The sequence below is a fragment of the Cohnella sp. genome (assembly GCF_041641335.1).
In the GTDB taxonomy this organism is placed as follows: Bacteria; Bacillota; Bacilli; order Paenibacillales; family Paenibacillaceae; genus Cohnella.
The window spans coordinates 57,672-108,223 of the sequence record NZ_JBEPYQ010000008.1 but is presented as its reverse complement, the minus strand read 5'-3'; the positions used below and the strand labels follow the sequence as shown (position 1 = coordinate 108,223).

Below are 50,552 nucleotides of genomic sequence, written 5' to 3'. Positions count from 1 at the left end.
CAGGCGGTCCAGGAGAAGCTCGGCCGGTTCGTGGCGCTCAGCAACTTCATTCTGAATGTCGTCATCGCCCCGCCGAACGGGGAAACCTATTCGAACTACGCCGGCTATGAGGACTATTTCGCGGACTATCTGAAGCAGGACTGGTTTCTGAAAATGAAGGGCGTCCGCAACGGGTACAGCGAGCCGCATCCGTTCTTCTTCATCAGCGGCAACCGCCAGGCGTTTAGCTACGTGGTCAAGTACCGTCCCATCGGGCAAAACGCGGCCGAGGACAGTTATCTTGTCATCGATATCGCGTATTCGGAGCTGGCTAACGTGTTCTTGCAGAGCTCCCGGGACTTCGAACAGATCGAGCTGTTCACGGGCGCGGACGAACTGCTTCACGCCTCCAACGGCAATCTGCCGGAGCCGGATCGCGCCTTCATGGCCGAAGCGCTCGTCTCCGGGGAGACGTTCGCCGAGGACGGCAAGCGAATCGTGCTGACCGACGACGCGATGAGCCAAGGTTGGAGACAAGCGGCGCTGCTGTCGAAGAGCAAGCTGTTCGAGAAGATCAACCGCGTCTTCTTCTTCTACCTCGTCATCATCGCCACGGGCATCGCGGTGACGTTCGCCGTCATGCTGCCGATCATCGTCAATCTGACGAAGCCGCTCATAAGGCTGACGAACGCGATGAAGCGGGTCGCCGTGGGCGACCTGGGGACGAGCGTGCGCATCCGCAGCGGAGACGAGCTGGAGATTCTCGGCAGCGGCTTCAACCGGATGGTCGAGGACCTGAAGGGGCTGATGGAGACGTCCGTTCGGAACGAGGCGGTGAAGCGGCAAATGCAGATCGACCTGCTGATGGCGCAGATCAATCCGCATTTTTTGTACAATACTTTAAATACGGTCATTTACTTGTCCCATGCCGGTCGCGGCGGGGAAGCGGCCGAGGTGACGCAGGCGCTCATCTCCATCCTGCAGGACACGATCAAGACGGGGGAGGGGGCCGTCCGCGCGTCGCTGGCCGAAGAGAAGCGGATCGTCGACAAATACGCGGTCATTCAGCAGACCCGGTATCCCGGCCGGTTCCGGCTGGAATGGGAGGTCGAGGAGGCGCTGCTCGGCCGCACGGTTCCGCGTATGGCGCTCCAGCCGCTCGTCGAGAACGCGATCGTCCACGGCATTATTCCGTCGGATCGGGAGGAGGGAACGATCGTCGTGCGCGCTTATCGGGACGGGGAAAGATTCTGTGTGGAGGTGGACGACGACGGGCAGGGGATGGACGTTCCCGAGGAGGAGTGGACGGTGCGCGTCGGCCGGGGACCGGAGCGCACGCGGGGCATCGGCCTGTCCAACATTCGGGAGCGGCTGAAGACGCATTTCGGCGCATCCGCCCGGCTGGAAGCGTTCGGCGAACACGGCCGGGGCACGCTCGTGCGGATCGTGCTTCCGTGGAACGAGACGGAGGAGGCCGGAGGGGAGGCGCCGTGACCGCCGGATTTTATACGAAATCGCCGTTTTGACCGATTACGGAGCGGAAGGCCCCCGGGGTACGATAACCATGCAAGCACTTACAACATCTTTCTTGGGGGGACTCACCATCGTGAACAACAGAAAGCTTGGAAAATGGGTGGGCGGTTTCACGTCTTTGGCGCTTCTGGCGGGGCTGCTCGCGGCATGCGGCGGCAACGGCAAAGAAGCTACTCCGTCGGCTTCCTCGCCGGCGGCCGGCGGAAACGCATCTCCGTCCGCATCGGCTCCTGCCGATCCGACGCAGCTTAGCGGCACCGTCAAGGTGTGGGACTGGGACGAAGCGTTCCAGAACGGCATGATCGCGGAATTCAACAAGAAATATCCGAATATCAAGGTTGAAGTAACCGTCGTTAATCCGAACGACTACCTTCAGAAGCTGCAGAGCGGGATCGCTTCCGGCTCCGACGTGCCCGACGTGATTCTCGGCGAGTCGGCGTATCGCGGCAAGCTGTTCGATCTGGACGTGCTGGACAATCTGGAAAGCGCGCCGTACAACTTCGACAAGAGTACGGTTCTCGACTATGTCGTGCCTTACGTCTCCAATTCGGAAGGCAAGGTGATCGCCGTAGATCAGACGCTGACGCCGGCTGGATTCGCGTTCCGCAGAGATTTGGCGAAGGAATACTGGGGCACGGACGACCCGGCCGAGCTGGAAAGTCTGCTCTCCTCCTGGGACGATTTTATCGCCAAGGGCAAGGAGCTGAAGGAGAAAAGCGGCGGCAAGGTGCTCATGTTCCCCGGCCTCGGCGACGCCTACATCGCCTTGAGGGGACAGAACTTCGTCTCCTATGTGAACGGCAGCGACGTCGATCTGACGACGAAGCTGCAGGCGCCGCTGCAGAAGCTGTTTGAAATGCGCGACGCCGGCATTCTCGGCAAGAACGAGCTGTGGACTCCGGCATGGTCGGCTTCGATGGCCAAGGGAGAATTCATGTTCTACCCGATGGCTCCGTGGGGCGCGAAATGGCATATTTCCGCCAACGATCCGGAAGGCTCGGGACGCTGGGGACTCGTGAAGGCTCCGGAAGGCGGCTTCACGCGCGGAGGCACGGCTATCGGCATCTACAAGGACAGCAAGGTCAAGGAAGCGGCGTGGGCGTTCATCGAGTTCGCGTATCTGTCCGACGAAGGCTCCGCTTACAACTTCCAGACGTTCGGCAACATGACGAGCTCCAAGTCGTTCTATGAGACCCAGCAGGCGCTCATCGACGCGCCGGGACCTTACGACGAGTTTTTCGGAGGTCAGAACCTGGCGAAGTACTTTATCGAGAAAATCGTGCCGGATATGCAGGGCGAGTCGCAATCCAAATACGATTCCGTCGTGGACGGCGTGTTCAACGCGCTGTACCCGCTCTGGACCAAGGACGCCTCCATTACGGCCGACGCCGCGCTGGAGAAGTTCAAGACGGAGTTCAAGAACAAGGCGTCCGACGCGACGGTCAAGTAATCGACGGGAGAACGGGGGATGAACGTGAACGCGGAAAGTTACGACGCCATACCCGCCGCATCCCGCAAACGCAGATGGGGGCCACGCATGTGGCCCTATCTTTTCGCCCTGCCGTTTGTGCTGACCTATGCGGCGTTTCAATTGTATCCGATCCTGTACTCTTTCGTGCTCAGTCTGCATGACTGGAACGGCATAGGGGCCAAGACGTATATCGGCTTCAAAAACTACGTCCAGCTATGGACGAACGATCCTTTATTTATCAAATCGCTCTGGAATACGCTGCTGATGATGCTGATGTTCATCCCGCTGACGCTGATCCTCGGACTTACGCTGGCCTATTGGACTTTCCAGCTGACGCGCGGCAAGCGGTTCTTCCAGACGATCAACGTGCTGCCGTACATTACGACGCCGGTGGCGATCGGATTTATTTTCTCCTACATGTTCGATTGGCAGACGGGGCTGGTCAACCTGCTCCTGACGAAATTCGGCATTCTGGAAGAAGGCTTCTATTGGCTTCAGGACCCTTGGGGCTCCCGGGCGATTATCGCCCTGATGGTCATCTGGCGAAATCTCGGTTATTTTATGATTATTTTCATGGCCGGCATGACGGTCATCCCGCAGGACGTGTACGAGGCGGCGAAGGTGGACGGCTCCACGGGGCTGCACACGTTCATTCGAATCACGATGCCGCTGCTGCGCAACATTACCGTATTCCTCGTCGTGACGTCGATGATCGGCGGCTTGCAATTGTTCGACGAACCCAAGCTGCTCTATGGCGGCTGGTCGGGCTCCGCCCAGGTAGGCGGTCCGGACAATACGGCACTTACAATGATCTGGAAATTCGTGGACGAGTCGTTCATTTCCAATACCCGTTTCGGCTATGCTTCGGCGATCGCCTATTCGCTCTTCTTGCTGATCGTGCTTTTCTCCGTCATTAGCTACCGGTTGACGGCGCCGAAGGAGGACAAAAGATGAAAGCTCTCATGTGGATCTGTCTTGTCGCCATCTCGCTGCTGTCGTTGTTTCCGTTCTATATCATGATCGTGATGGGGACGCATTACAACGAGGATTTGTTCAAGGGCATTCCGATCTTGCCGGGAAGCTACTTGCAAGAAAACCTGACGACGGTGCTGAAGGCCGATTTCCTGCACGTCTACGGCAACAGCCTGATCGTGTCCGTCGCCTCCGTCGTTCTGGCGACGCTGACGAGCACATTGATCGGCTATGCGGTGGCGAAGTTCGAATTCAAGGGCCGCAAATGGCTGCAGACGTTCGTCATTCTGACGATGATGGTGCCGACGCAGGTCGGTCTGATCGGCTACATTATCGAGATGCGGCACCTCGGCGTCGGCAACACGCTGTGGCCGGTCATCCTGATCTGGGCGGCGTTCCCGTTCGGCGCGTTCTTCATGATCCAGTTCATGCGCGATTCGATTCCGAACGACTTGCTCGAATGCGCGCGCATCGACGGCTGCTCGGAGCCGGGCATCTTCGTCCGGATCGTGCTGCCGATCATGAAGCCTGGTCTGGCAACGCTGGCGACGCTCGTGTTTCTATGGTCGTGGAACAACTATCTGCTGCCGCTCGTGACGATCAACAAGTCGGAATGGTATACGCTGCCGATCTTTATTTCGAATCTGGGCATCGTGCACAGAACCGATTACGCGGCGCGGATGGCGGCGCTGACGATGACGACGATTCCGGTGCTGATCTTGTTCATACTCGGCTCGAAAACATTCATGAAAGGGCTCACCGCGGGAGCGGTCAAGGGCTGATCCGGGAGGCGGCGCTTGCGTCGCCTTCTTGTCGCGTTTGGGGTGGTCGTTGGATGGATGACACCGCACACACAGGAAGGCAAGTACATTGAACTAGGGGGAGAAAGCAATGAGCAGACGGGAAACCGCGCTGGACGGGAAATGGGAGTTTCTGTTGGACCCGGAGGATCGGTATAAGGACGCGCCGCCGAACGCTTCCGCCTTCGGGAGCGGCAGCATCAACGTGCCCGGCTCGTGGGAGGAGCAGGGCTACGGCTCAGAGCCGGCGTTTCCGCAGATCGACACGTGGACGAAGCTGCGGGAGTATGTCGGAGCGGGCTGGTACCGGAAAACGGTTCGACTCGAACGGGTTGACGAGGGAGCGCAGCGGGTGCTTGAGCTGGCGGGCGCTCGCTGGACGACGGAGGTGTGGGTGAACGGCGCATTCGTCGGGCTGCGGGACAGCTTGTCCGCGGTTCATCGCTACGAGCTTGGCGACGAATGGTCCGAGGGCGACAACGAGCTGCTCGTTCGCGTAGACAACCGGATGCGGCTGCCGTTGGCGGACAGCCATATTCATACGAGGCATACGGCGACGGAGTGGGGCGGCATTACCGGCGGGATCATGCTCGTAGAGCTTCCCGCCGCGCGGCTCGGTCGGGTAAGTCTCGTTCCCGATCCGCTCGCGGGGGAGTTCCGCTGTCGGATCGAGGTCGAGGCGGCGGAGGGGGAGCGTACCGGCTGCACGGTCGAGGCTCGCTTCCGGGCTCCGAACGGAGAGGGGTTTGCGGCGATTGCGCCTGTGGACGCGAGTGGGGAAACGGAGCTGGTCTGCGCGCTGGGCGACGCTCCGGCGCTCTGGTCGGATCGTCATCCGCAGCTGTATGATGCGGAGCTTCTGCTGAAGCGGGGGGAGGAGACGCTGGACCGCGTCGCGCGGCGGACCGGCTTACGGAGGCTTGCCGCCTCCGGCAAGCGGCTGGAGCTGAACGGCAAGCCGGTATGGCTGCGCGGCTACGTCGACTGCTGCGTATTTCCGCTTACCGGCTATCCGGTCTGGGACAAGTCGCACTATGAGCGGCAGTTCCGCATTGCCCGGTCCTACGGCTTCAACCACGTGCGGCTGCACGGCTGGAACGCGCCCGAGCCGTTCTGGGAAGCGGCGGACGAGGCCGGGATGCTCGTGCAGACGGAGCTGCCGCACTGGTCTGCGCACTACCAGCCGCGCGGCGGGAAGCCGCCGGTGGAGGTCGACGCGTTCCTGCAGGCGGAGCTGGAGCGGATCTATGAAAGCTTGAACGCGCATCCTTCGTTCGTTCTGTTCTCGATGGGCAACGAGCTGACGGAGGATAACGGGCACGAACGGCTGAACGAGCTGGTTAGATACGCCAGGAAGCTTGATCCTTCGAGGCTCGTTACCGACAATACCGGCTTCGGCCAGCTTCCGGAGCAGGATCGCGAGGGCGATTTCTTCATCCCGTCGTTTAACTGGCATGTGCCGCTGAAGACGGAGGAGATTGCCGCGCCCGCAACGAACCGCGATTTCTCAGCGGTTGCCCGGTTGACGGACAAGCCGGTGCTTGGGCACGAGCATGCGCAGTTTACGATGTACGCCAGGCCGGAGGAGAAGGCGAAGTACACCGGCGTGCTTCGGCCGACGTGGCTGGAGACGATCGAGGAGACGCTGCGGGCGAAAGGGCTGGAGGAGCGGGTCGGCGAATGGATCGAAGCGACCGGCGTTCACCAGGTGCGCGCGCTGAAGGAAGCGATGGAGCGGGCGCGCCGTACGCCGGGGGCGGCGGGCGTGCAGTTGCTCGATATCCGCGATTTTCCGGGCCAGGGCCATGCGACGACGGGGCTGCTCGACGTGTTCTGGGACAGCAAGGGGACGATCCCGCCGGAGAGGGCGCTCGACTTCAACGGTCCGACCGTGCTGCTGATGGCCTGCGAAGGCCGTACTCTGTTCGCGGGCGAGACGATGGACGTTCGGCTGCTTTTGTCCCATTACGGGGAGGAGCCGGAGCTGTCCGGTCGCGTCGGTTGGCGGTTTCTTCGCAAAGCGGGCGATCCGAACGCAGACGAACGCGGAACGGACGCTTCGGTTCGCGGCGTTGTCGCGGAGGTTGCGGGAATCGTCGCTAAAGAAGGAGGCCGGGATGAGGTTCTCGTCGACGAAGGAGAACTGGCCGTCGCCGGAGCGGCGCGCGGCAGCGTGGAGGAGATCGGCACGTTGAGGATCGGTCTGCCTGCGGGAGCGGAGGCGTCCGAGCTTGTGCTGGAGGTGTGGTGGGCGGATCGGGAACGTCTCGTAGAGGAGCGGGAAATCCGCAACGCCTGGTCGTTCTGGTCGTTCCCGCGGGTTCGATACGAGAACGCCGAGTCGGTCTGGAGCAGCGCGCCCGCTCTGAAGACCGCTCTGTACGGCGCTTCCTTCGAGCCGAACGCTAAATTCGATCCTTTCGTATATCCGTCGCACAAGGGCGTAAAGCTGGCAATCGTCCAACGACTCACGACAAACGTGCTTCAGTACCTGAACGGCGGCGGCCGGGTGTGGCTGCTGGCGGGAGAAAGCGAGCTGTACGACGCGCCGGTGACGAAATATTTGCCGGTGTTCTGGAACTATCTGATGTTCTCCGAGCAGGCAGGGGGGACGATGGGGGCGGTCATCCGTCCGCATCCTGCGCTCGGGAGCTTCCCGAATGACGGGCGTTCGGATTGGCACTGGTATCATCTGTTCAACGGAACCCCGGCCATCTGCCTGGATACGGTGCCGGAAGTCGAGCCGATCGTCGAGATCGTCGACAACTTCAACCGGGCCAAACGGCTGTCGAGCGTGTTCGAAGCTCAAGTCGGGCAAGGAAGCCTGTTCGTAACGACGCTGGCCTTCCGTTCGCCGCCGGATTGGAAACGCCCCGAGAGCGCGTATCTGTTCGGTGAAATGCTCCGCTATCTGCTCGGCGACGACTTCCGGCCTTCGGCCCGCATGACCGTCGGCCAGGTGCTGGGCTTGTTCCGCTTGCGAGGCATTCATTCGTTCCTGTAACGATGGGGGCAATCTAATACTGACGGGTTTAGCGTACTATGCGCAGCCCCGGGCGCTTGACGCCAAGGCGCTTTCTTGGCCTTAGCCTCGCAGCTTGGGGTAGCGCACCAAGGCGCTTTCTTGGCCTTAGCCCTTAGTCGCGGGTTTCACCCAAGCTCAACCAACTTGATCGTTGAATTTTATTTTACGGCTCACGATGTAAGGGCTCCTTTACGGCGGAAATAGGCCGATGACTTGCGTTGCAGCCGTTGTTGTGAAGCTGTTTGTATTGCGTGGGCGTGCTTTTCTTGTAGGCTTTGAAGGCGCGATTGAAGGTGGCCAGACTGCCGAAGCCCGATCTCATGGCTACCTCCGTGACCGATAGGTTCGGGTCGATCAACAGTTTCTCCGCGTGTATGATTCGGTGCTGGTTGAGGTAGTCGTAATAGGACATGCCGATGTATTGCTTAAACAACCTCGTAAAATGAAATTTGCTGAATCCGGTCAATTTCGCAAGGTCCTCTACTTGAATGTCCTCTGTGCAATGCTCGTTCATATAGTTGCATACCTTCAGAAGCGTGTCGATATTTTTGTGATAATTCCGCCCTTTGGACGGAGAGGCTTTGAATTCTCCGTTCATGAGGTTTCTCCCGATCAGAACGAAAAATTGAATCAGCAGGGCGTATGCCGAAGCTTCCTTCAACAAAGAGGAGCTGAAATATTCGTCCTTCAGCATCAGGAGCAGCCGGCGAAGCGATTGTCCGAATTCGCCGCTCTTCTCTGCTTCGACAAGGTAACAGGGACGAAGCAGGTGGAAGGTAGAATCGAACCCCCTGAGGTTGTACAGAAGAGAAAAGTCGAATTGCATAATCATCCGTTCTCCGGTCTCAGGCGCGACGATCTCGTGAAGTTCGCCCGGCGGAATCACGAGAATATCGCCGCATTGCAGCTCGTAGGCCGTGTCGTTCACGATAGCGGTGTAGAAGTTATCGAGCGGCATAATGATTTCGGCGGCGGTGTGCCAGTGCACGGGATAATTCTCCGCTTCGTGATTCAGGTACAGCCGTATTCCGAAATGTTCGTGAAAGGAGACGGTTTCCTTCGTGCCGTTTAAGATTTCGATCAATCCTCGTTCATCCCTTTCAAGGAGTTTATCATCGATCGAAAAATCGCAATATTTGAGGAGCGAAAAGCAATAGATACGGAGAAAAGCATAGGTTATATCCTTAAGATAGTATCATAGAAACCGCGTGGAGGACGATAGTTGTTACGATTTCGAATGAAACCGCATTCATAAACAATGATATAATAAAAATACTTTTTCGGAAGGGAGTGGATTCCGATCTTCAACGTTCTCCTTGTAGATGACGAACCTCTCGTCCTGGAAGGCTTAACGTTTATGATCGACTGGGAAAGTCACGGGTTCCGCGTCTGCGGCGAAGCGTGCGACGGGGAAGAAGCCCTGGAGCGGATCCGGGAGCTGAATCCCGATCTGATCGTGACGGACATTAGCATGCCGGTCATGGACGGAATGCAGTTGATCGAGCGCTGTGCGAAGACCTTGAACGTGCCCTGCCGTTTCATCATTCTGAGCGGGCACGACGATTTCCTTTCGGCCCGGGAGGCGATGACGTACGGAGTGCTCGACTATTGGCTGAAGCCGATCGACACCATGGAAATCCATGCCGCGCTTGGGAAGCTGCGCCGACAGTGGTCGTTACCGGAAGGAGACGAGTCCGCGGGTTTGCCACTTCCTGCCTTGCCCGATGAAGCGGCTTGGACGCTCCCGGACGCCGATGATCCCCTATTCGAGGCGGAGGACCGTCTGTTACTGGCAATCCGGGGGGACAACGGTAAGGAGATCGACGAAGCGGCCGAACGGCTGTGCAGGCAGCTGGAGCTTGCGTTCGATGGAGACGAGAAGGCGGGGAAGGCATTCTTGTCGAACGTGTTGATCGAATTAATCTGGAAAGTGATCGATGGAGAGACGGCGAGCTCCGCTCCGGGAGACGAACCAGATTTCTCGCTTCCGATTCTGCCGAATGAGGCGGCCCGATGGTCCGGAGTCCTGACGTCGTTCGCTCGACGGGTCGCGGAGCAATTGGCTCGGCAGCGGTCCATGACCGGACCTGCATGGGAGGCGGCGCGGTATGTTCGGGAGCGCTACAGCGAGCCGCTTCAATTGCGGGATATCGCGAGAAAGCTTCATTTTCAGCCGGCCTATCTAGGTCAGTTGTTCAAGAAACAGATGGGCGTGTCTTTCCTCGACTACGTACATCGCACGCGGGTGGAGGAAAGCCGTCGGCTTCTTCGGCGAACGGACCTGAAAATCGCCGACATCGCCCGAAAGGTAGGCTATGCGGATCCCGAACAATTCGCCGCGAAATTCAAGCAGTGGATGAACATGACCCCATCCCAATACAAGAACGGCTGAATCGAAGGAGGCATCCCGCATGCGTAATCCGATTGGCGGACTCAGCTTCGTGAACAACATCCCGCTGAAATGGAAGTTCACGCTGATCTACTTGATGTGCGTTCTGGTGCCGATCCTGACGATCAACGTCCTCTTCTTCCGGCAAATGTCTCAGCACATTCAATCCCGGGAGCAGAATAACCTTCAAATGACGATTGAGCAGGCGGCCAAGAAAGCGATGAATATGATCGAGGGAGGCGTCACGCTCAGTCATTCCGTTGCGACGGATCGTACGTTATACGAGGTGCTGGACAAGGAATACACCGATGTCGTCGAATTTTACGACATCTTCAATGAGGGGCTGTCCGGCAAGATGAAGCCGTTCATGTCCGCCTATACCTACGTCGAGAATATTTCGGTGTTTACGGAAAATCCGACAGTCGTGAGCGGAAGCAACTACTTCTTCCTGGATGCAGCGGCGAAGCGAAGCCCTTGGTACGAAGCGGCTGCCGCGTCCCCATCGTCCGTCCAGGTTCTCATGTACACCGATGTCGATCCCCTGAACGCGAAAGGGATTAAAGACTATTTCAGCATCGTGCGCAAGCTGAACGATTACCCGTTGTACGGGCGTTATGCCAAATATTTGCGTATCGATCTGAAGCCCAGCAGCTTCGACGAAATCTTGGAAGAGGAGAAGCCGTATCTGTCGCTTCGCCTGCTGGATTCTCAGGATCGGATTCTGTTCCCCTCTTCTCTGCATATGAAGCCCGTTGCCGGGGCTGACGTCCGCGAAGACGACAAGCTGACGTTCCGAAGTCCCCTTGGGAATCCATCTTATATTCGCGGATGGAAACTGGTCGGTCTTGCGGAAGAAGACCGCTTTCAGACGGCCGTCCAGAGCTCGAGCCGTTTCATCTGGATGCTGGCCGCGGTCAGCACGCTGCTGCCGACGACGCTCATCTTCGTCATGCTGCGTTCGTACAACTACCGGATTCGCCGGTTGTCCCGCCATATGGAGAAAGCGAAGAATGAGAAATTCGACTTGATCGTACTGCGGGAAGGCAAGGACGAGATCGGCGGGCTGATCCGCAGCTATAACCGGATGGCCGCCAAGATTGAGTCGCTCATTAACGATGTCTATAAGCTCGAAATCCAGCAGAAGGATATGGAGCTGGAGCGGATTCGCGGCGAGATGAAGCTGCTGCAAAGTCAGGTCAACCCGCATTTTCTGTTCAACACGCTGAATGCCCTGCTCGTCGTCAGCGCGAAGAACGGCTATTCGGAAGTGACCGACTCCATCCGCAATTTGTCCCAATTGCTTCGCCGGATGCTGAGCTGGTCCGACGCTCCCGTTACGCTGCAGGATGAGCTTCATTTTACGGAAATGTACTTGAAGATCGAAAAGTTCAGGTTCGCGGATCGCTTCGACTATCAGTTCGACATCGAAGAGGAAGCCGCAAGCTGCCTCGTGCCGAAAATGTGCATCCAACCGCTTGTCGAGAACGCGTGCAAGCACGGATTGCAGGTGGTCAAAGGGCAGCGCGTGATACGGATCGAAGCCCGGCGAACGGACGCTTATTTACACTTGCAAGTCGAAGATAACGGCAAAGGCATGGACGAGGAACGGTTACAAGAAATCCGAAGCTTGATGAACGGAAGTCTCGATTCGGACGAGAACGTGGGCTTGCGCAACGTTTATAAGCGGCTTCGTTTCCAATACGGGGAGCGGGTCGATTTTTCCATCGACAGCCGTCCGAACGAGGGCACGCGGATCGGATTTCGGATTCCCGCCATGACCGCAGACGAAGGAGGGGGCAGAAATGTATTCGGTGCTTCTGGTGGATGACGAGCCGTGGGCGATCGAGGGCTTGCGGATGTTCGTGGATTGGGAGGGGCTCGGCTTTCGCGTCAGCGGCTCTTGCGAGAACGGCGTCGAGGCGCTGGCTGCGGCGCGCGAGGCTCTGCCGGATGTCATCGTGACGGACATCCGAATGCCGGAGATGGACGGTTTGGAGCTGATCGGACAATTGCTCGGGGGGCGGGGCGAGGGAGAATCGCCCGAGATCGTCGTGCTTAGCGCCTACGGGGAATTCGCCTATGCCAAACGCGCCATGCAGCTCGGCGTCTATCACTACCTGATGAAGCCGATCGTCGGGGAAGAGGCGGCGGAGGCCCTGCAGCGAATCCGCTCGAGGTTGGATAGCCGCCGCGCTTCCCGCCAGAAGGCCGGCGAAGTCGGGGAAGCGATGCTGCCGGCTCTGACCGCGCAGCGGATGAAGGATGTGCTGCAAGCGATCGAAGAAGCGGACCGGACCCGGGCGGCGGATTTGATCGATCGCTTGTTCCGGGAATCGGAAGGCCGCTCGTTGGAGTGGGCGGAGCTGTTCGGGGGCTCCTTGTCCGTCCAATGCGGCAAGCTGATTCGCGAATCCGGCGGCGATCCGGCGTTGTGGCCGAGCTCCCGCACGAGTCCGAATTCGGCCGTCGGAGGGGACGCCGGACCGGCTTCCGTCCGGATGCGCCTTCTCTCGTACGCGGAGCAGGCGATCGCCGCGTTGCAATCGATCCGCGAGAGCAGGCCCGGCAGCACGGTTGCCGAGGTCGATCGGTATGTTCGGGATAATTATCGCAGCCCGCTCACGATTCGGGACGTGGCGACGCGGTTTTATTTGAACCCCGTTTATCTGGGGAAAGCCTATCAAGAGAAGTTCGGATGCGGTTTGCTCGACAGGATCCATGATTTGAGGATCGCCGAAGCCTGCGAGAAGCTCCGGACCACGTCGGAGCCTGCCGGCGCTATTGCAGAGCGGGTCGGGTATGCGCATTACCCGCATTTTCTGCAGCATTTCGATCGGCGGATGGGCCGAAAGCCGGCCGAGTATCGGGCCTCGGAGGGGTTGAAGATCGGCAAGCCAGCGGAACGCGAAACCGATTTTTAAGGGGGATACCCATTTAATCCGTGAATTGCAAACGCATTCAAGAAAACGTTATCATGAACTCAGCAAGGCGAAAGCGCGCCGTCTTGCGTCACATCCGCTAAGGAGGATTTTACATGGGGGTTCGTGCTAGAAAAACGGCTTTAGGACTGCTTATGCTGATTCTGGCGTTCAGTGTCGTCGCATCGGCATGCTCCAAGAGCAGCAACAATGAAAGCAGTTCGACTTCTCCGAGCGCGAGCGGCTCTTCGCCCGCCGCCAGCCCGTCCGAATCCGGCTCGCCCGAAGCGACGGTGGAGCCATTAACCATCTCCTTGTTTACGGCTGCTACGGGACCGATCCCGACGGACGACAACAAAATCTACAAGGAAATCAAAGAGCAGCTCGGCGTGACGCTGAAGGAAGAGTATCTGGTCGGCGATATCGAGCAGAAGCTCGGCGTTATGATCGCCGGCGGCGATTACCCGGATATGATCACGGCGAATGCGAAGCTGACGGCGGCCAAAGCGGTCATCCCGCTGGAAGATCTGATCGAGCAGCACGCGCCGAACTTAAAGAAGCATTATGGAAAAGTGTGGGAACAATTGAAAGATCCGGACGATGGTCACATTTACTGGATGCCAAACTACGGGGTCTATCAAGGCGACTTCAGCTCGACGGAATACTACGGTCCGGCCTTCTTCATCCAGAAGGCGGTGCTCAAGGAATTCGGTTATCCGAAATTCAAGACGCTGGACGAATACTTCAAGCTGATCGAAGATTATGCGGCCAAATATCCGGAAATCGACGGTCAACCGACGATCGGATTCACGGCGCTCGCTTTCGACTGGCGCGACTGGGGCCTGCGCAACGCGCCGCAGCATTTGGCCGGCCATCCGAACGACGGCGGCGTCCTTGTCGATCCGGTTACGAACGTGGCAACGCTATACTCCGCTACGGATACGGCGAAGCCGTACTACAAAAAGCTGAATGATATCAACGCCAAAGGCTTGATGGACAAAGAAGCGTTCGCGCAAAACTATGACCAGTTTTTGGCGAAGGTGTCCAGCGGCCGCGTGCTCGGCATGTTCGAGCAACGCTGGAACTTCGGGCAAGCCCACGATTCGCTCGTCTCTCAGGGCAAGTTCGAACGCACTTACGTAGGCTTTCCGCTCGTCTATGACATGAACACGACGGACTACTATCTGGACCGTCCGCCGATCAACTTGATGAACGGCTTCGGCATCACGGTTAATGCCGAGGATCCGGTGAAAATCATCAAGTTCATCGATACGATGCTGTCGGAGAAATGGCAGAAGCGCCTCAGCTGGGGCGAAGAAGGCGTCGATTACCTCGTCGGCGACAACGGACTCTACTACCGGACGCCGGAAATGCGCACGCAGCAAGAGGACGTTACCTGGAAGCAAAAGTTTAAAGCGGAATCGCTTTGGGGATATCTTCCTAAATTGGAGGGCAAATATCCGGACGGCAACGCCGATGGCGCAGCCAATCAGCCAGACGAATTCTTCGCGAATTTGAAGGACATCGACAAAGAAGTGTTGTCCGCTTACGACCGCAAGACGTGGACCGAATTCTTCTCGGTTCCGCCGGATAACCGCGTATCGTATCCGGCATGGAACATCGATCTCATCGAAGGCTCGCCGGCGAAAGTAGCCAACCAGAAGATGAAGGATCTGGATTTCAAGCTCTTGCCGAGGGCGATCTTGAGCAAGCCGGAAAACTTCGAGAGCGTATGGAACGATTACGTCACGCAAATGGGCAAGGTGGATACGAAAGCTTATCTCGATCGAGTCAACGAACAGCTCAAGTGGCGCGTAGAAAATTGGACCAGTAAATAAGACGAAGGAGACGGGAGGTTGGAGCGAATGTTCCGGCCTTCCGCTCGTTAGAAATAGGAGGCGGAAATCGATGACGCGGCAAACGGTCCCAAAAATGAATATCGCACCTCAGCCCGCACGGCGGACCGAATCGTTCTGGAGCCGCGTGATCCGCCAGCGGCAGCTGATCTTCATGTCTTTCCCGATGTTGTTATACGTCCTTGTCTTTGCCTACGCTCCTATCTGGGGCTGGTTGATGGCCTTCCAGAGCTACAAGCCGGGCTTCTCCATTACCAATCAGACCTGGGTGGGGCTCGATCAGTTCCGGTTTCTGTTCCTGGACGAAGGCTTCACCCGGGTATTGCGCAATACGATCGCAATGAGCCTCATCTCGCTTATCCTGGGCTTCGTCACGGCGATCGGCTTGGCGTTGTTGATGAACGAGATCAAAAAAACCGGCATCAAGCGGTTGATCCAGACGATCTCGTATCTCCCGCACTTTCTGTCCTGGGTCATCGTGACCGGTCTTGTTTCGATGGCGTTGTCTACGGAAGGCGGCATCATCAACGACGTGCTGATGAAGCTCCATATCATCAAAGAACCGATTCTGTGGCTGGGTGAAGGCAAGTACTTCTGGGGCATCGTCGGGATGACCAACGTCTGGAAAGAAGTCGGCTGGAACACGATCATTTACTTGGCGGCTATCGCATCCGTCGATCCGTCCCTGTACGAAGCGGCGGAGGTGGACGGAGCGGGGCGCTTTCGCAAAATTTGGAACGTGACGCTGCCCGGCATAAGGCCGGTTATCGTCATCCTGCTGATCATGAACGTCGGTTGGATTTTGAACGGCGGCGGCTTCGACATTCAATATTTCCTCGGCAACGGACAAGTGCTCGACTGGTCGGAGACGATCGACATTTTCGTCCTGAAGTACGGCTTGCGAATCGGGAACTACTCGCTAGGCGTCGCGGCCGGCATTTTCAAAACCGTCGTCAGCATTGTGCTGTTATACTGCGCGAATACGATCGCCAAACGTCTCGGCGAAGAGCGACTCATATAAGGAGGGCTCCGCATGCAAACGGTCAGGTATAAATTCAAAACGGAGCCGTTTCTGTTCCATACGTTCAACTATTTGTTCATGCTGTTCGTCGTGGTCGTCACGCTGTATCCTTTTCTTAACACGCTGGCGATCTCGTTCAACTCGGGCATCGACACGACGCGGGGCGGCATCTATGTTTGGCCCCGGGAATGGACGCTCAAAAACTACGTAGCGGTCTTCCAAAGCGGGAAGGTGTTCGACGCGTTCTGGGTGTCCGTGGCCCGGACCGTGATCGGCACGGTGGTCAGCGTGTTCCTGACGGCCATGCTGGCGTATACGATCAGCCGCAAGGAGTTTATATTTCGCAAGCCCGTGACGTTGATTTTCGTGCTTACGATGTACTTCAGCGCCGGTCTCATTCCTTCGTACTTTCTGATCAAGGATCTGAACCTGCTGAATACGTTCCTTGTCTACATTCTGTTCCCCGGAGCCGGGGCGGGGCTGATCAGCGCGTTCAATATGCTCGTCGTCCGCACCTACATTCGTTCGCTGCCGGAAAGCCTGGTCGAATCCGCCAAGATAGACGGAGCGAGCGACTTCAAAGTATTCATAAGCATCATTTTGCCTCTCTGTACGCCCGTCCTTGCGACGATCGCGTTATTCACGGCCGTCGGGCAGTGGAACTCTTGGTTCGACACGTTCATTTTCGCCTCGTCCAGGCAGGAGTTGAGCACGCTGCAATACGAGCTCATGAAGCTGCTTTCTTCGACGGTGAATTCGAACGCCAATCCGAGCTTGTCTTCTACGGCCGCCAAGGACACCGCCACGATGATTACTCCACTGTCGATCCGGGCGGCCATCACGATCGTCGCGTCGGTGCCGATCCTGTTCGTGTACCCGTTCCTGCAGCGGCATTTCGTCTCGGGTTTGCAGCTAGGCGGCGTGAAAGAGTAAGGCTCAATCTACCAGAAATCAGAAACAGCGGTGCGAGGAAAACTTCCAAGCGCCGCTATTTCTTTATTTTCGCCGTTAAGCAGCATAGAATAGCTGTTTTTTTTTATTGCCAAAAAGATTCTATATAATATATTATATATAATATAGAATGATGGATGCGCAAAATGAGTGAACGCTTCTATTCGAATGAGGGGGATGAAAAGTTGAAGGAGACGATCTCAAGGCAATATTTTGCCGACAAGCAGAACATGGGCCACGATCTGGTTGAGTATTTCAAGCAAGAAATTCTTGCCGGCAAGCTGAATCCGGGAGACCGGATCGTCGAGACGAAGTTCGCCCGCGAGCTCGGCATCAGCCAGACGCCGGTAAGGGAAGCGGTCAGACAGCTGGCGGGGGAAGGAATCGTCACGCTCGTGCCCAATCGCGGTCCGGTCGTGAACGAGCTGGGCGCCCGCGACATTTTCGAAATTTACTCGCTTCGGGCTTCGATCGAGGGGCTGGCCATCCGGTTGGCCACGCAAATCGCCTCGGATGAAGCGATCGCGGAGTTGGAACGCTTTTATGAAGAGATGAAGGTGAAGGTTACAGATGATGGCATCGGCACTCTGTTGGAGGAATCGCTGCATATTCACCATTCGATTATGAAGCTGTCGGAGCACTCTCGGCTGCTGCATGCCTATGAGTCGATTTCTTTCCAGATTGCTCTGGTCAACCGCATTCTTGGAAACGAATCCACGAAGGAGAAAGAAGTGGAGCAGCACGCCGAACTGATTGAGGCGCTCAAGGGACGCGATCCGGACAAGGCGGAGCTGACGATGCGCAAGCATATTTATCGTTCTTACCGGGAGTGCATGGACCTGAAGGAAGACGAGACGGAGGGCTTCGGGGCCCATCTTTGGTTCTGATTGTTCCGGGGGAGGGCGGGTCATGAGCGATATCGTGTTAAAGATGAGGGGCATCACGAAGTCGTATTTCGGAGTCAAGGCGCTGGACGACGTGTCGTTGGAAGTCAGCAGGGGCGAGGTTCACGCGTTGATGGGCGAGAACGGGGCCGGCAAGTCGACTCTAATGAAGATTCTGTCCGGGCTGGTCAAGCCCGACGCAGGCGAAATCGAATTCGAAGGAAGCAAGGTGCAGATCGCCGATCCGCAAGCGGCGCTGAATCTCGGCATCGCGATGATTCACCAGGAGCTCAACCCGATTCCCGAGATGACGGTGTCGGAAAATATTTTTCTCGGTCGTGAGCCGAGGTATCCAGGAACGCCGTTCATCCGCAAGAAACAGCTCGAGGAGCAGACGAAGGGGCTGTTGGAGGAGTATCAGTTTCACGCCGGGCCGAATACGAAGGTCGGTACGCTCAGCGTGGCGCAGAAACAGATGCTGGAGATCATCAAGGCGATCTCTTACGACGCCAGGCTGATCATTATGGACGAACCGACGTCGGCGTTGTCCGAGAACGAGGTCAAGACGCTGTTCCAGACGATAGAGAGGCTGAAACGGCAGGGCGTTCCGGTCGTCTACATCTCTCACAGAATGGAAGAGATCTTCTCGATTACCGATCGGATAACGGTGCTTCGCGACGGCAAGCTGATCGGCGTCCGGAATACGCGCGAGACGGAGGTCGACGGCTTGATCTCGATGATGGTCGGTCGGCCGCTGGACGCGATCTATCCTAAGGAAGAAGCGTCCATCGGGGAAACGGTGCTCGAGGTTCGCGGCCTTACGCGCCTTCCCCATTTCAAGGACATTTCCTTCTCCGTTAGGCAGGGAGAGATCCTCGGTATCGCGGGTCTGATGGGAGCGGGACGAAGCGAAGTTATGCGCGCGCTGTTCGGAATCGACCGAGCCGACGGCGGAGAGGTTCTGATGACCGGAGAGAAAATCCAGGTCAAGCATCCGAGCGACGCGATCCGCCACGGCATCGCCTTCGTCACCGAGGACCGGAAGGAGCTTGGGCTCGTGCTCAGCCGTTCGATTCGCGAGAACATGACGCTGTCAAGCCTGTCGAGGATCAGCGCGGGCCCGTTCGTCTCGCGGTCGGCCGAAGCGGCCGCGTGCGACGACATGCTGTCCGGAATCCGCATCAAGATGAACCGGATGGAGCAGGAAGTGCTGACGCTTAGCGGCGGCAATCAGCAGAAGGTCGTCATCGTCAAATGGTTGCTGACTTCGCCAAAGCTGCTGATTCTGGACGAGCCTACGCGAGGAATCGACGTCGGAGCCAAGGCGGAAATCTACCGCATGATGTCCAAGCTCGCCCGGGAGGGGCTGGCGATCGTGATGGTTTCGTCCGAGCTGCCGGAGGTGCTGGGCATGAGCGACCGAATTCTGGTCATGGGCGAAGGGGAAATTCGCGGAGAATTCCTTCGGGGCGAAATCACGCAGGAACAAATCTTGGAATGTGCACTCGGGGGTGGACGCATTGCTTAGCGGCATGCCGGCATTACGGCAGAAGTTCGTCAAGGACGGAAATTCTTCGGAAATGATGCGCAAATACGGTCTGATCGCGATTCTGCTCGGCGCGGTCGTCATTTTAAGCCTCGTCTCGGACACGTTCCTGACCGTCACCAATTTGATGAACGTGCTTCGCCAGGTTTCGATCAATGGCATTCTTGCCGTAGGGATGACCTTCATTATTTTGACGGCGGGCATCGATCTTTCCATCGGCTCGCTGATGGCGGTCGCGGCGGTTATCGCGACGAGCATAGTCGCGCATGATCCCGGAGCGGTAGGTTGGGCGCTGCTGGCTGGAGTGGCGGCAAGCGGCCTGCTCGGAGGAGTCAGCGGAACGATGAGCGCCAAGCTGAACGTCGCGCCGTTCGTGGCGACGTTGGCGATGATGACGATTGCCCGAGGCATCGCCTTGATCTACACGAACGGCAGACCGATCGTGGTTAACTCCGATCCGTTCAAATTTTTGGGTCAGGGCTATATCGGCCCGATCCCCGTTCCCGTCCTGATTTTCATCGCGGTAACCGCCGTTATGGGCATCGTTTTGTACAAAACCAAGTTCGGCCGTTACGTCTACGCGATCGGCGGCAACGAGAATGCATCCAAAATCTCCGGCATACGCGTGGACAGAGTCAAAATCTGGGTGTATGTCATCAACGGTTTCCTGGCCGGACTGGCCGGCATTCTGCTTTCTTCCCGGATCAGCTCCGGACAGCCCAACAGCGGCATGGGGTACGAGCTCGATGCCATCGCCGCGGTCGTCATCGGCGGAACCAGTCTGTTCGGCGGACGAGGCTCGCTGCTGGGCACCATCGTCGGCGTGCTGATCATCGGCGTCATCAACAACGGATTGAATCTGCTGGACGTCTCGTCGTACTGGCAGCAGATCATTAAAGGTCTGATCATTGCCGGAGCGGTCATTCTGGATCAGCGCGCCAAGCGCAACTGACCGGGGAATCAGAGGGGCGCCCTCAAGGGCGAATCTGATTGTATAGATCATAAAGCGACATGGGAGGAGCAAAGGGTATGAAGAGAAAGTCGGCGTGGAAGTGGTTGATCGCGGGGGTAGTGACGGCCGTCGTATTGACGGGGTGCGGCGGCAAGAACAATGCCGGTAGCTCGGCAAGCGGGGGCGAGGCGGCGTCCGGCGGCAAAGGCTATAAAATCGGCGTGGCCGCGCAAGGACTGTCGCACGAATTCATCAAGTCGCTCGTGGAGTCGATGCAAGAGAAGGCTGGCGAATTGAACGTCGAGCTCGTCGTAATGGATAGCCAGGACAAGATCGAGGAGCAGCTGAACCAGGTCGATACGCTGGTCGCCCAGAAAGTCGACGCGGTCATTCTGAACGCGGTCGATCTCGTCGGGTCGAGTCCGGCCGTAGACAAGGTAAAAAAAGCCGGTATTCCGCTGGTAGAGGTCATTACGTACACGGAGAACGAGAATTACGACGTATTTGTCGGAACGGATCCGAAGCAATCCGGGGTCATGATGGGCGAGATACTGGCGGACAAGCTCGGCGGCAAAGGCAACGTGGCGCTGCTTCAAGGCCAGATCGGCCATTCCGCGGAGATTACGCGCGGCGCCGGCCTGCAGGAAGCGTTGTTCGACAAGTATTCCGACGTCAAGAAAATCACCGAGCAGACGGCCAACTGGAATCGCGACGAAGCGATGAGCATCACCGAAGACTGGCTGCAGCGCTTTCCGGAAATTTCGGCGATCGCGGCGCAGAACGACGAAATGGCAATGGGAGCCCTTCAGGCGGTGGAAGCCGCTGGCCGCTCGGACATTATCGTCGTTGGCATTGACGGCATCGCGGACGCCATGAAGGCGGTCAAGGAAGGACGCCTGGCGGCGACCGTTCTGGACAACGTTACCGCTGAGGGCAAACGCGCCGTTGAGGTTGCCGTCGGACTGATCAAGGGCGAGAAGTTCGAGAAAAAGGAATTGGTCGATTACGTACCGATTACCGGAGACAATATCGGCCAATATTTGGCGGAGTAACGTTCCGCGGGGCGATGGCCTCCGCTATCGGGGCATACGGACGGCTCGAACCTCCGTATGCCCGTCTTTTACCGCGATTTTTACGGAATAAGGAGGCTATGGCTATGAGCGACGCTCTGGGCAGGTACACTTACTCGCTGCTTCCCGTGCCGAAGAGCGCGGTTCGGGCGGAAGGGGAAGTCGTTCTCCGGAGGGAATCGATCACGGTATACATGGAAGGACTTACCGCTGCGCAGACCGACGTGGTCCTGAGCGAGCTGCGGGAGGCGGGCTTCGGACAGATTCGTACGGCGTTCGGCCGAACGGAAGCCGATCTCGCGATTGCGGCAGGCGAATCCGTCCCTCGGGACACGCGGGGCCGGCTGGAAGAACAGGCCCATCCGGAGCAATCTTATCGGCTGACGATCGGAGACGGCGGCGCGGTCATATACGGAGGCGGAGGGATCGGCGCGTTATACGGCTTGGTCACGCTGCTCTCGCTGCTGAAAGAATCGCCGGACGGCGCGCTGCCGGCAGCGGATATCGTCGACGGGCCGGACGCGCGGAAGCGGATCGTGTCGCCGACTCTGACCTGGTACGCAGGGTTCGCCCGCGCCGGCTTCGGCACGCAGCTGTGGGAAGGAGCGCGCTGGAAGACGTTTGTCGACTGGTGCTTCAGGCATAAGATCAATGCGCTTAATCTCGTGATGTACGGCTACTGGCCGTTCGAATTTCCGGAGTATCCGGAAACCGTGCTGCGCGATCTGAAGGTGCAAACCTGGTCCAAGGAGATCGGGGATTGGATCGAGGTATCGTTTACCCACCCTAACCTCCGCAAGCCGTTTCTGGAAGAAATCATTCGTTACGCGAACGACAGAGGCATCGACATGTACGCTTACATCGGCCTCAACTCGTATAGCGGCGGCTATCCGGTAGCGCATCCGGAGAGCAGGGGTCAACTGAGCCGGGAGCTGCTGGACCAAGGACATGTGAACAATTACGACTCCTTGTGCGCGTCGAGAAAAGACGTTCGCGACTACTTGATCGCCAGCGTGAAGCGGATCGAGCAGCTCGGGTTCAACGGACTCGTCTTCGAGGAGAGCGAGGAAGTCCAGTGGTTCTGCCAATGCGAGGCGTGCAAGGAGAAGTACGGACACCTGCCGCCCAACGACGCCAAGCATTCGGTGTCGGTCGAGCTGCTGCGGGCTTACGAAGAGGTTCTTCGACCGGAGACGATGATCGCCGTCCGCTGGCTGCGCGAGCCTCCGATCGTCAAGGAGCGGGCGGTGCTGGAAGCATGGAGGGACAAGCTTCCGGAGAGGGTTAAGCTGTTCTGGGCGCCGGGGCTGGAGGACGACGACCGGGAGTTCCTGAAATGGGTCGAGGTGTTCGGGCCCGAGCGGATCTGGTCCCGCAACTGCGAGGGAAGCGGCTTCGCGGCCAGTCTCGGCCGCATCCCGTACCTCATTCCGGACACGTTCCCGGACAGCTTGAAAAATTACGCGTTCCAGCATCTATGGAACGACATCTCCCAATTCCAGGGCGCCGTGAACACCGGATGCGAGGGGATCAACGGTTACGGCTTCGAATGGTACGGGCACGAGCTGTTCTTCATGGCGGCGGCGCAGTATGGGTGGAACGCCTGGTCGCACAATCACGGCGAGTTTCTGGCGCACGCGGCCCGGCATCTGTTCGGCGAGGTCAACGGGGCGCGCTACGAGCGGCTGATCCGAACGCTGCCGTGCATTCACGAGACGCAGATTTGCGACACGCTCCCGTCCTTCCCGTTCATGCCGAACAAATATATCGGCGACGATGGTCGGCGGTATCTGGAAGATTGCGAGATGGCCGCCGAGAGTGCGCTCGACGATCTGGAAGCGATTCTGGCGACGCCGGGACTGTCGTCGCTTCAGCGCGAGTCTGCGGAAGCGACGCGGATCATGGCGTTGCGGATGAGAGAGGTCATTCGCGCCGGCATCTTCTTCAATCGCTATCTTGACGAGCGCGACCGGGGACGGAACGACACGGAGCGGCTGGAGAGGCTGGCCGACCGCGCGCTCTATCACGCCGAGGAAGATTACAGGCTGATCAAGGAGCATTACTTCGACACCAAGGAGCATCGCTGGACGGGCGTCGCCATTGGGGAATATTACATCCCTCAGGTGATCAACGAATACAGGAAGATGTTCGCCGAACGGCTGGGAGAGCGGTATGCGCCGGACGAGGACGCCGCTTATATCGTCGGAGGCGAGAGCCTGCCGTGGGAATGGCTGCTGGAATGGGGGCCTAAGATCGCCCGGGCCGAACCTAACGCCGCGATTCGCGGACGGGAGGGAGCGAAGGCATGAGCCGGCGAGCCGTGGAACTGCTGGAGAAGCTGATCGCCATCCAGAGCGTCAATCCCCACTACGGGGAAGAAGCTCAGGGGGAGATGGCGATCTCCCGGTTCATCGAGGCGTACTGTCTTCAGGCCGGATTGCGGGTAACCCGCCAGCAGGTATTGGACGGCCGGGACAACCTGATCGTCGAATTGCGTTCGGGGCATCCCGAATCGGTGCTGCTGTTCGAGGCGCATATGGATACGGTGTCGCTCGGCAGCATGCCCCGGCCTCTTGAGCCCGTTCGGCGGGACGGAAAGCTCTACGGAAGAGGAGCCTGCGATACGAAAGGGTCGCTGGCGGCGATGATCGTCGCGCTGGAGGAATGCGCGGCCGAGCCGGAGCGGCTAAGCTCGGACCTGGTGCTCTGCGCGTCCGTGGACGAAGAGCACGCCTTTCGCGGGCTGCTGAAGTTTCTGGAGCTGGACCTGCCGGTCGCGGGGGCGGTCGTCGGAGAGCCGACCGAGATGAAGATCGTCGTCGCGCACAAAGGCTGTGTCCGATTCGCGGTGCATACGTTCGGCAGGGCCGCGCACAGCTCCGTTCCGCACGAGGGGGAGAACGCCATCGTCGCCATGGCCGAGATCGTCCGCCATATCTCGGAACGGATGGCTCCGGGCCTGGCCGATATCCGGGATCCGCTGTGCGGAGCCGCCACCGTGTCGATCGGCACGATTCAGGGCGGAGAACAGATCAATATCGTGCCGGAGCGCTGTACGATTCGGGTCGATCGCCGGATCGTTCCGGGGGAGGACCCGGAGGAGGTCATGGCCGGCATCGAGCGGGAGCTCGAAGCTTTCTGCGCCGGGCAGGGCATTCGCGCCGAGGTCGAGCGGCTGCTGCTGGATTACGCGCTCGCTACGCCCCATGACGCGGGAATCGTGGGAGCCGCCCGGGCGGCGGCGGAGCGACTGGGGCTGCCGGGCGGTCTCTACGGCGAAACCTACGGGAGCGATGCGAGCAAGCTGCAGGGCATCAAGGGAATTCCTTCGATCGTATACGGACCGGGTTCCATCGATCAGGCGCATTCTCCCGAAGAGTGGGTGCTCGTGTCGGAAGTCGAAGAGGCGACGCGTTTCTACGTTGAATTGGCCCGGTCTTTCCGGGCATGAACGCCACCGAAGATAGCGATGGAGGGGACAACGGATGAAAAAGGAAATGATTCGCACCGAGCAGGCTCCGATGCCGGCCGGCAGCTACTCGCAGGCGGTCAAATACGGCAATCTGATCTACGTCGCGGGCACGTGCCCGTTCGAGCTCGGCAGCAAGACGGTGAAGTACCCCGGGGATATGGGCAAGCAGACGACGCTGGTGCTGGAGTATATCGGCCGCATTTTGGAGGCTGCCGGATCGTCGCTCGATCAAGTGCTGAAGGTCACCGCTTTTATCGACGATCTGGATCGGTTCGCGGAATACGACGAAGCCTATTCGGCGTTCTTCCAAGTCGATCCGCCCGCTCGCAGCACAGTGGAGATCGGCAAGTTCCCGCCGGGCATGCGCGTAGAAATCGAATGCATCGCCGGCACCGGCAATTAACGGCGGGACGGGAGCGGACGTCGGATGAACATTAGCGAAAGCGTATATTTGGTAGGAAGCGGAAAGTACGGCATGGAACTGAGCGAGTCGATGGACTGCAACGTCTATTTGCTGGACGGCGGGAACGAGTGCGCCCTGATCGATGCAGGGGGAGGAATCGAGCCGGAGCGGATCGTGGCCAACATCGAGCGAAGCGGATTTGCGATGGAACGGGTCCGGTATTTGCTGCTCACTCACGTTCATGGCGATCACGCGGCAGGTGCCGCCTATTTTCACGACCGATATGGCCTGGAGGTCGTCGCTTCGAGGGATGCGGCTCCGTGGCTGGAGGCGGGGGACATGGACAAGACCAGCCTGAATCACGCCAAGCGCGGCGGAGTATACGATCCGGATTTTTCCTTCCCGGCTTGTCCCGTATCGAGATGCGTCGGCGAAGGGGACGCGGTCTTCGTCGGAGACATCGGGCTCCGGGTCGTCGACACCCCGGGACATGCTCGGGGGCATATCAGCTTTTTGTGGGATGGGGAGAAAGGGACGCGGAGCCTGTTCGCGGGGGACGCCGTTTTCGCCGGAGGCAGAGTCGTTCTGCAGTATGTCTGGGATTGCCATATCGAAGAGTATGCCCGTACGATCGAGAAACTGCATCGACTGGACATCGACCGTCTGTATCCCGGGCATGGCCCATTCCTGCTGTCGAACGCAGGCCGGCATATCGGGAAAGCGCACGACTGCTTCAGCCGGCTGGAGCTGCCGCCGAATTTATAGACGACGCGAACGGCGATCCGCGCCGGAAGGGACGGTTTTAATGATGGAAGCATTGTGGGATAAGAACGACTTTATCGGTCTGGACCGAAGCTCGTGGTTTTTCTGCGGGGCGGAGGCGCCCGTGCACCGGAAGGTGCTGGAGGCCGTTACGGAATATATGCTCGCCCGCTCGAAGGGGCCCGGGGGGCGGGAGCGGAACGCGGAGGCGGAATGGGCCTGCAAAACCAACCTGGCCTTGCTGTTCGGGGGAAGCGCGGAGAATGTCGCCCTGATGTCGAACTCGTCGGAGGCGATCTCGATGGTCGCGCAGGCGCTGCCGATGCGTCCGGGAGACAACGTCGTCATCAACAACCTCGAGTTTCCTTCGGGGGTTCTTCCCTGGCTGGCTCTGAAGCGGCAGGGCGTGGAAGTCCGGGTCGCGAAGCACAGCAGCTGGGGAATGGAGACGGATGCGATCCTGGAGCTGGTCGACGAACGCACCCGGCTGGTCATGACGAGCCACGTCAGTTACCTGTCGGGCACGAGGATCGATTACGTCAAGCTTTACGATGAGCTTCGAAAGACGAACGCTCTGATGCTGTTGGACGCGACCCAATCGCTGGGCGTCGTGCCGGTGGATATCCGCCACACGGACATTCTCGTGTGCAGCTCTTACAAGTGGCTGCTGTCCACGCACGGCGCGGGCATTCTGGCGCTTAATCCGGGGCGGTCCGCAGATCTCGTTTCGACTTACGTCGGCTGGCGAAGCATAGCGGGAGTCCCCGGGGGAGACAGATTCGCTTCTTACGCCGTGCATACCGACTCCAGACGTTTTGAACTCGGTTATCCGAGCTATCCTACTGTCTACGCGCTCGAATGCGCCACGCGGCTGTTGTTGGAAACCGGCATCGACAGGATCGAACGCCACGTGCTGGCTTTGGGCGCGCAGCTGATCGAGCGGTTAAGCTCCCTCGGACTTCAGGTCATGACGCCGGACGATCCGGCGCGCCGCGCCGGCAATATCAGCTTCGCGCATGGCGGCGCGGAACGGATCGCCGCCCGCTTGGCCGCCCGGAACGTCTACGTGATGGGCGGGGACGAGCGCTTGCGCTCTTCGATTCACGCCTTTAACGACTCGGCGGACATCCGCCGGCTGGTCAATCTGCTGTCGGTCGAGCTCCAAGAAGAGGAGAAGGCGGAGCCGGGCAAGGACCATTCGAATTGATATCGCCGCATGGATCGGAGGAGAAACCCATTATGCAAGCACTTGTATGGACGGCTGCGGAGAACATGGAGTATATGGATTCTCTAGACAGGCCTGCGCCGGGAGAGGACGAAGTTCTGATCCGCGTGGAGGCGGTCGGAATCTGCGGATCGGAAATCGAAGGTTATTTGGGCCATAACAGCTTGCGCGTACCGCCGCTGGTCATGGGGCATGAGTTCTGCGGAAGGATCGTGGAACTGGGCAACCGCGCGGCCGGACTCAGCGTCGGCCAGAAGACGGTCGTCAACCCGCTGCGTCATTGCGGAACGTGCGCCGCTTGCCGCAAAGGAAATACCCAGCTGTGCGCCGTTCGCCGGATCGTCGGCATTCATCGTCCGGGAGCGTTCGGCGAATACGTGGCCGTGCCCGCGGCCAGCGTCGTTCCGGTGCCGGAGAGCCTCGATCCGTTCCGCGCCGCCCTGGCCGAGCCGCTTGCCTGCTCGCTGCGGGCGACGCGGCGAGCGATGCAGCGCCATTCATTCGCCAATGTCGTCGTGTTCGGAGCCGGCGGGATCGGCATTCTGTGCGCCAAGACGGCGAAGCTGCTCGGCGCGGAACGGGTCATTATGCTCGATACGCAGGACGAGCGCCTTAACATGGCGGCTGAGGTCGCGGCAGACGCCACGATCAATCCGCGGTCTGCGGACATCCGGGAAGCGATCGGCCGCATCGCGGGAGAGAAAGGCGTGGACGTCGTCATCGACGCGGCCGGCTTCCAGCCTACGCGTACGGCCGCCATGTCGATCGTCAATGCCGGAGGCACGGTGATGAATATCGGGCTGGGCATCGACGATACGGTGCTGCCGATCAACGCCCAGATTCGCGGCGAAATCGAGCTGCTGGGCTCTTTCTGCTACAACGAGCAAGATTTTCGCGACGCCGTCGACCTGCTGATCAACGGCAGCGTCACCGAGGAGGGCTGGACGGAGATCCGTCCGCTGTCGGCCGGCGGGGACGCGTTCCGGGATTTGGTCGGAGGGCGCGTGAAGTCGGGCAAAATTTTTCTGGCAGTGGGCGGTGAACAGGCATGAAGAAGTTAAAAGTCGGCATCATCGGCCTCGGAAGCTGGGGTCTGAGCCATCTGGAAGCGTACGGCCAGCTGCCGTTCGCGGAGGTCGCTGCCGTATGCGACGCGAATCCCGAACGGCTGCGCATCGCCCGAGAGCAGTACCGGGTGCCTAACGTCTATACCGATGCCGATGCAATGCTGGCCGGGGAGCCGGACATCGAGCTGATCAGCGTCGTCACTTACGAGCGCAACCATCTGCAGCCGACGCTGCTGGCCCTTCAAGCGGGCAAGCACGTCATCGTCGAGAAGCCGGTTACGACGGTTCCCGAGGAGGCCGAACGGATGCTGGCCGCTTCCCGGGAGTTCGGCCGCTATGTCATTCCCGGCCACCTGCTCCGTTTCGAGCCCAAGTATGCGGAGATCAAGCAGATTATCGCCGACGGACGGATAGGAAAGCCGATCAGCATCTACCTGAAGAGATCGCGGGAAAACGGCCTGTTCGCTACGTACCGCCGTACGCACACCGTCTACGAATTGATGATTCACGATTTGGATCAGGCGATCTGGTATGCGGACAGCAAAGTGAAAAAAGTGTACGCGACGGGCTGCTCGGTTACGGGAGAGGAGTCGCCGGAAGTGCTCTGGGCGCAGCTGCAGTTCGAGAACGGAACGGTGGCCGTGCTGCACAGCAATTGGATGACGCCGGATGCCGCGGGCATCGCCATCAACGATTATACGGAGGTCATCGGCGCAACGGGCATCGCGCATTTCGACGCGGGCCTTGCCGGCGTACAGGCGTGGACCGGAACCGGCCGGGGGACGACCGACGTCTCGATTCACCATCGGCAGCGCGGCAGGGTCATCGGCTGTCTCGCCGATCAATTGAACTACGTCGGACAGTGTATTCTGTACGGTCGCGCTCCGACCGCGGTTTCCTTCGAGGACGCGCTTCACGGGGTCGAGGTCGCGGAGGCGATCGTCAGGTCCTCGCGGCAGGGGAAAGAGATTGTGCTCTAAACGTTCGCGTCGGCCGGAGCGCCGACGTTATCCAAATTACGGATCGAAGGAAAGGAAGAAGCGGGTGTGAGACTGGTACAATTTACGAAGCGCGCGGAGCCGGGAGGAGAACCGAGACTGGGCGTGTGGCGGGAGGACGGACGGGTCGCTGCGGTGCGCGAAGCGACTTCGATGAAGGCGTGGATCGAGCGCACGGCGGCCAGCGGAGATCCTGCGGGGCTTAACCGCGCGCTGGCCGATTACGCCGAAGAGCTCTACGAATTCGGGGAAATCCGGCTGGAGGCCCCGATCCATAATCCCGAGAAAATGATCTTCGTGGGCCTCAACTATTACGATCATGCGGCGGAGTCGAATATGGCGGTTCCCGAGGTGCCGGTGCTTTTTCCGAAATACGCGAATTCGATCGTCGGCCCCGAGGACGACGTGATCATTCCCGAGGAAGTCTCCCAATGCGACTACGAAGTCGAGCTGGCGGTCGTGATCGGAAGAAAAACGAAGCGGGTATCTCCCGCCGAAGCGATGGCGGCCGTGTTCGGCTATACGATCGTCAACGACGTCAGCGCCAGGGACATTCAATTGACCGAAGGGCAGTGGACCCGCGGGAAGGCGATCGATACGTTCGCGCCGATGGGCCCCTGCATCGTGACGAAGGACGCGATCTCCGATCCGGGCGAGCTGGATTTGTCGCTGATCTTGAACGGTTCCGCGATGCAGCAGGCCAACACGAGAGATCTCATCTTCGACATTCCCTATTTGATTTCGTTCCTCTCGCGTACGATGACGCTGATGCCTGGCGACATCATTAGCACGGGGACGCCGCCCGGAGTCGGGCTGGGACGGAAGCCTCCCGTATGGTTGAAGGACGGGGACGTGACGGAAGCTCGCGTGCAGGGGATCGGCTCGCTCCGCAATCGCTACGTTCAGGAGCAGAAGGAGTCTGACCCGCGGGCTTAAGCGGCAGGGAGGGAATGGCATTGACCGGATTTCGCTTCAAAATCGGCTACAAGATTACTCTGGGCTACATCGTTTTGCTGCTTTTTCTGGGGGCTTCGCTGCTCGTCGTGTCGGGAACGATCCGATCTCTCCAGGGCGAGATCGAGTCGCTTTCCGACCGGGATCTTCGCATTCACGAAACGACTCACCTGCTCGATAAGTACGCCGCGAACATGGAAACGGCTCTGTATCGGGAGATCATCATCGGGGACAAAGTCGATCTCGAGACCTACGCAGGGGAGAAAGCGAAGTGGCAGCGCGAATACGACGCGCTGAAGACGCTGTTCGATGGCAATGCGGATCAAACGAATCGCCTGACGGGCGTGGCCGGAGCCATGGAGCGTTGGTACGCGGTTTCCGACAAGGCCGCGGAGACATTGTCCTATAAGAACAACCCTTCGGAGGCCGTCGGTTTTTTCGCGGAAAATCCGGGGAAGCAAGCGATGACGGGAATGAAGGAACAGCTCTCTCGGCTTCGCCAATCCGAGAAGTACGTCACGGAGAAGCGCGTCGCATCTTTAATAGAAGCCAACGACAGCCTGCGCACGCTGCTCTATGCAACGGCCGCGGTGCTGACGGCGCTGACGATCGCGTTTTCCTGGACGATATCCCGCAACATTACCCGCAATATTAAGCGGGTAACGTCCGCGCTCGCCGATATCGCGCGTTCCGGAGGCGACCTGACCCGGCGCATCGCGGTCAAGGCATCCGACGAGACGAGGGAGTTGGGAGAAGAAACGAACAAACTGCTCGCCTCCATGCAGACGATGATGCGCCTGATCCAGGGACAGGCTTCGCGGCTTTACGCCGTGTCCGAACAGGTCGGCGACGGCACCGCCGGAACGGTCAAGATCAATGGGGAAGTGATCCAGGCCGTTCGCAGGGTGGCGGCAGGGGCGGAAAACCAGGTTTCCCAGACGGAAGAAATCACGGCCATCATGCAGGAGAACATGAGCGGGCTGGAGCTTGCCGCAAGCGGCACCCGGCAGGTCGCCGAGCTGGCGAGAACGACGCAGGCCGCCGCGGAGAGCGGCAGCCGGAACCTGGACCAGACGCGGGAGGAAGTCGCCAAGATCGACCGGGCGTTCACGGACATCCAGCAGAGCGTCCTGCAGCTGTCGGAGCAGTCCGGCCAAATTCTCGGGATTGTCGAATACATGGGCGACATTTCCACGAAAACGAATCTGCTCTCGCTTAACGCGACGATCGAAGCCGCCCGCGCCGGCGAGCACGGTCGGGGCTTCGGAGTCGTCGCGGCGGAAATCCGCAAGCTGGCCGATCAGACGGCCAGGTCGGCGGGCAATATCGAAGAGACGCTCAAGCGCATGAACGAAGACGTCGAGACGATCGTACGCTTGATCGAAGACAGCTCGAAAACGGTATATGCCGGAACGTCCGCCATCCGCGATGCGGAGACGAATGTACGGCAGATCGTCGGCAACGTCGACGCCCTGACCGCGCAGGTCATCGAAGCCGCATCTTCCATCGGCCAAATCGCGGCCGGCAGCGGCAACGTCGTGCGCTCCGCCGAAGAGATCGGGCGCATCACGGAGGAAACGTCCGCGTTCACGGAACAGATGTCGGCGATGGCGGAGGAGCAGACGGCGGTGCTGAACGAACTGGCGCGCACCTCTCGGCAGCTGCTTGAGGTGTCCGAATCGCTGAGGGAAGCGGTCGGCCATTTCAAAGTGGACGGCGACTCCGACGTTTCCTCGTCTTCTCGTCCGTCTGAATAAACTAAGGGGCTGTTCCGGATGGAACAGCCCCTTAAGTTTATTCGGACGAGCCGAAGATCAAATCGCGTTCGGGACGACGACGCCCGGATCGACGTCCGCTTCGTAGTCGACGCCGTCCGTCTCGAAGCCGAACAGCTGGAAAAACTCGCGTCGGTAGCCTTCCAGATCGGTCAGCTCGTAAATGTTGGCCGTCTCGATCCGATTCCAGATGTCGGCCACTTCCTTCTGAACGTCCTCTCTCATCTCCCAGTCGTCGATCCGGATGCGGCCCGCCTCGTCCACCGGAACGCTGTCCGCGTTCGCAGCGTACAGGCGGTCGGCGAACAGGCGGTACATCTGCTCGATGCACCCTTCGTGAATGCCTTTCTCCTTCATGACTTTGTACAGCGCCGAGATATAGAGCGGAACGACCGGAATCGCCGAGCTGGACTGCGTGACGAGAGCTTTGCCGACCGTAACGTAAGCGCGTCCGCCGCCTGCCGCGAGCTGTTCGTGCAGCTGCTTCGCCGTTGCTTCCAGATGGTCCTTCGCCCGTCCGATCGAGCCTTGGCGATAGATAGCCTGCGTCAGCTCCGGCCCGATGTAGGAGTACGAGATCGTCGTCGCATCGGGGGCGAGCGCGCCTCCCTCCCGCAGAGCGTCGATCCACATCTGCCAATCGTCGCCGCCCATGACGTCTACGGTCGCTTGGATCTCTTCCTCCGTAGCCGGCTCCAGCGTTACCAGGCTTACTTCCCCGTCATGGAAATTGACGGTCTTGTTCGTATAAGGCTGTCCGATCGGCTTGAGCACCGACGTGGACGTCTCTCCCGTGCGCGGATTCGTCCGACGAGCGGTGGCTACGCTATAGATGACCAGATCGACCTGTCCGAGCTCCTTGCGGATCAGATCGACCGTTTTCGCTTTCGTCTCGTCCGTGAACGCGTCTCCCGTGACGCTGAACGACTTCAGCCCGGCCTCTTGGGCCGCCGTCTCGAAAGCCGCGGAATTGTACCACCCCGCGGACGCGGTTCTTCCCCCGGAGCGTTCTCCTTGCCGGTAGACGCCTACGGTATTGGCGCGCGCGCCGAATGCGGCGACGATGCGGGCCGCGAGGCCATAGCCTGCCGATGCGCCGATCACGAGCGCGTTGCGGGGCCCCTGGATTGCCGGTCGTGCCTGGACGTAATCGATTTGCTGACGGACTTGCGCGGCGCAGCCCTGCGGATGCGCGGTCGTGCAGATAAAGCCGCGGGTTCTTGGTTTGATCATCATTGTGCGTCGTTTTCCCTTCTATGCTCGATTGCCATAACGTCTATTTTAACGAATTTTCGCGCAAACGGAAACTCCGGCGGCAGGGGACCGCCCTGCACTCTCGCAATCTCTTTTTCCGTCCCGGCTGCTGAAAGATTAAGAGAAAATTAAGGATATCGCCGCCAGGATTGGTTACCCTAATAAGGTACCTCTGAAATAAAAAACAAATCGGGAGCAGGCAGGAAAACCATATGAACGCAATAAACAGGGAAACTGGAGCTTTCAGGGCTCAGGCCGCAGTGTCGAGGCCGAGGAGACGGAGAAAAGGACGGGCGCTGCTGGCAGTCCTGGCGGTTGCCGCGGTGATCTATGCGCTGATAGAGGTCAAAATGATAGAGAGGCTGCTGCCGATAGAATGGTTTCGCGAGGTGCCGCCGGTGACGGGCCTGCATCCGGTCGTCGCGGAAAACCGGGACCGACTCGTCGCGCAGAGCAAAGCCATCGGCATCGACGTAGTTATTACCGACGATTTTCGCAGCGAGGAGGAGCAGAACGCTCTGTATCGGAAAGGGCGCGGCGAGGAAGGGGCGATCGTCACGCAGGTGAAGGGCGGGGGCTCTTATCACAACTACGGCCTGGCCATCGATTTCGCGCTGCGGATTCCGGGCGGGGACGTCATCTGGGATTTAAAGTACGACGGCAACGGCAACGGGCAGTCGGACTGGATGGAGGTCGTGGACATCGCCAAGAAGCTCGGCTTCTCGTGGGGAGGGGATTGGAAGTCGTTCCCCGATTATCCTCATCTGCAGATGGACTTCGGCTATTCGATCGGCGAACTGCAGCGGGGATGGCGTCCTCCCCTTCAGCCGGAATAGAAATCGCTGTAAGCGTGCGGAGTCGGGTTGGAGCCGCGAAAGAGCCGGCGGAGTTGCTGTAACCGCGCGGAGTCGCTTGGTCTATCGATCATCTCAAGCAGGGTCGGCTTCAATGCCGCAGCTTACGAATTTTGAATGCTCACGTCCTTCCCGATCGAGTATAATGGATATATTCATATGAACAGGGAGGATTTACCTTGGACCATCATCAGCACGATTCGCAGCGCTACGACTATATTCCTCCGCCGCCCGCCTATACGCCGCCGAAGACGAACGGGAAGTCCATCGTGGCTCTCGTACTGGGCATTCTGGCGGTTTCGCTTCCGTATATCGGATTTCTGATCGGCATCGTCGCCATCGTATTCGCGTCGCTGTCGCTGAAGGAGATCAAGAGAAACGGAGAACAGGGGCGGGGCATGGCGATCGCGGGGCTCGTCTGCGGAATCGTCGGCACGGCGATCTATGCCATTCTGCTGCTTATCGTTCTAATCGCTTTCGTGACTTTTGCCGGGGCGACTTCGTCCTTTGCCTAGCAGCCGATAAGGAGGGTGACCTATGGTCGCATCCAGACTTCCGCGTTCCGCTTCCGGTTTTGTCGTTATCGCGCTTCTGATCGTTGCCGCGAACTTGGCGACCTTGCGCGTATTCGCGCTTAGCGAAGAGGAGCCTATGCTCGTGTATGCCGCGATGGTGGACTTCATGCTCGTTATTCCGTTCTTCTACTGGGTGATGGTGCTGCGGCGCCGCGGCCGCTCGATCGCGGGCGTCATGGCGCTGCCGCTGCTGGGAGCGGCGGCGGTGTGGGTGCTCGTGCCGCCGGGACAGAGGGCGATGGTGTGGGGGTCGGCGTGGCCGGTCGAAGCGGTTATCGTTGCTGCGGAGCTCGCTTTCGTGATCTTCGAAGCGAGAGTCGTATACAAGCTGATCCAAGGCTACCGGGTCGCCGCCCGGGAGGAGAAAGATACGATGGAAGCTTGGCGCATCGCGCTGAGAACCGGTTCCGACGGTGGCGGAGGCAAGTTGGCCTCGATCGTGCATCATGACATCGGGATGGTCTACTATCTGCTATTCTCCTGGAGGAAAGGCCGGGCGAAGACGGGAGACAGCTCCGAGCTTACATTCACTTATCATAAAAAAACGAACCAGATTTTGTACGCCGCCTTCTTGACCAAGGTGATCGTATTCGAAGCCGTCGCCCTCCATCTGCTCGTCTCGCAGTGGTCGCCCTGGGCGGCCTGGATACTGACGATCGCCGATCTATGGCTGTTGGCCTTGATCTGGGCCGATTGCCGGGCCTCCGTCCTCCAGCCGGTGAGATTGGATGAGGACCGTCTGCGATTGCGGTACGGCCTGCGCATTCAAGCGGATGTCCCGCTGGCTTCGATTGCGGGCGTCATCAGCGCGGTCGAGCTTCACCCGGAACGAGAGGACATGAAGCATGCCCTCGGTCCCGTTCTCGGCACGCCTAACGTCTGCATCGAGCTGTGCCGGGAAGAAAAGGCTGAAGGCATGATGTTCATGCCCAAGCCGGTGAAGCGCCTGTACTTGGCTATGGACGAACCCGACGCCTTCGTACGGGAACTGGAGCGGCGGATGGAGTCGCGTACGTAACCGAACAAAGGAGAGGGCTGTCTCATTAAGTAAAGTTGCTAGAGATGATCGATAGAAAAAGAAGGGAGACACATCCCCCTTGCACCTTGATCGTCGATTATCTTTCAGAGCAACTTAAAGTGCTTATGGGACAGCCTCTTCGCGTTCATTTTTTCTTGTCCAGCTCGGAATGGAAATAGTCGCGCAGCTCGGCCGCTTTCCTCGGATCGGTCAGCGGAATCTTCTCGCCGAGATAGCTTTCTACGAAAGCTTCCCAGGTTTGAGGCTTCTTCTGCGCCAGCATCGTTCGAACCGCGTTCTTGACCAGTCTCCGTTCCTTCGAATTGGAGAACTGGTCCTTATACTGCTGCTTCAGTTCGAAGTTCAGGTCGGAGAAAATTTTGCGGAACACCTCGGAGGTCATCCGCGCGTCGTCGAGCGCGCGATGCGCGGAGCCTTCGGCGACGATGTCCAGATCCTGCAGCGCGGCTTCGACGCTGACGTCGTTCGTCACCTTCTTATAGCGCAAATAACCTTTCAGCAGATCGAAATAGTGGACACCGGTCCAGTAGGTCTCGTTCAGCTTGTGCATGCGCGTGTCGAACATGATTCGCTTGACGTCCTCGCCGCCCCAGGTGACGAGCAGGAACGAGTCGACGTCTCCGAGCCATTTCTCGAATTCCGCGATCACTTGGGGGAATCCCGGAGCGACGTCGATCTCGTGCTGGGGAATTCCCGTTTTCTTCTTGATGAAGCTGTTTAGTTTGGAGAAGTAGACCGGCTTGATCAGCGACGAAAATTCGTCCACCGCCTTCAGCGACTCATCCAGCCGCACGGCTCCGATCTCGATGACCTCCATGGGCAAATCGCTGGCGAACTTCCGCCCGTTAAATTCGATATCGAGAATAATGTAGTTCAATTTCCAACCCCCGCTCTCTAACTCGCGTTTTCCATTTTACCAAAAACCCGAGCGCTTCGCTCGCTTAATCGACGGATTTGCGGAGGGCTCGGGCGATTTTCGCGCCATGGTCGCTCGTACCGGCCAAAGGATCAGACTGGATTTCTAACCCGGAATCGGGTATGATTTTCGTATAAAATGAAACGTTGTTTCACCAAATGAAACCACGGAGCGAAGGAGTTGGGCAGTCATGTCATTCGTTTTTCTGGGCGTGGATCATGTGCAGTTGGCGGCTTACGAGGGATGCGAGACGGAGGCGCGGGCGTTCTATGGCGGCGTGCTTGGCTGGCCGGAGATCGAGAAGCCGGACAGTCTACGCGCACGGGGCGGCGTCTGGTTTCAATGCGGCGCGCATCAGGTCCATATCGGCGTTCAGAAGGATTTCGTTCCGGCGCTCAAGGCTCATCCGGCGTTCGAGGTGAATAACCTGGACGCGCTGCTTGCGCGTCTGGCGGAGCGCGGCGTGGCGATTGCCCCGGACGACACCCGGGATGCGGAGAACGTGCGGCGGGCATTCGTCAACGATCCGTTCGGCAACCGGATCGAATTTCTGGAATGGGGGAAAAGCGGAGATGAATAGCAAAGAGCGGTTTTCCAGCAGAGTCGATACGTATACGAAGTACCGGCCGAGCTATCCGGCGGAAGCGATCGATTATTTGTACGGGACGGTCGGTTTGAGCGAGGCGTCGGAGGTGCTGGACGTCGGGGCGGGAACCGGCATTTTCTCCAGACTGCTGCTCGAGAGAGGCAGCCGCGTGACGGCGGTGGAGCCGAACGAGGCGATGCGGGAAGCCGCGCTGGAGGCGTCGCGGGACAATCCGCGCTTCAAAGCCGTCCCCGGATCGGCGGAAGAGACGGGGCTCTCGGATGCCTCGTACGATTACATCGTGTGCGCTCAGGCTTTTCACTGGTTCGACCGGACCGCGGCTCAGCGGGAGTTTCACCGAGTGTTGAAGCCGGGCGGCAAGGCGATTCTCGTATGGAACACGCGTCTGACCGAAGGGACGCCGTTCCTCGAAGGCTACGAGCGGCTGCTTCAAGGACTCGGAACCGATTACGGGCAGGTGAACCACCGGAATATTTCGCGCGAGATGCTGGTTGACTTTTTTAGACCGGACGGGATGACCGAGGCGCGATTCCGCAACCGTCAAGTGTTTGACTTCGACGGGGTCGCGGGACGGCTGCTCTCTTCCTCGTACAGCCCGCAGCCGGGACAGCCGGGCCACGAGCCGATGATGCAGGAGCTTCGCGATCTGTTCGATCGCTGTCAGGAGAACGGCACGGTCAATTTCGATTACGTCACCGAAATCTACTGGGGCGAAGTGTGAGCGAAATAAGTCCGCGTGGGCGGTCAACGCCGCGCGGATTCATTTTTTTCCAAATTTGATATTGACATAACAAACGACAACGCCTAGAATGAGACATTATAATGACAACTAAACCAATCGGAATTAATAAATATCGACCAGTTCACTGGAGACCAAACAAGCTAGAGGTTTGGTCTTTTTTGTTTGCATAAAGTTCGATTGGCCGAGAGAGCGGGTGATGGCACGCAGGTGGAAGATAGGCAACGAGAAACGGCGGAAGGGGACGAGAGTGCCACAGGCTTCTACGCCAAGGCGATTCTCGAACCGATTTATCGGCAGGCGCAGGAGCAGTTGCTGGCGCCGATGAACGCTGTCAACAAGGCGCATCTGATCATGTTGGCGGAGCAGGGGGTGATCGGGGACGATGAGGCGCGGGCCGTCGCGGCGGCGCTGCTCGGACTCGATCTGGAGAAGCTGGGAACGAACCGATACACGGGGAGGTTCGAGGATCTGTTTTTCGAGGTCGAGCACGAGCTGGCGGAGACGGCGGGAGAGGCTGCAGGCAATCTGCACCTGGCCAGAAGCCGGAACGACATGGGCATCGCCGTCTACCGGATCGCGCTGCGGGAGAAGCTGCTGCGAACGTTGGACGCCGGCCTCGAGCTGAGACGCCGGCTGACCGAATTCGCCGGCAAACACGTCGGCACGCTGATGCTGGGCTACACTCACACGCAGCAGGCTCAGCCGACGACGATGGCTCACTACGTCCTGGCCGTATCCGACTCGCTCACCCGCGATTTTCGCCGGCTCCGGGCCGCCTACGCGAACTGCAATCGCAGCAGCATGGGCGCGGCCGCGCTGACGGGATCGGGGTTCGCGATCGACCGATTTCGCGTTGCGGAGCTGCTCGGCTTCGGCGGCGTTATCGACAATACGTACGACGCGGTCAGCGGAGCCGACTACGTCGCCGAAGCGGCGAGCGCCGCATCGCTGGCCGCGGTAAATCTGGGGCGTTTCGTCCAAGAGCTGCTGCTCTGGAGCACGCAGGAGTTCGCGGCGATCCGGGCGGCCGATCCGTTCGTGCAGATCAGCTCGATCATGCCGCAGAAGCGCAACCCGGTATCGATCGAGCATGCGCGCTCCTTGCTGTCGAGCTGCGCGGGCGATGCCGCCACGGTATCGACGATGATCCACAATACGCCCTTCGGAGACATCGTCGACACCGAAGACGATCTCCAGCCCTACGCCTGGAGAAGTCAGCGCACGCTCGAGACGGTCTATCGCCTGCTCGGCAGGATCGTCGCCACGCTGGAAGTGAACGAGCGGGCGCTGCGATCCCGCGCCGAAGCGAGCTTCGCCACGGCGACGGAACTGGCGGATACGCTCGTCCGCAGGGAAGGCGTCACGTTCCGGGCCGCGCACGGCATCGTCTCGAGGCTGGTCCGGGATGCGGCCGCGGAAGGACTGACCGTTCGGGAGCTGACGCCGGAACGGCTGAATGCGGCCTCTAAGGCCGAAATCGGCCGCGAGGTTCATCTGACCGCGGACGAACTGGCGGAGGCGCTCGATCCCGCGCACTTCGTAGCCGTGCGCAAGCTGCGGGGAGGGCCGAGTCCGGCGGAGGCGGAGCGGGCGCTGCGCGAGCAGGAGGAGAGATGGGAGAGCGAGAAGGCGTGGCTCGATCGGGAGAGGGAGCTTCAAAGCGGCAGGGCCGCCGATCTGGACGCCATACTGACCGCCTGGCTGCAGCCGCGCGGATAGGGAGGAGGAACGGCCGATGTTCAGAGGCGGGTTCAAGGTGTTCGATATCCACGGCCATATGCCCTATCCGTTCCCGAAGCTGTACGAAGCGCATGATCAGATTGCGGCGTACGGCAGGGAACGGGCCGAGCGGATGAGGCTGACCTGGGATTTTGGCTCCGCGGCGGCGGACCCGGAAGAGGAGGCCAGGCCGCTGGCCGATCGCTGGAAGGATGAGCTGGATAAGTACGGCATCGGGGGCATGAATTTTCTGACCGGACCGACGAACGACGAGTTGGCCGAGCAGATCGCGAGGGCGCCCGACCGGTTCACGGGTTTCGCCTCACACCCGATCGAAAGGCCGGATGCGCTGGCCGAGCTGAAGCGGGCGGTCGACGAGCTCGGCCTGAAGGGCTACAAGCAGTTCGGGCCGCTGACGCCGATCTCGTACGACGATCCGTCGATCCGTCCGGTCTGGGCGTTCCTGGCGGAACGGGGGCTGCCCGTGCTGATTCACTTCGGGATGCTGGGGCATGCCGGCGGCATTGTCGAGCATCGGAACATCAACCCGCTGGCGATCTTTAACGTCGCGCGCGAGTTCACGGACATTCCGTTCATCGTCCCCCACTTCGGGTGCGGTTACTTCCGGGAACTGCTCCATCTGTGCTGGAGCTGCCCGAACGTTTTCGTGGACACGTCGGGTTCGAACCAATGGACGAGATGGATGCCGTACGAGCTGAATCTTGAAATTCTGTTTCGCAAAACCCGCGAGCTGATCGGCGCGGAGCGCATCGTTTTCGGCACCGATTCGATGGGGTTTCCCAGAGGGTACCACTATCGCTATCTGCAGGATCAAGTCAGAGTCGTTCGCGACCTCCGTTTCCCGGAGGAAGACATAGAGGCGATCTTCGGCGACAACGCGAGAAAGCTGCTGGGGCTGCCGAATGCATCGACCATTTCGGATAAAAAGGAGAGGGAAGAAAATGAATCAACCTTTGCGTCAAGGTAAAAAGTTCTCGCTTGTTCTCGCGGCGTTCCTGATCGTATTGACGGCTTGCGGAGGCGGCAACAACGGGGGAAGCAACGCGTCCCCGTCCCCATCCCCGTCGTCAAGCGCAGCGGCATCGCCGCAAGCTTCCGCCAAGGAGGAGGCGTCTCCTTCCGCCAGCGCGGAGAAGGTGACGATCGAATACTGGCAGTACGAGTTCCCGGCCAAGGTCGACCTGATCAACGAACTGATCCAGGAGTTCCAGACGTTTCATCCGCATATCACCGTCAAGCAGACGAATTTCCCGTACGACCAATACAGCCAGAAAGTCGCGACGCTCGTTCCGGCCGGCAAAGGTCCGGACATCATCAATCTGTACTACGGCTGGCTGCCGCAGTACGTGGCCTCCGGCTACCTGCAGCCTCTTCCGGAGGACGCGTTCCCTCCGGCGCAGATCGAGAGCGACTATTACCCGCTCGTGAGCGCCGCCAAGCTGGACGGAGCGTATTACGCCATTCCGACGGCCGTGCGCACGCTGGCGCTGTTCTATAACAAAGATTTGTTCGCCAAAGCCCAGATCGCGCAGCCTCCGGCAACCTGGGAAGAGCTGGTCGAGTCGGCCAAGAAGCTGACGGAGAAGGACGCCAAAGGGCAATTCGTTATCGAAGGCTTCGCCTGGGAGCCGGGCTCCCAGCTTCATCACTGGTTCCGCGACGGATTGCTGCCGCAAGCGGGCGGACAGGATCTGAGCGAGGACCGCAGGAAGGTGCTGTGGGACGAATCTCCGGCGGGCCTGGAGGCGTTCCGGTACTTGCTCGACTTCGCGATCACGCACAAGACGGGCATCAACGGATTTTACAACGACGACAGCAACGCCTTTAAGACCGGGCATGCGGCGATCAACGTGGACGGCTCGTTCCGCCTCGGATCGTTCAAGAAGGACGCTCCGGATCTGAACTACGGCATCGCTCCGCTGCCCGCGTACAAGAGTCAGTCTGCGCCGGCGTCCTTCTGGGCGAACGCCATTCCGAAGAACGTGCAGGGGGCGAAGCTGGAAGCGGCCAAGGAGTTCCTGAAATTCCTGACGAGCAAAGAAGTCCAGGAGAAATGGGTGGAGAAGGTCGGGGAGCTGCCCGCGCAGAAGGCGGTCGGATCTCAGGACAAGTACGCGGGAGACGAGAAGCTCGGGCCGTTCATCAAGCAGCTCGACTACAGCAAGGCGCACTTTTTCATCGACGAGAACCAGGAGCGCTCGCTGATCGTGAACGCGGCGAACGAGGTGCTGCTCAACAACGTGCCGGTGGAGCAGGCGTTCAAGGATCTCGTGGCGAAAACCCAAAAAATCTACGACGACTACTGGGCGAAGCAGGACAAAAAATAAACGCGGGACGGACGGCCCGGGGTTCGCCCCCGCGCCGTCTTCCGGCCAACGGAGGCGATAATCCGTCATGATCGCGCAGGCCATTCGTCTGACCGCCAGCAAGAGCCGGGAACTGCTCGGCTTCCGGCTCTCGTACCGGACGCAGCGTTACGTCTTCATCTATCTGGTGCTGGCGTTTCCTCTGCTTTATTTTCTCGGAACGAGGCTGCTTCCGATTCTCTACACGTTTAACGTGAGCGTCCGGGAATGGGATTTGCTGTCGCAGGAGAAGCCCTACGTGGGCTTCGCCAATTTCACCGCCTTGTTCGAAGATGAGGTGTTCCGCAAGTCGATCGTCAATACGCTGATTTACGTAGCAGTCGGCGTTCCCGGGCAACTGGCCGTGGGCCTTGCCGTTGCGCTGCTGCTGCATAACGTTCGGAGGTTTCGCGGCTTGTTCCGCACGATCTATTTCATTCCTTACGTGACGAGCGCGGTCGCCGTCAGCTGGGTGTTCCGCTGGATTCTGATGCGCAACGGCTGGCTGAACGAGACGCTGCTCGGCCTGGGGCTGGAGCCGCAACTGTTCCTTCAATCCCCCCCGGCAAGCGATCTATCTCGTCATTCTGACGATTATCTGGCAGAGCATCGGCTTCCAGATGCTCGTATTCCTTACCGGCCTGGAAGGGGTTCCCCGCATGTATTACGACGCCGCCGCGATCGACGGAGCGGGGCCTTGGAGACGGTTCCGCCATGTGACGCTGCCGCTGTTGAATCCGGTCATCGTCTTCTCCGTCGTCATCGGCGCGATCTCGTACTTGCAGACGTTCGGGCAGGTGCTGAGCATGACGAACGGCGAGCCGCTTAATTCGACGAGGACGATCGTTCTTCACGTCTACGCGCTTGCGTTCCAGCGCTTCCAGATGGGAAGCGCCGCCGCGGCGACCGTCATTCTGTTCGTCATGATTCTCGCGCTGACGCTGCTGCAATTCAAGCTCGTCCGACGCAAAGTCGAATACTAACCACGATTATAAAAGGAGGCCGACGACTTTGAGCACGCAGATCGCCGCCCCTCGCGTCCCCGCGCGCGGCAGTCCGTCAGGAAGCCGCCTGGGCTCGCTCGCAAGCTACGTTGTGCTGACGTTGGGCACGCTTGTCGTCATTTTTCCTTTTCTATGGATGATCGCCACTTCGTTTAAGCTCCCTCAAGACCTGTACAGCCTGCGGCTGATACCGGCGACGGCGACGTTCGGCAATTACGCCGAAATATTCGAGAAAGCCCCTTTCTTCTCCTGGATTGGCAATACGGTATTGCTGGCGCTCATCACTGTGACCACCGTTATCGTCTTCGATACGATGGTCGGCTACGTGCTCGCCAAATTTTCTTTTGTCGGCAAAAGCGTCATTTTCCTGCTGATCATCAGCACGCTGATGGTACCCACGGAGATGCTCATCATTCCTTGGTACCTGATCGCTACGGAGCTGGGGTGGTCCGATACGTACTGGGGAGTGCTGTTCCCCGGCATCATTACCGCCTTCGGCATCTTCCTGATGCGGCAGTTCATGGAGTCTTTACCGTCCGAGCTGCTCGACGCGGCCCGCATCGACGGTCTGAACGAATGGGGGATCATGGCGCGCATCGCGATACCGTTGGTGAAGCCGGCCATTGCCGCCTTGACGATTCTGACGTTCATCAGCAGTTGGAACCAGTTTACCTGGCCGCTGATCGTGCTCCAGACGGAGGAGCGGTTCACGATCCCGGTAGGCATTCTCTACTTCTCCAGCGAGCTGAAGGACTCCGCAAGCTGGATTCTGATCATGACCGGTGCGACCGTCTCCATCCTTCCGCTGATCGCGTTGTTTCTCGTATTCCAGAAGCAGATCATTCGGGGGATTGCGCTGAGCGGCATGAAGTGAAGAATAGGCGTCGGAAAAAGGGAGAGCCGTCCCGATCATCCGAAGATGATCCGAGGGACGGCTCTTGGCGTGCTTGGGGAGACATGCGGATCGGGTCAAGATTGGCTGGCTTCGATCGCTTGGCCGAGGTCGTACAGAATGTCGTCGATCGCTTCCGTACCGACGGACAGACGGATCAGTCCTTCCGTCACGCCTGTCGACAGTTGCTCCTCCGGAGACAACTGCTGGTGCGTCGTGCTGGCGGGATGGATGATCAGCGACTTGGAGTCGCCGACGTTGGCCAGGTGCGAGAACAGCTTCACCGCGCCGATGACTTTCTTGCCGGCCTCCGCGCCGCCCTTGATGCCGAAGCTGAGAATCGCGCCTTGGCCCTTCGGCAAGTATTTCTTCGCCAGATCATAGGAAGGATGGCTTTCCAGACCGGGATAGTTGACCCATTCTACGGCCGGATGGCTCTCCAGGAATTTCGCCGTGGCGAGTGCGTTCTGGCTGTGGCGCTCGATCCGCAGGTGCAGCGTCTCCAGCCCCTGCAGCAGCAGGAACGAGTTGAACGGAGAGAGGGCCGCGCCGTAGTCGCGAAGCAATTGGACGCGGGCTTTAATGATGTAGGCCAGATTGCCGACCGCTTCCGTGAATACCGCGCCGTGATAGCTCGGGTCCGGAGTCGTCAGGCCCGGAAACTTGCCGCTGGCCTTCCAGTCGAACTTGCCGGAATCGACGATGACGCCGCCGATCGTCGTGCCGTGGCCGCCGATGAACTTCGTCGCCGAATGAACGACGATGTCTGCGCCGAAGTCGATCGGCTTCAGCAGCAGCGGGCTCGGGAACGTATTGTCGACGATAAGAGGGATTCCGTTCTCGTGCGCGATCGCGGCGACCGCCTCGATGTCCAGCACGTCTCCCTTCGGATTGCCGATCGTCTCGGCGTACAGCGCTTTGGTCTTGTCGTTGATCGCCTTGCGGAAGTTCTCCGGATCGGACGGATCGACGAAACGAACTGTAATGCCCAGCTTGGCCAAGGAATGCTGGAACAGATTATAAGTGCCGCCGTACAGACTCGTCGCCGATACGATCTCGTCTCCGCTGCCGACGATGTTCAGAATCGAGTAGGTGATGGCGGCCTGGCCGGATGCGGTGGCAAGCGCGCCTACGCCGCCTTCAAGCGCGGCGATCCGCTGCTCGAACACGTCGGACGTCGGGTTGGTGACGCGGGTGTAGATGTTGCCGAACTCCTGCAGCGCGAACAAGCTGGCCGCATGGTCCGTATCGCGGAAGCCGTACGAAGTCGTTTGGTAGATCGGAACTGCCCGAGCGTAAGTCGTAGGATCGATCTGCTGTCCTGCGTGAATTGCCAACGTTTCGGGTTGAAGCTGTCTTTCTGCCGTCATAGTGGATTCCTCCTGAAATGGTTTTTTCCGAGCTTGAGACCGTCCGGATACGCCAAAAAGGCATCTTGCCTTAAGCGCGCGATGCGCCAATAGCGAGATACCTTCAGCGGTCTGGTAGGTACGACGTTTAATTCCGATTAATTATATAGGATTAAATGTATATTACCAACATTTGCAGATTTCGTCAACTGCCGATTGCGTTTTCTCCAGAAGATTTACGCAGACAATTTTCCTATATTTAACTGCCGGGGCGGTTTGAATGCTTTCCGGACCGGGGATCATGATATAATCTCATTGCGGACTAACACAAAGGAGAAAATCGCCTATGAGGTTCGGATTCGACATCGACGACACTTTGCTTAATTTGCGGGAGCACGCGTTCCGGACTTACAACGCGAAACTGAACCGGCAGGTAGAGATTGAGGTTTTCCATGCGTTAACCTGCATCCCGATTCACGAGGCGTTCGGGCTGTCGGCCGAAGAAGGACGCGAGATGTGGAATCGCCACCGGGACGAAATCTACTATTCCGCCCCGCCGTTCGCCGATGCGGTCGAAGTGCTGCAGGAGCTCGAGAGGCTCGGGCATGAAGTGTATTACGTGACGGCCAGGAAAGCCGAGCATTGCGAGCGCACGAAGCTGGCGCTGATCGAGGCGGGATTCCCGGTACGGGAGGAGCGCTTCTACTGCGGAATGGACGACTTGGACAAAGTCCACATTATTCGCGAGCTGGAGCTGGACTATTATTTTGACGATAAGCCGAAGGTTCTGGAGACGCTGAGCGAGTTGAAGGTCGCCTCCTACGTGAAGGACAACGCCTACAACCGGCATATGGATATGCCGAGAATCGTAGATTGGCGGGAACTGCTCGAGCTGCTGTCTGCTGACAATCGCTGACCGTATCTGTCAGTGATTGTCCTTTATAATGAAGGGGAGAAGCGAAGAAGGAGACGATAATGGCGATGGATTGGAACTATTACGACACATTCATTACAGTAGCTCCGGATTGCTCCGCGGAGCGCGGCATCATCCCGCCGGAGAAGAAAAGCGGCAGGACGAAGCCGAGTATCGAGTACGATCTCGTCGCGAACAATCCGTACAAGTATACGCAGGAGGAGCTGCTTTTTCAGACCCACGTTCTTCATAAGGAAATTCCGCAAGAGGAACTGGAGGCCCGGGAGGCGGAACTGCGCGCCGAGTTCTTCTCCAAGCCGACGGCTTGCCTGCGCGCGTCGATGCTGCCCAAGAAATACGGCTGGGGGCTGCATTTCGATTCGCAGGGCAGGCTGGCGCTTGTCCCGCGGGAGACGGCGGAGTACGACCGGCTGGCCGGAGGCGGCGAGCCCGGCGTGAAGGTGCTGGCCGCGATGCGGAGCAGCCGGAAGTGAGCCGCCTTTCCGGTGCTTCAGCCGCGTCTAGGCTGGGGAACCGGTAGAGGGCGGCGAGGCGGTGTCGGCCAGGTCCGGCGCGGGCGAGGCGGTCTGCCGAGCCGATCGGGCCAGCGCTTTCGATATCTGGACGCAAAGCGTCAAATACGAGGCGTACAGCGCCGTGGTCAGAACGCCGGATACGAGCAGCAGCGTCGTGCTTGGTTCGGTGTCGAGCCCGGTCGCAAACCGGTTGACGGCAGTGGTCGAAATGTATAAAAGGATAAGTGGAGCCACCATGCCGATAATGAACTTGCCCTGCCTCGAGGTGGAAGGCGTGCCGTCGAACTGCCGCCCGATGCGGATAAACACCGATGGAATCCCGTAGATGTTGAAGAACGGGATCATATTGCAGGCCAGCGCCATGCCGGGAGAGCGGGAGAAGAACGGGAACAGGCTTTGCATATCCATATGTACGCGGTAGATCCACACTAGATAGACGACCAGCACGATATAATACAGGATTGTCGCGAACAGGGAGATGATCGCGTTCAAATCGTAGACGTAGTCGATGTAGGCGTTCTCGCTGACGGAATATACGATCGTGCCAAGCAGATTTAATGTGGACAAAGACACGAGAATCGCCAGTAAAAATTTAAATACGTTAGATAGAACCTCGGAATACAGCTTTTTCATTAGCACGATGGGTCTCTCCGATCATTCGTTTAATCGTTGCAGGAAATTGATCGCTTCTTCCAGCGTATCCACAGGCACGACTTCCAGTCGAAGTCCCAATTCTTCCGCCAAGTGGAGCGCTTCTTCCTCGTTGCCTGTTCCTTCGTAGAAAAATCGATCGCGGTCGCCCGGAACGAAGAAATAGTCGACCCCGTGCCGTTCGGCGGTCAGAAGCTTGTCCCGGATGGCGCCTACCGACCCTACCGTATGGTCGGCTTCCATCGTTCCGGTACCGGAGATGATGTAGAATCCCCCGTCTGAGAAATCCTCGTTCCCCGACTCCTCGAACAAGCCGATCGCGAGCATCAGCCCAAGAGAATCGCCATAGTACTCTCCGGACTTCTCTATCAGTTGTTCCAGCCGGTTTGCTTTCTCCTCCTCTTCCCACGTTTCTTCGTCCATTTCTTCGGCGACGGAGAGCGCATGAAGAATCGTATCGTCTCGAAGCTCAGCACCTTCCTCCTCCATCCATTTCAGGTCGTCAGGCGCTGAGGCGTCTGCGGGTGCGAATACCGCTTCGGGAAACGCCTGCCTCACGCTCCATCGCTCATACAGATTGCGGACGACACCTTCACGGACGTAACAGAAATGCACGCTTCCGTTCACGCCTAGCTCCCGTACCGACAATATTTCTCCCGGAGCGGAGAAGGTGGCGTAACGGGGTTGAAAGCAGTAGATCACCGCTCCTAACGGGATAAGCAGCAGCAAGCTGACGATAACGAATTCGGGCCGGATTCTTCGATTTCGCGTTGTCGGCATTTCCATTCTCTGTTCATTCCATTCTGGGTAAAAATCCGTTGTATCTCCTGGGATTCGACGAATTCCATCATTTTCCTTCCGAATACGGCGAAATAAGTGGAGTGAGGGAGCCACGAAGGCTGTCAGCGGGGTGCAGGCGTAGGCGTCAGGACACTTTTATGGCGTTGATGCCCAAATCCTGCAAGTAGGGAACCCTCGATTATTACCGAAGGATTATCGGCTGTAAATACATTGATTTTATTGGGGATGTTTGGGACAATTAATCATATTCTCTCTTTTTGGGGGTAAAGTAGTGGCGACTTTCGAAATCCAACTCAAAGACAGAAAAATTGTCCTTGATGATATTATTGACCTGTCGGCCGAGCAGGCTGAAAGGATTCTTAAAGAAGCTCCCAAAAAGACACAAAGCCAATGGCTTTCTGATGAAGCCCGGGGTGTTAAAATACCATTGTCGGATCAACAGATAAGTGAAGTTTTGCAGTATCGGGATCAGTTCGTTTCCGGCCGATCGGTGGAGCAGTTGATTAGTGAGAATCGCGTTCGTTTTACAGATCATTTTAACAGGAGGGCGTCTCTGCGAGTCGATGGGGGACGAGCATTCCCGAAGTCTGAAACGTTATTTGGGTTGCTTGGAATCGCGATTAATTCAGACGACTTGGTCAAAAATGCCGAATGGAAGGGATACAGCCGCTTAGGGTATAGTTTTGAAGGGGTGTATCAGAACGAGAAATGTGTTGTTTCTGTTACTTTTGAAAGCAAAATGATCTTGATAACGGTTACCTCTCAAGCGCAAACTCCACAAACCACTCAACTAGGGAATTATATTACGGCAGAAAAGCTGGCCCGAATTCGTGCTATGGCCGCTCGATATCGCGGAGACAAGGGCGAAAATAAGAAAGGCAAATGAACTGTAACCTCAAAGAAATAAAGGGTTTAGGTAGAAAAAAGGGTTTATCCAATGTATAATGTCAGGACAAGATGCATTAAACTAAGGAGGTAGGGCATATGAAAGCAACGATTGAAGGGGCGAGAGCCATGGAAACCGAAGAGATTCGTGACGTTCAGTTCGGTCCGTTTCTAATTCGTGATGTCCCTCATATCGTCTTGTCTGAGCCAACTCCTACCGGCGAGTATCATATTCGTGAAGCGCATGTTGATATTAAACTTGCGCGGATTTGCGAATATCTCGAAGCAACGAATAAACGTGAAGCCCGATTTGATGAATTTTAAGCGGCCATGGCTAACGGCATCTGGTCTAACGCGAGAAACTCAGGTCATTTCAAATGACTTGGGTTCTTTTTTTCGGATCGGAGATGTGGAATCGCCATCGGGACGAAATCTATTATTCCGCCCCGCCGTTCGCTGATGCCGTCGAGGCCGTCTGACGAGCCGATGCGGATAATCGCCGATGGAATCCCGTAGATGTTGAAGAGCGGGATCCGGTTACAGATCGGCGCCATGTCGGGCTCTTTTCAGCAGATCGATTTGCATTTCCAGCTTTTGTTGCGCTTCTTCCAGCATTTTTCTTTGGTCAATGATTTCACTTCGTTTTTTCTCGTACACTTGCAGCAGCTCTTCGCAGTACGCCCCTTTATCCTTCTTGTCTGTTTCCTGAATCTCGGGGTACTCGCAATACATGATATCCCTGATCTGGTCTGTAGTTAGACCCAAGGCCAAATACAGTTGTATGGTACGAACGGTTTCAACCGACGCCTCATCAAACTCGCGATAATTATTGGCCAGCCGCGAAACGGGGAGCAATCCCTTTTTCTCATAATGGCGAATGGAGCGTATGCTGGCCCCCGTACGATCTGCCAATTGCCTGATCTTCAATAAAACTGCTCCTTTACATCATGTTATTGCTTTCCCCTGGATTGAAAGTTGCTTAGCTAAAGACATGCAAATGTTCTGCGACCCATTGCGCGAACGTTCGGGCATGTCTGCGGGTAACTTCTGCAACGGTCGGCACCACGGTGTACGCTTCTTTAGGCAGATTCTCGTGCCAATCGTGTACGTAATCGATCATTTCATCCGAGACGCCTGCTTTTTTAAGCCGTTCGCGAGCCTGTTGCTTCGTAAGTTCGTTAAATTTAATGTCCCGGCCGAGCGCCGCTGCGATGATATTCACTTTATCGCGCGGGGTCAAAGCTTCGGGGCCTGTTAGGGTATACGTTTTGCCGGCATGCCCCGTTTCAGTCAACGCTGCCGCCGCTACTGAACCCACATCCGCCTCGTGGACGATGGCGTTTAAGGAATCGGCGAAAGGTTCCTCTACGAGACTTGACGTGCGGATGGACTCGGCCCACGACAGCGTATTGGACATGAATTCGCA

General features: G+C 58.5%; 46 protein-coding genes (1 of these 46 only partly in view). 38 read left to right on the top strand and 8 right to left on the bottom strand.

Going from position 1 to position 50,552, the window contains the following annotated elements:
- The 5 genes from ACESLM_RS04390 to ACESLM_RS04370 form a co-directional block, all read left to right on the top strand.
- Nucleotides 1-1,473, top strand: a 1,473-nt coding sequence (locus ACESLM_RS04390) for a sensor histidine kinase (protein WP_372630157.1), incomplete at its 5' end; no start/stop codon positions are given.
- A gap of 112 nt (nt 1,474-1,585) precedes the next feature.
- Nucleotides 1,586-2,962 (top strand): ABC transporter substrate-binding protein, encoded by a 1,377-nt coding sequence (locus ACESLM_RS04385; protein ID WP_372630156.1) that lies wholly within the window; start codon nt 1,586-1,588, stop codon nt 2,960-2,962.
- Nucleotides 2,963-2,980: 18 nt separating this feature from the next.
- Nucleotides 2,981-3,937, top strand: coding sequence for a carbohydrate ABC transporter permease (locus ACESLM_RS04380; protein ID WP_372630155.1), 957 nt, complete (start codon nt 2,981-2,983; stop codon nt 3,935-3,937).
- Entirely contained in the window at nt 3,934-4,737 is an 804-nt protein-coding gene (locus ACESLM_RS04375) for a carbohydrate ABC transporter permease (protein WP_372630154.1), read from the top strand. The genes ACESLM_RS04380 and ACESLM_RS04375 overlap by 4 nt, the downstream gene beginning before the upstream one ends.
- Nucleotides 4,738-4,846: 109 nt before the next feature.
- Nucleotides 4,847-7,759 (top strand): glycoside hydrolase family 2 protein, encoded by a 2,913-nt coding sequence (locus tag ACESLM_RS04370; RefSeq protein WP_372630153.1) that lies wholly within the window; start codon nt 4,847-4,849, stop codon nt 7,757-7,759.
- Nucleotides 7,760-7,943: 184 nt separating this feature from the next.
- Here the strand turns inward: ACESLM_RS04370 and ACESLM_RS04365 are convergent, their stop codons facing one another.
- Entirely contained in the window at nt 7,944-8,864 is a 921-nt protein-coding gene (locus ACESLM_RS04365) for a helix-turn-helix domain-containing protein (protein WP_372630152.1), read from the bottom strand.
- Between the two features lie 210 nt (nt 8,865-9,074).
- On the opposite strand from ACESLM_RS04365, the gene ACESLM_RS04360 reads away from it, so the two are divergent.
- From ACESLM_RS04360 to ACESLM_RS04270, 19 genes are all read left to right on the top strand, one after another.
- Nucleotides 9,075-10,172 (top strand): response regulator, encoded by a 1,098-nt coding sequence (locus ACESLM_RS04360; RefSeq protein ID WP_372630161.1) that lies wholly within the window; start codon nt 9,075-9,077, stop codon nt 10,170-10,172.
- 19 nt (nt 10,173-10,191) lie between these two features.
- Nucleotides 10,192-11,997 (top strand): cache domain-containing sensor histidine kinase, encoded by a 1,806-nt coding sequence (locus ACESLM_RS04355; protein WP_372630151.1) that lies wholly within the window; start codon nt 10,192-10,194, stop codon nt 11,995-11,997.
- Entirely contained in the window at nt 11,972-13,090 is a 1,119-nt protein-coding gene (locus ACESLM_RS04350) for a response regulator transcription factor (protein ID WP_372630150.1), read from the top strand. The genes ACESLM_RS04355 and ACESLM_RS04350 overlap by 26 nt, the downstream gene beginning before the upstream one ends.
- A gap of 113 nt (nt 13,091-13,203) precedes the next feature.
- Nucleotides 13,204-14,925, top strand: a complete 1,722-nt coding sequence (locus ACESLM_RS04345) for an ABC transporter substrate-binding protein (protein ID WP_372630149.1) — start codon at nt 13,204-13,206, stop codon at nt 14,923-14,925.
- A gap of 94 nt (nt 14,926-15,019) precedes the next feature.
- Nucleotides 15,020-15,964: an ABC transporter permease gene (locus ACESLM_RS04340; protein WP_372630160.1), complete on the top strand. Its 945-nt coding sequence runs from the start codon at nt 15,020-15,022 to the stop codon at nt 15,962-15,964.
- Nucleotides 15,965-15,976: 12 nt separating this feature from the next.
- A complete protein-coding gene (locus tag ACESLM_RS04335) occupies nt 15,977-16,897 on the top strand; it encodes a carbohydrate ABC transporter permease (RefSeq protein ID WP_372630148.1) in 921 nt (306 codons plus the stop codon).
- A 203-nt stretch (nt 16,898-17,100) separates the two neighbouring features.
- On the top strand, nt 17,101-17,802 hold the full coding sequence (locus tag ACESLM_RS04330) for a GntR family transcriptional regulator (RefSeq protein WP_372630147.1): 702 nt from the start codon (nt 17,101-17,103) through the stop codon (nt 17,800-17,802).
- A 22-nt stretch (nt 17,803-17,824) separates the two neighbouring features.
- Nucleotides 17,825-19,327 (top strand): sugar ABC transporter ATP-binding protein, encoded by a 1,503-nt coding sequence (locus ACESLM_RS04325; RefSeq protein ID WP_372630146.1) that lies wholly within the window; start codon nt 17,825-17,827, stop codon nt 19,325-19,327.
- Entirely contained in the window at nt 19,311-20,297 is a 987-nt protein-coding gene (locus tag ACESLM_RS04320) for an ABC transporter permease (RefSeq protein WP_372630145.1), read from the top strand. The genes ACESLM_RS04325 and ACESLM_RS04320 overlap by 17 nt, the downstream gene beginning before the upstream one ends.
- A gap of 77 nt (nt 20,298-20,374) precedes the next feature.
- The gene (locus ACESLM_RS04315) at nt 20,375-21,349 is read left to right on the top strand and encodes a substrate-binding domain-containing protein (RefSeq protein ID WP_372630144.1); all 975 of its coding nucleotides are present in this window, start codon (nt 20,375-20,377) and stop codon (nt 21,347-21,349) included.
- 104 nt (nt 21,350-21,453) lie between these two features.
- A complete protein-coding gene (locus ACESLM_RS04310; protein WP_372630143.1) occupies nt 21,454-23,676 on the top strand; it encodes a glycoside hydrolase family 20 zincin-like fold domain-containing protein in 2,223 nt (740 codons plus the stop codon).
- Nucleotides 23,673-24,818 (top strand): M20 family metallopeptidase, encoded by a 1,146-nt coding sequence (locus ACESLM_RS04305; protein ID WP_372630142.1) that lies wholly within the window; start codon nt 23,673-23,675, stop codon nt 24,816-24,818. The genes ACESLM_RS04310 and ACESLM_RS04305 overlap by 4 nt, the downstream gene beginning before the upstream one ends.
- A gap of 34 nt (nt 24,819-24,852) precedes the next feature.
- A complete protein-coding gene (locus ACESLM_RS04300; protein WP_372630141.1) occupies nt 24,853-25,242 on the top strand; it encodes a RidA family protein in 390 nt (129 codons plus the stop codon).
- Between the two features lie 24 nt (nt 25,243-25,266).
- Nucleotides 25,267-26,007, top strand: coding sequence for an MBL fold metallo-hydrolase (locus ACESLM_RS04295; protein WP_372630140.1), 741 nt, complete (start codon nt 25,267-25,269; stop codon nt 26,005-26,007).
- Between the two features lie 40 nt (nt 26,008-26,047).
- The gene (locus tag ACESLM_RS04290) at nt 26,048-27,211 is read left to right on the top strand and encodes an aminotransferase class V-fold PLP-dependent enzyme (RefSeq protein ID WP_372630139.1); all 1,164 of its coding nucleotides are present in this window, start codon (nt 26,048-26,050) and stop codon (nt 27,209-27,211) included.
- Nucleotides 27,212-27,243: 32 nt separating this feature from the next.
- Nucleotides 27,244-28,281, top strand: a complete 1,038-nt coding sequence (locus tag ACESLM_RS04285) for a zinc-dependent alcohol dehydrogenase (protein WP_372630138.1) — start codon at nt 27,244-27,246, stop codon at nt 28,279-28,281.
- The gene (locus tag ACESLM_RS04280) at nt 28,278-29,276 is read left to right on the top strand and encodes a Gfo/Idh/MocA family protein (protein ID WP_372630137.1); all 999 of its coding nucleotides are present in this window, start codon (nt 28,278-28,280) and stop codon (nt 29,274-29,276) included. The genes ACESLM_RS04285 and ACESLM_RS04280 overlap by 4 nt, the downstream gene beginning before the upstream one ends.
- A 66-nt stretch (nt 29,277-29,342) precedes the next feature.
- The gene (locus ACESLM_RS04275; protein WP_372630136.1) at nt 29,343-30,230 is read left to right on the top strand and encodes a fumarylacetoacetate hydrolase family protein; all 888 of its coding nucleotides are present in this window, start codon (nt 29,343-29,345) and stop codon (nt 30,228-30,230) included.
- Between the two features lie 20 nt (nt 30,231-30,250).
- The gene (locus ACESLM_RS04270; protein WP_372630135.1) at nt 30,251-32,005 is read left to right on the top strand and encodes a methyl-accepting chemotaxis protein; all 1,755 of its coding nucleotides are present in this window, start codon (nt 30,251-30,253) and stop codon (nt 32,003-32,005) included.
- A 57-nt stretch (nt 32,006-32,062) separates the two neighbouring features.
- On the opposite strand, the gene fabV is transcribed toward ACESLM_RS04270, so the two are convergent.
- Nucleotides 32,063-33,259 carry an enoyl-ACP reductase FabV gene (gene fabV / locus ACESLM_RS04265; protein WP_372630134.1) on the bottom strand — a complete coding sequence of 399 codons (1,197 nt, stop codon included), beginning with the start codon at nt 33,257-33,259 and terminating at the stop codon, nt 32,063-32,065.
- Between the two features lie 368 nt (nt 33,260-33,627).
- On the opposite strand from fabV, the gene ACESLM_RS04260 reads away from it, so the two are divergent.
- The 3 genes from ACESLM_RS04260 to ACESLM_RS04250 all read left to right on the top strand — a co-directional run bounded on the left by ACESLM_RS04260 (nt 33,628) and on the right by ACESLM_RS04250 (nt 35,724).
- Nucleotides 33,628-34,113, top strand: coding sequence for a M15 family metallopeptidase (locus tag ACESLM_RS04260; RefSeq protein ID WP_372630159.1), 486 nt, complete (start codon nt 33,628-33,630; stop codon nt 34,111-34,113).
- A gap of 197 nt (nt 34,114-34,310) precedes the next feature.
- The gene (locus ACESLM_RS04255) at nt 34,311-34,646 is read left to right on the top strand and encodes a DUF4190 domain-containing protein (RefSeq protein WP_372630133.1); all 336 of its coding nucleotides are present in this window, start codon (nt 34,311-34,313) and stop codon (nt 34,644-34,646) included.
- A 22-nt stretch (nt 34,647-34,668) separates the two neighbouring features.
- On the top strand, nt 34,669-35,724 hold the full coding sequence (locus tag ACESLM_RS04250; protein ID WP_372630132.1) for a hypothetical protein: 1,056 nt from the start codon (nt 34,669-34,671) through the stop codon (nt 35,722-35,724).
- A gap of 145 nt (nt 35,725-35,869) precedes the next feature.
- Here ACESLM_RS04250 and ACESLM_RS04245 read toward each other — a convergent pair whose 3' ends face one another.
- On the bottom strand, nt 35,870-36,622 hold the full coding sequence (locus tag ACESLM_RS04245; RefSeq protein ID WP_372630131.1) for a 3'-5' exonuclease: 753 nt from the start codon (nt 36,620-36,622) through the stop codon (nt 35,870-35,872).
- Nucleotides 36,623-36,851: 229 nt separating this feature from the next.
- Between ACESLM_RS04245 and ACESLM_RS04240 the strand changes: the two genes are divergently transcribed.
- The 7 genes from ACESLM_RS04240 to ACESLM_RS04210 all read left to right on the top strand — a co-directional run bounded on the left by ACESLM_RS04240 (nt 36,852) and on the right by ACESLM_RS04210 (nt 43,973).
- Entirely contained in the window at nt 36,852-37,241 is a 390-nt protein-coding gene (locus ACESLM_RS04240) for a VOC family protein (protein WP_372630130.1), read from the top strand.
- Nucleotides 37,234-37,989: a class I SAM-dependent methyltransferase gene (locus tag ACESLM_RS04235; RefSeq protein WP_372630129.1), complete on the top strand. Its 756-nt coding sequence runs from the start codon at nt 37,234-37,236 to the stop codon at nt 37,987-37,989. The genes ACESLM_RS04240 and ACESLM_RS04235 overlap by 8 nt, the downstream gene beginning before the upstream one ends.
- Before the next feature lie 228 nt (nt 37,990-38,217).
- The gene (argH, locus tag ACESLM_RS04230; protein WP_372630128.1) at nt 38,218-39,729 is read left to right on the top strand and encodes an argininosuccinate lyase; all 1,512 of its coding nucleotides are present in this window, start codon (nt 38,218-38,220) and stop codon (nt 39,727-39,729) included.
- A gap of 16 nt (nt 39,730-39,745) precedes the next feature.
- Nucleotides 39,746-40,717, top strand: a complete 972-nt coding sequence (locus ACESLM_RS04225; protein ID WP_372630127.1) for an amidohydrolase family protein — start codon at nt 39,746-39,748, stop codon at nt 40,715-40,717.
- Nucleotides 40,692-42,077: a sugar ABC transporter substrate-binding protein gene (locus ACESLM_RS04220; RefSeq protein ID WP_372630126.1), complete on the top strand. Its 1,386-nt coding sequence runs from the start codon at nt 40,692-40,694 to the stop codon at nt 42,075-42,077. The genes ACESLM_RS04225 and ACESLM_RS04220 overlap by 26 nt, the downstream gene beginning before the upstream one ends.
- Nucleotides 42,078-42,715: 638 nt before the next feature.
- The gene (locus tag ACESLM_RS04215) at nt 42,716-43,078 is read left to right on the top strand and encodes a carbohydrate ABC transporter permease (protein ID WP_372630125.1); all 363 of its coding nucleotides are present in this window, start codon (nt 42,716-42,718) and stop codon (nt 43,076-43,078) included.
- Between the two features lie 28 nt (nt 43,079-43,106).
- Nucleotides 43,107-43,973: a carbohydrate ABC transporter permease gene (locus ACESLM_RS04210; protein ID WP_372630124.1), complete on the top strand. Its 867-nt coding sequence runs from the start codon at nt 43,107-43,109 to the stop codon at nt 43,971-43,973.
- A gap of 95 nt (nt 43,974-44,068) precedes the next feature.
- Here ACESLM_RS04210 and ACESLM_RS04205 read toward each other — a convergent pair whose 3' ends face one another.
- Nucleotides 44,069-45,361 (bottom strand): homocysteine synthase, encoded by a 1,293-nt coding sequence (locus tag ACESLM_RS04205; RefSeq protein WP_372630123.1) that lies wholly within the window; start codon nt 45,359-45,361, stop codon nt 44,069-44,071.
- 325 nt (nt 45,362-45,686) lie between these two features.
- Here ACESLM_RS04205 and ACESLM_RS04200 point away from each other — a divergent pair, with 325 nt between their 5' ends.
- Nucleotides 45,687-46,256 carry a 5' nucleotidase, NT5C type gene (locus ACESLM_RS04200; RefSeq protein WP_094044860.1) on the top strand — a complete coding sequence of 190 codons (570 nt, stop codon included), beginning with the start codon at nt 45,687-45,689 and terminating at the stop codon, nt 46,254-46,256.
- Between the two features lie 59 nt (nt 46,257-46,315).
- Nucleotides 46,316-46,747, top strand: coding sequence for a DUF6157 family protein (locus ACESLM_RS04195; protein ID WP_372630122.1), 432 nt, complete (start codon nt 46,316-46,318; stop codon nt 46,745-46,747).
- Nucleotides 46,748-46,774: 27 nt separating this feature from the next.
- Here ACESLM_RS04195 and ACESLM_RS04190 read toward each other — a convergent pair whose 3' ends face one another.
- On the bottom strand, nt 46,775-47,428 hold the full coding sequence (locus ACESLM_RS04190; protein ID WP_372630121.1) for a hypothetical protein: 654 nt from the start codon (nt 47,426-47,428) through the stop codon (nt 46,775-46,777).
- A 15-nt stretch (nt 47,429-47,443) separates the two neighbouring features.
- Nucleotides 47,444-48,220, bottom strand: coding sequence for a hypothetical protein (locus ACESLM_RS04185; protein ID WP_372630120.1), 777 nt, complete (start codon nt 48,218-48,220; stop codon nt 47,444-47,446).
- 292 nt (nt 48,221-48,512) lie between these two features.
- Between ACESLM_RS04185 and ACESLM_RS04180 the strand changes: the two genes are divergently transcribed.
- Both ACESLM_RS04180 and ACESLM_RS04175 read left to right on the top strand, forming a co-directional pair.
- Nucleotides 48,513-49,127 (top strand): hypothetical protein, encoded by a 615-nt coding sequence (locus ACESLM_RS04180; RefSeq protein ID WP_372630119.1) that lies wholly within the window; start codon nt 48,513-48,515, stop codon nt 49,125-49,127.
- Nucleotides 49,128-49,225: 98 nt separating this feature from the next.
- Nucleotides 49,226-49,450 carry a hypothetical protein gene (locus ACESLM_RS04175; RefSeq protein WP_372630118.1) on the top strand — a complete coding sequence of 75 codons (225 nt, stop codon included), beginning with the start codon at nt 49,226-49,228 and terminating at the stop codon, nt 49,448-49,450.
- A 213-nt stretch (nt 49,451-49,663) separates the two neighbouring features.
- Here the strand turns inward: ACESLM_RS04175 and ACESLM_RS04170 are convergent, their stop codons facing one another.
- Nucleotides 49,664-50,053, bottom strand: coding sequence for a MerR family transcriptional regulator (locus ACESLM_RS04170; protein ID WP_372630117.1), 390 nt, complete (start codon nt 50,051-50,053; stop codon nt 49,664-49,666).
- 52 nt (nt 50,054-50,105) lie between these two features.
- On the bottom strand, nt 50,106-50,552 hold the 3' portion of the coding sequence (locus ACESLM_RS04165; protein ID WP_372630116.1) for an NmrA family NAD(P)-binding protein. The gene runs 378 nt beyond the window's last position; the window shows 447 of its 825 coding nt (coding positions 379-825); its start codon lies off the right edge, out of view — the gene reads right to left on this strand; it ends in the stop codon at nt 50,106-50,108.

Coding starts and splice junctions, on each gene's coding strand:
- ACESLM_RS04305 (WP_372630142.1), top strand. CDS start 23,673: ATGAGCCGGCGAGCCGTGGAACTGCTGGAGAAGCTGATCGCCATCCAG.
- ACESLM_RS04240 (WP_372630130.1), top strand. CDS start 36,852: ATGTCATTCGTTTTTCTGGGCGTGGATCATGTGCAGTTGGCGGCTTAC.
- ACESLM_RS04215 (WP_372630125.1), top strand. CDS start 42,716: ATGCTCGTATTCCTTACCGGCCTGGAAGGGGTTCCCCGCATGTATTAC.
- ACESLM_RS04250 (WP_372630132.1), top strand. CDS start 34,669: ATGGTCGCATCCAGACTTCCGCGTTCCGCTTCCGGTTTTGTCGTTATC.
- ACESLM_RS04290 (WP_372630139.1), top strand. CDS start 26,048: ATGATGGAAGCATTGTGGGATAAGAACGACTTTATCGGTCTGGACCGA.
- fabV (WP_372630134.1), bottom strand. CDS start 33,259: ATGATGATCAAACCAAGAACCCGCGGCTTTATCTGCACGACCGCGCAT.
- ACESLM_RS04325 (WP_372630146.1), top strand. CDS start 17,825: ATGAGCGATATCGTGTTAAAGATGAGGGGCATCACGAAGTCGTATTTC.
- ACESLM_RS04300 (WP_372630141.1), top strand. CDS start 24,853: ATGAAAAAGGAAATGATTCGCACCGAGCAGGCTCCGATGCCGGCCGGC.
- ACESLM_RS04375 (WP_372630154.1), top strand. CDS start 3,934: ATGAAAGCTCTCATGTGGATCTGTCTTGTCGCCATCTCGCTGCTGTCG.
- ACESLM_RS04225 (WP_372630127.1), top strand. CDS start 39,746: ATGTTCAGAGGCGGGTTCAAGGTGTTCGATATCCACGGCCATATGCCC.
- ACESLM_RS04195 (WP_372630122.1), top strand. CDS start 46,316: ATGGCGATGGATTGGAACTATTACGACACATTCATTACAGTAGCTCCG.
- ACESLM_RS04235 (WP_372630129.1), top strand. CDS start 37,234: ATGAATAGCAAAGAGCGGTTTTCCAGCAGAGTCGATACGTATACGAAG.
- ACESLM_RS04220 (WP_372630126.1), top strand. CDS start 40,692: ATGAATCAACCTTTGCGTCAAGGTAAAAAGTTCTCGCTTGTTCTCGCG.
- ACESLM_RS04205 (WP_372630123.1), bottom strand. CDS start 45,361: ATGACGGCAGAAAGACAGCTTCAACCCGAAACGTTGGCAATTCACGCA.
- ACESLM_RS04310 (WP_372630143.1), top strand. CDS start 21,454: ATGAGCGACGCTCTGGGCAGGTACACTTACTCGCTGCTTCCCGTGCCG.
- ACESLM_RS04260 (WP_372630159.1), top strand. CDS start 33,628: ATGATAGAGAGGCTGCTGCCGATAGAATGGTTTCGCGAGGTGCCGCCG.
- ACESLM_RS04355 (WP_372630151.1), top strand. CDS start 10,192: ATGCGTAATCCGATTGGCGGACTCAGCTTCGTGAACAACATCCCGCTG.
- ACESLM_RS04345 (WP_372630149.1), top strand. CDS start 13,204: ATGGGGGTTCGTGCTAGAAAAACGGCTTTAGGACTGCTTATGCTGATT.
- ACESLM_RS04295 (WP_372630140.1), top strand. CDS start 25,267: ATGAACATTAGCGAAAGCGTATATTTGGTAGGAAGCGGAAAGTACGGC.
- ACESLM_RS04335 (WP_372630148.1), top strand. CDS start 15,977: ATGCAAACGGTCAGGTATAAATTCAAAACGGAGCCGTTTCTGTTCCAT.
- ACESLM_RS04285 (WP_372630138.1), top strand. CDS start 27,244: ATGCAAGCACTTGTATGGACGGCTGCGGAGAACATGGAGTATATGGAT.
- ACESLM_RS04350 (WP_372630150.1), top strand. CDS start 11,972: ATGTATTCGGTGCTTCTGGTGGATGACGAGCCGTGGGCGATCGAGGGC.
- ACESLM_RS04200 (WP_094044860.1), top strand. CDS start 45,687: ATGAGGTTCGGATTCGACATCGACGACACTTTGCTTAATTTGCGGGAG.
- ACESLM_RS04370 (WP_372630153.1), top strand. CDS start 4,847: ATGAGCAGACGGGAAACCGCGCTGGACGGGAAATGGGAGTTTCTGTTG.
- ACESLM_RS04185 (WP_372630120.1), bottom strand. CDS start 48,220: ATGCCGACAACGCGAAATCGAAGAATCCGGCCCGAATTCGTTATCGTC.
- ACESLM_RS04280 (WP_372630137.1), top strand. CDS start 28,278: ATGAAGAAGTTAAAAGTCGGCATCATCGGCCTCGGAAGCTGGGGTCTG.
- ACESLM_RS04315 (WP_372630144.1), top strand. CDS start 20,375: ATGAAGAGAAAGTCGGCGTGGAAGTGGTTGATCGCGGGGGTAGTGACG.
- ACESLM_RS04340 (WP_372630160.1), top strand. CDS start 15,020: ATGAATATCGCACCTCAGCCCGCACGGCGGACCGAATCGTTCTGGAGC.
- ACESLM_RS04380 (WP_372630155.1), top strand. CDS start 2,981: ATGAACGTGAACGCGGAAAGTTACGACGCCATACCCGCCGCATCCCGC.
- ACESLM_RS04175 (WP_372630118.1), top strand. CDS start 49,226: ATGAAAGCAACGATTGAAGGGGCGAGAGCCATGGAAACCGAAGAGATT.